Genomic DNA, 56,126 nt, shown 5'->3' on the forward strand with positions numbered 1-56,126 from the left:
CTTGGTGAGATTGTCGGTGCCGGACTTGTCGAAGTCGGGTCCGAGCATTTGTTTGCCACCGGTGGAGATGGCAAACGACAGAAAGCCCCAGTAAATGCTGAAGTCGTCGATGAATTCGGGGCCGACGGGCAGTGCTGCGTCCTCGACATGATGGCCAAGGCTTGCAAGGAGTTCGGCCGTAGCTTCGACGGACTTGCGCGTCTCGTCGTCCGTCTTGGTGACGGTGACGGAATCGGCGATCACGCCGACGCGCAGGCGGGTTGAGCTGGGTCCTTCGATCAAGCGAACCGGTGCGAGTCGCGGATTGCGGTAGTAGTTCTCAGCCGCAGACATCCATCGTGCAGTGTCGCGAACAGTCCGAGTAACGGCGCCCTGGGCAATCAACCGGATCGGCATCGACTTGTCGGCCGGATCGGCGATGGTGCGTCCGCGAGTGGGTTTGAGTCCGACGAGTCCGCAGGCAGCGGCGGGAATGCGAATCGATCCACCGCCGTCGTTGGCGTGCGCGATCGGGAGTACGCCGGCAGCAACAAGCGCGGCTGCCCCTCCCGAGGAAGCGCCCGACGAGTACGCCGGATTCCACGGGTTGTGGACGGGTTCTTCCGTCATGTATTCGGTGGACGCACTGAATCCGAACTCGGGCAGTCGGGTCTTGCCGATCGAAATGGCCCCGGTGGAGAGGAACTGCTTCGCGAAATCGCTGTCGGCTTTGGCGGGGATCGCGGTGAAGGCGGTACTGCCCTGCTGGGTGGGAAGGCCGGCGCTGTCGGTGTTGTCCTTGATCGCGGTGGGGACACCGGCAAAGACGCCCTTGGCGGGCCGGTTGCTCCTGGCGAGGGCACGATCGAAATCAGTGCAGGCCAGACCGTTCAATTGCCCCTGCACTGCCTCGGCGCGGGCGATCGATGCCTCCATGACTTCCCGTGCGGTCACCTCACCCGATTCGATCCGGGCGGCGACGCCGGTGGCGTCGAGGTCGCCGAGGGCGTCGTCGGTGAAAGCGTGGATGGGGGTGTTCGCGGTCATGGGGATCCTTGTCAGGCGGAGGCACTCAGGTCGTCCGTCCAGCATATTGGACGGACGACCCCTGAGTGGCGCTATCTGTGGATTGCGGTATCAGCTACCGAAGATCGTCACTGCCTGCTCTGCTGCCTGCGGCGCCTGCTGGAACACTCCCTGTGGGATGAACTGCTGCGGAATGAACTGCTGGGGGCCCAACTGCTGGAAGTTCGTGACCATCGGGTGGATGACGTTGTTGAATACATCGTTGAACATGTGTTGTGTCCTTCGGTTACAGCGTTTTTCGAACTTCTGACTCCATCGACACTAAGCACGGTTCTGACGAGTTTCAACGAAAATTGCTGATACACAGGCAAGTTCAAGTTCATTGCCAGCTGGGGGCCAGAGATCGGCCTTCCTTCACAGCTTGGACGCTGCGCCGTGCAGGTTCTTGGCTGTCGGGGAGGTCTCGACGGATTTGGGATCGGGGTACGTGCCCAGTACTCGATCGGCAGTTCCCGCGGTGGTGACGGTGAACCAGTAGTGCTCGTTCTTGAAGTGGTGGTTGCGGTGGTTGCGCCAAACTGACCGGTAGAGAGCAGTTTTCGGCTTGTAGTCACTGTGGATGAGGAAATGTGTCCACTCGTAACCGAGGCCGAGCACGGAAATGCAGGTCAGGAACGTCAGACCGAGTTCGACGCGGGGAAATGCCAGGAGGGCGACGGCTGTCAGAACGGGAATCACGATCAGGAGCGTCTGCCACGGGATGAAGATGAGTGAGACGGTTCGCGGCGCAAAGTGGTGTTCCCGATGGCTGCGCGCCAGCCGTGAATCGAGTGTGACGCCGGCAATGGTTCGTGGCTTCCAATGAAGAACGAAGACGTGAATGATCCACTCCACGAAGGGGAATGCGGCAAGCATCACGAGCGGAACGAGGGCGTCGGTGATCTGCCAGTTGCCCACTGCGATGCGCGCCGCCGCGGCGGCCAGCAGCATGGTGCCGATCATCCACGGCGTCGGTGACTTGCGGAACGTCCGTGCGGCATCGGCGAGAGTAAGAGGCTTGCTCATGGTTTCAGTCCTTCCAGGAAGGTGAGAGCGTCGCCGATTGCCGTCGTGCCGGTGTGAAGGAGCTGTGCGGCTGACGTCTCGGCAGTTGGCTCGTCGTGTGAAGTGATGGCGGAGGCCAGTTTTCGATACAGGTCGGTCTGGCCGACTTCGGCGACCATGACGGATGCAAGTGCGGTCATAGCCGGCTCGTATGCAGCCCGAAGGCTGTTGAAGATCAAACGGAAGGCAATGGAATCTGCGCTGTCGACGACGACGTCCCAGAACGCCAGAGCGCGGTCTTGCAACTCCACTGGATCTTCGGTGGCGCCTAGTTGATCAACGGCCGTGTCGAGTTCTCGGGCGGATTCCGCGGAGATGCGACGGGCGGCCAGCACAGCGATCTGCGGTCCCATCAACTCGCGAGTTTCCAGGACGCTGCGCACCACGCTCAGATCGGGGACGCCGTCGCGCACCAGCAGCTGGGGGAGAAGTTCGGGTCCGGCCTGGCGTCGAAAATCGCGCACCGACGTGGACTCGCCCTGGCGGACCTCGACGAGTCCGGCCTGGGCGAGCTTCTGAATTGCCTCGCGGACTGCGGGCCGCGAGACGCCGAATGCCTCGGCGAGCTTGCGCTCGCTGGGTAGTGCCTCACCCGCAGCCAGCTCTCCGGCCAGCACTTTCACCGAAATCTGGTCGAAGACTGCGCCGGAGGCCGAGGTACGTGCAACGGGTTGGAACATGTACCGACCTTAAGTGCTTGCTGGTGAGAGGTCAAGTGGTATTACCAGCTGAGCACTGGCGTGAAAGAGATACCCCTTGGCCAACAAGCTTCACCGTAACGGCGCAGGTGAGAGTAATTTTAGGCGACCCTAATTCGGAATACCGTCAGGAAGCCCATGACACCTCTCCTGTTACCGACGCTAGACACCGACGCAGAGTTCGCTCGCATCACCGCGGCCTTGACCCGGCGCGGCTTTCTGGGCGGAAGTGCCGCCGCACTGTCCATGCTCGCCCTCGCCGGATGCAGCAGTGAGGACGGCGGTGACGGTGCGGAAGGCGAAACTCGGACGGTGCAGACGCATTACGGACCCGTGGATGTTCCCGTTGATCCGCAGCGCATCGTCGCCGTCTCCTACAACACCCCGTGGCAGTTGCAAGCCGTCGGCGCCCGACCCGTCGCGACGCTCGACTATAGCGCGTACATCGACCAGTTCACCCCGACACAGCAGAAGTTCATCGACGGCTTGTCCACGGTGGGGGTTTTCCTCGAGGTCAACCGCGAAGCCGTCGTGGCTGCCGCGCCTGATCTCATTGTCGGCGATGCGTACGAGATCGACGAGGACATGTTCCGCGAGCTCTCGAAAATTGCTCCGACAGCGGTGTATTCGGGCACGAACCGATCGGATTGGCGCGCTGTCGCCGAGGGTGTCGCAGACGCGGTCAACAAGGGTTCGGCGTTGACGTCGAATCGCGAGAAGTATCAGGCGATGCAAGAGCGAATCCGCACCGAATACGCCGCGCAGCTTGGCGAGAATCGGTGGGCCCAGGTTGCTATCGGTGGTTCGGAAGGGCTCTTCTCCATCCTGTATCCAACCGGAGTGACCGGCGCGATGCTCGCCGACCTGAACGTGACCCGCGGCGAATTCATCCCGGACCTGCGCCCAGCCACCGGCTTCGAAGCCTTCCCGCTCGAACAACTCGAAATGCTGCGGGACGTCACCGTCGTCATCTACCCGAAGCAGCCGAACGGAACTGATTCTGCAGGAATGAAATCCGTCTTCGCCAGCCCGCTGTGGAGCCGCATTCCGGCAGCAGCTTCGGGCCGGGTATTCGGAATCAGCACTCAGGTCACCGACTACGGCACTGCAATCAATTGGCTCAACGAACTCGAAACCGGCGCTTTGGAGGCACTTTCATGACATCACTTCTATTGCCCAGCGCTGACACCGATGCCGAATTCGCTCGCATCACCGCAGCACTTACCCGACGCGGTTTCCTCGGAGCCGGTGCCTTGGCGGGGATCGGATTGCTCACGGCCTGTGGAACCAGCTCCGGTGAATCGGCCGAGGGTTCGATGCGCACCATCAACACGGCTCTGGGGCAGGTGGAAGTGCCCACCAACCCGCAACGGGTGGTCAGCGCCGATTACTACACGGGCCCCGCGATGTTCGACGCCGGGTTCACACCGGTCGGATTGCCGGTCGACTACGAGAACGCCGACGGCGTCCCGGAACCCTATGCGTCCGCTCTGCGGTCTCTCCCGAAGGTGGGACGCTGGTACGAGCCCAACGCCGAGGCGATAGCGGCTTTGTCTCCCGACCTGATCGTGATGACCAACCTGCTGTCGGAGAACAACCCGGATCTTTACGAGCAGATCCGGTCGATCGCACCGACCGCGGTTTTTGCCGAGGACGGGCAGTACGCATGGAAGGAGCGCGCCTTCGGAGTCGCGGACGCGCTGAACCAGAGCGCGAAGGTTCAAGAGTTGGCAGATCGGTACGAGGCGCGGATCGCCAAGTTCCGCAGCGACAACGCTGATGTGCTGAGCAAGGTGAAGGTCGTCTACACCACGTACTTCGAGGAGAGTGGTTTCTCGCTGTACTCGCCGACCAAGTATCAGACGACGGTCATCAGCGAGGCCGGGTTCCAGTTCAACGACCGTTCACTCGCAATTCCCGCCGGCAGCAACGAGTGGTTCCCGAGGGAGCAGTTGGAGCTACTCGACGAGGCCGACGTCATCATCACGAACAGTGGCAAGGGCCCCATCAACGAGAAGTTGGCGAACGACACCATCTTCCAGCGTCTGCGCGCCGTCAAGAATGATCAGGTGTACTCGTTCGACTACGAGGGCGTCGCGTCCTTCGGTTGGGCCCTGACATTCCTCGAGCAGTTCCAGCCGATCGCTGAGGAGATCAGAGCCAAGCTCTGATCTCCTCAGCAATCAAGAGGACGCCGGCGTCACCACATTCAGCTTCGGTTGATGCTGGTCGGTGTATGCCCACGGGCGGATCTTCTCCAGTGCTTTGCCGATCCGGAACACGGTCGGTTCGTCGTACGTATGGCCGACGATCTGGACGCCCGTGGGAACGCCGTTGTGTGCGTGTCCACTCGGCACCGCCAATACGGGGCACCGATTGGCGACGTTGAACGGCAATGTGAGAAGTGCTTCGGCGGTGTTATTCACGTGCTGACCCGCCACAGTGAGGCCGTCGAGCAAAGACTCGCCTGCCGGGAAGGCGATGGTGCCCGAAGTCGGGCAGATCAGCGCATCGAAGGGAGCCATCGCCTCGGCGAGCTCTCGTTGCATTTGGGTTTCCTTGCGAAGGCCGTCCAGAAATGACATTTCCGCAGCGCCCTTCGACGTGATCGCGACGTTGTCGAGCGTGTAGTCGGCAAGAAGATCACCGTGGACGCGAGCAACTTCCGCGACGGATGCACCCATGATCGTTCCGAAATGGACTTTCACCGCTGCTGCCATCGAATCACGAGTCCACGGCAACTCGATCTCCTCGACGATCGCGCCGGCATCGACCAACGACTGTGCGAGAGCCCGGGTGTTCGCCTCGATGTCAGGCTCGATGGGGAAGTCACCGAGCCGCAGGCACAGGGCAATTCGCATTCCCTCGACCGACGGGTACTCGTGTGGCAGCGTGATCGCCGGCCTCAGGGAAGAATGGTCACGCGGATCCGGCCCGATCAGAACGTTGGCCAAAAGAATTGCGTCGTCGACAGTTCGGGCCATCGGACCGTCGCCACGGTAGGAATCCATGGACAGCGGGGCGACCCCGGCGATACGCCCGTACGAGGCCTTGAGACCGACGGTGCCGGTAAAGCCTGCCGGGCCTCGCGTCGACCCGCCGATGTCGGATGCTGTTGCCAGAGTAGTAGTTCCGGCGGCCAGTGCGGCGCCGGCTCCGCCGGATGAGCCGCCGGGACTGTAATCGAGGTTCCAGGGATTGCGGGTCACGCCCCACAAAGGAGAGTGTGTGAACGCCGCGACGCAGAATTCCGGTGTCGTCGTGCGTGCGTGAATCAGGCCGCCTGCTGCCAGAACTCGGTCGATCACCGGTGCGTTCTCGCGGGCGATGTTGCCGCGTCCCGCCAGCGAACCTTCGGTCAGAGACTTTCCCGCAATGGCATGTTTTTCCTTGGCAGCTACCGGAATTCCCTCCAACGGTCGAGGTTCGGGTCCGTGGCCGAGGTATCGGCTCTCGGCTTCCCGGGCGCCGGCGAGGGCCTCGTCGAACATCTCTTCGGTGAAGGCATTGATGTGAGGTTCGAAATTCTGTGTCCGGTCGATGATTGCCTGTAGCAGTTCGACCGGAGACAATTCTCGCGCGCGAAAGTGAGCAATGGCTTCGGTGGCGCTGAGGTAGTGCAGTTCGTCTGACATGACGTTATCTCCCTGGGTAAGTCTGTGTGAGAATCACGCGCTCCGCGCAAGGGCTCCCAGTGCAGCTGCGGTCATGGCCGTGACACCTTCGGGTAGGGCAGCGGCGGGATCTGGGGCGAAGCGCGGTGAATGATTGGACGGCGTGCCGGGTGGTATCCGTCCCTCAGCGAGCGCGGCAAGGGCGGTTCCGTCGAAACTTTGAAGTGCCGTTCCGCCGAAATGCCAGAATACGGAGGGGCATTGGGCGGCGGTGCCGAAGATGCCGAAGTCCTCGCTACCCGAAAGTGGTTGTGACAGAGTATGCATTCCCAAGCCGGCCTGTCGCAGGTCGGACATCACCGTGGACGTGGCGTCCGGAGTGTTGACCGTGGCCGGAAAGCCGTTGTACGCATGAACGTCCGGCGCGTCGGTGGCGCCTGCCCCGTCAGCTTCTGCGCGAGCGATCCTGCCCACCGATTCGAGCATGTGATCTCGCGACGACGCACTGAAAGTTCGCAGGCTGAGTAGCAGTTCGGCGTCGTCGGCAATGATGTTCGCAGCTGTGCCGGCGTGCAAGGCTCCCACCGTGAGCACAGGTGCTGTCGGGGTTGCCGCTTCATGAGCGACCAGACTTTGAATGCGCAGCGCGAAAGACGCTGCCATCAACAAAGGGTCGATGCATGCGTACGGTGATGACGCGTGTCCACCACGGCCGTGAAAGACCACTCGTATCGTGTCGGATGCTGCCATCAAGATGTCGGGTTTGCTGACCAACATCCCCGCCGGAGTCGGGCCCACGTGCTGTCCCAGGCAGAGGTCCGGTCGTGGGAAGCGGTCGAAGATTCCGTCGTCGACCATCGCACGAGCGCCGGAGCCGGTCTCCTCAGCAGGCTGGAAGACCGCGACAACAGTCCCGGTGATCGATGTCGGATCCGCGGAAAGTGCTGCGCACGTGGCAAGTAGCGCGGTTACGTGGACATCGTGGCCACACGCATGCATGACTCCATCAGTTCTGGAGGCGTAGGACAGCCCGGTGTCTTCTGCCACCGGCAACGCGTCCATGTCGGCGCGTAGCAGGATCACCGGACCGCTGCTCCCTTCGAGAACACCGACGACACCCGTACCGCCGACCCCGACCGTGACGTCCCAGCCACCGATTCGCCGAAGTTCCTCGGCAACAATTGCGGCGGTGCGAGTTTCGTCGCCGGACAACTCGGGGTGTGCGTGTAGGTCCCGGTAGAGCTCGAACCAGTGCGGCTCGACGGTTCGCAACCGCGACGGGTCTCCGAACTCGAGATTCGAAAGCAGTTGATTCATGGTTGATCTTCTTTCAGTTGGCGGTTTTCAGTTGCACCAGGTTCAGCATCTTTTCCCGGGTTTGTGGTGCTGCCATGACCGCGACGATCGCCACGACAGGCCCGACCGCGAGAGATACGAACGCCGCTGACCAGGAGAGGTGGTCCACGATGAATCCGAATACCAACGGCGCGACTATTCCGGCGACCATGCCGCCGAAAATGATCATCGACGAGGCTGCTCCGACCACCGACGAAGGCAGGCTACGAAGCGGAAGTGCAAAACACGGCATGAAAGCGAAAGAGGCAGCGGCAGATCCGAGGGTGACGAGAACGACGAACAAGGCCGTGTTGGAGACGAAAGGAATCGAAACGAGCATCACGATGCACGCGAGCATGGACGGCACCACGACGACACGACTGTTGCCAGCCAGCCGATCGGAGATTCGCCCGCCGATGACGGTGGTCACGGCGGCCACCACGGTAGCCGGAATCAGAAGGAGGCTTGCGCTCGAGAGGGCGATTCCACGTTCGTCATGGAGGTACGACGGAACCCACGACGACATCCCCCAGATCACGAAGTCGTATCCGAAGAACATCAAGGCGAAGAGCCACATCGCGCGGGAGCGAAGTACGGTGCGCATGTTGTCCCAGGAAGAATCCGGACCGTGGTCGATCTCCGCCGGAAGTGCCGGCGGGAGCCACAACTTGATGCTGACGAGCGAGAGTACGCCGAGCGCCGCGACGGCCAGAAACATCCCACGCCAGCCGATCAACGGGAGAAGAGCTGCCGCAACAACGATGGCGAGAAGCGTACCGACGGCGTTGGAACTGTTCATCCATCCTGTGGCAGTGGCACGTTGCTCCGGGATGCTCCGCTCGGCAACGAGCTTTACTGCAGCTGCCGGAAACACGCCCTGCGCGAGACCGAAGAGAAAGCGAACAACCAGAAGCGTCCCGAACGACCAGGCAAGGGCAGTGAGGCCGGTGAAGACACTCCACGCCACCAACCCGATCAGAGCCATCCGGACTGCGCCGTATCGATCGGCGAGCAGTCCACCAGGCAGTTGGGCCAGCGTGTATGCAATGAAGAACGTGGAGATGATCAATCCACGCTGGGAGTAGTCGAGATCGAACTCCTCACCGAGCAAGGGGAGAGCGAGGTTGATCGCCAGCCGATCTATGTAGTCGATCGCGTACGCGACGAACAGCAACGCGACCGTGACTTTGGTGGAGCGAAGCACTGGGCCTCCAAGTGGTGAACCTGTGAAGTGATTCACACATCTTTGGCAAACAGGCAGGGATCACCGACCAGAATGCAGTAATCCGGCAATACTGGCCTGATGAAGCCGGAATCCGACACATTCGTGATCGCGGAATCTGATCTGGAGATCATCAATGCACTTCAGCTCAACCCCCGCGCGTCGTGGACGCAGTTGTCGTCAGTGCTCGACAGGGATTCGACGACGATCGCCCGCCGGTGGCGTCGCCTCGTCTCGAACGGTCATTCGTGGGTCAACGCGGTCGCAATCGGTCGAACCCACATATTCGGCTATCTCCTGATCAGGACCACACAGGATTCCGTTGCCGACGTGGGGGAGCGGTTACGTCAACTCTCCTGTGCCTATCTGTTGGCCAGGACGGAAGGCGAGTACGAGTATTTCGTCGGAGTCGTGGCCGCCGACCACAAGAGTTTGGACGCCCTGGTGTGTGAGCACCTTGCCGCCGATCCTGGAATTCTGTCGATCAGAAGCCGGGTCGGGGTGAAGGTGTACCGGGACGGGTTCAGCTGGGAGCCGGGCGCTCTGGGGCAAGCGGGTCGGGCTCAGCTGGCAACGGCATCGACAAAGGGCGCTGCGGTGCCGGCAGATCCGACAGAGTTCCGCAAGTCCGACGGTGCACTCTTGGAGGCGCTCGGCCGTGACGGACGTGCCAGCTATGCGCGTCTCGCCGCGATTTGTGGAACGAACGAGACTGCGATTCGACGGCGCTTGGCCCAACTGACTGCGTCGCAACAGTTGATTTTCCGCTGCGATGTCTCGCAACAGGCTGTCGGTTCACCGTTCGAAGTGATCTTCGACGTCGCTGTGGACGGCTCCACCGACGAACTCGGCAATCTTGTGTCGAGTTGGCCGGAGATCAGATTGTTGGTAGCGACCACCGGAACAGCGAACATGTTGATCAGCGTGTGGCTGAGCAGTCTCGCGCAGAGTCTTGTCGTCGAGGATCGCCTCCGTCGAATCGGTAGTGTGCGGATCCTTGATCGACGTGTCTCGTTGTACCCGATGAAGCGATTCGGACAGCTGCTCGGACCAAGCGGAGTGGCAGAAGGTCATGTGCCGGTCGCGATTTGGGGTGCCGGCGACCTTCTTCGCTGAGCGTCAGTCGATCGGCGTCCGATTGTCGTCGACGAGGTGCGTAGCGGAGTCGGTCGCACGGGAGCGCTTCCAGATCATCCGAGCCAGTGCGCCCAGCACGGACACGGCCAGGACAACGCCACCGCCGATGATGCCGGCCGACGAGTCGGGGAAGATGCCCTCGAGCAGCAGCCAGACACCGAAGACGAAGAACAGCACCGCGGCGCCGATCTTGATGAATCCGTCCGGAAGGTGCTTGCCCAGCACCGAGCCGACGATGATGGCGAGAGCGTCGGCCGCCACCATGCCTACCGTCGACCCGATCCAGACGCCGATCCAGTCGTTGTCGGTGGCAAGGGTGATGGTGGCGAGCATGGTCTTGTCGCCGAGTTCTGCCAGGAAGAAGGCCGAGGCGACAGCGATGAAGGCGGATCGCGTGACGCGACCGGCCTTGTTCTGCTCGTCGTCGGTGAGATCGTCACCGCGCAAGGTCCAGAGGCCGAAGATCAGGAAAGCGATACCGCCGACGATGGAAATCGCCGCGGTGGGGAGGGCGACGCCCAGGTAGTGGCCGACGGCGACCGAGACGAGGTGAACAAGGGTGGTGGCGACGGTGATTCCGCCGAGGACGACCCACCAGCGATAGCGCAAGGCAAACGTCATTGCCATCAGTTGCGACTTGTCACCGAGTTCTGCGACAAAAATGACGCCGAAACTCAAAAGTATTGCGGCAAGCAAGATCTACTCCTCCGGTCGGTGTAGGTCGGAGGAAAAATGCGAGCCTCCGGCCTGGGCAGGCGCAGTGGGTGCGCTTGTCCGGCCGAAGGTCTCGCCCACCGAGGCCACAGGACCTTCGGTTCGCCAGGCCGGGTGCTTCGCGATCCGCACCAGGCGGAGCGCGTCGAACCAGTATGTCGACACGGGCGATTGGGGGCTACTCCCCTTCGTTGCTGCCCACGTTAGCGCGCCTGAAACGAATTGGCAAAGCGCACAGCAAGTTTGGGAGTCCGAACTTATCGGTTACCGGGGCCGTCACGAGGCGAGGAGCATGGCCAAAACAGCGGTGTCGGGATCGCTGATCGGATCGATGCCGACACGACTGATCATGGAGACGACTGTGCCGTCCGGCTCAGCCTCGACCCACGCCGCACGATGCTCCAAACCCAGATAGGGAAGGCCTGGCAGCAGTACGCACCCCGACGCGCTGCCTTCGCATTCCGGCAGGCTGGGCGTGGTTTCCGACGGTGGGTGCAGCATGATCAGCGCCGGTGGCTGATGGTCGGAGAAACGGCCGGGTGTCAAGGCGAAATCGCCGAGTACCGGACCTTCGGCGACCACCAGACCGACGGTGCCCGGCTGCGGATCTTCGGGAACGTCTTCACGGACCCCGAAGACCGTCGTGGTCGGCAACAAACCTGGCATCGAGGCCACGCGGACAGCCAATGCGAGAAGCTGCGCCCACTCCTGGGTGGTGTCCGGCCAACGACCGGAAATGACGAACCCCTGCAAAGACCCAGCGGCTTGGAACGGAGAAATGCCTATTGCTTCGTTTCTGTTCATTTCTGTTCCTCCCTCGGTGCTGGGGCAAATCTCGGGCAGACGCGCATGCGTCGGTCCGGCACACCTCGTTGGGTAATCGAAATATGCACCCATTCGGTACTGGCACACAAGAGAGGGAGAGTGCCAGCCAGGTTTGCGCTGGTGAGGGCGGTGGTATGCGCAGACATGACTCTGTCGAAGAACCGTTCTCGGCTGGAAGACCTGGCAACGCAGGCGTGGATCTTCGGATATCCCCTGTTGATTGCTGCGGTATCGCGGGATGTCATGACGGCGGTGCCTTCGCCGGTGGCGATGAAAGCCCCGCTCAACCAGTTCGCATACGCGCGTACGACGCCGGATGCGACCTTCACCGATGTCGTCTCACCCAACGCGGACACTCTCTACTCGTCGGGGTGGCTGGACGTCTCGACGGAACCGCAGGTGCTCTCACTGCCGGACTTCGGCACGCGGTACTGGCTGGTCCCCATCCTCGACGCGTGGAGCGACGTGTTCACGGTTCCGGGATCTCGGACAGTCGGGCGGACCGGGGGACCGTACCTGGTGGCCGGGCCGAATTGGAAAGGCAACGTGCCCAAGGGTTTGACGCTGCTGCGGTCTCCGACGGCGATGAACTGGATAGTCGCCCGCTACGCGACGTCGGGGGGAACAGACCTGGCAGAAGTGCACAGCCTGCAGGACCGGACGCGACTCACTCCTCTGTCGGAGTGGACGGGTGACCCGCAGGACTACACGCCTGGTGAAATGCCGGTGAACCCTGCCGTCGACACGCGGACGCCGCCGGTGGACCAGGTGGCCGCCATGGACGGCGAGGCATTCTTCACCAGACTCGACGCACTTCTCGACGACAATCCTCCGCGTCCGGAGGACACCGAGATGATGAAACAACTGTCCGACATAGGAATCGGCTCCTCCTTGCCCTGGAGGTCGCGTCCGCAGGAGGTACGTGATGCCCTCGATAGAGCTGCGCGAACCGGTATGGACGTGCTGAGCGAGATCGCCGAAGAGGCCGAGGGCAGTCCGAAGAACGGCTGGACGATGCACCGCGGCTTGGGGCACTACGGAACCCATTACGCTCAGCGGGCTCTGATCGTCTGGCTCGGTTTCGGGGCCAATCTCGACGCTGATGCCGTGTACCCGCATGCCACGACGGACGTCGACGGGAAGCCGCTGACCGGGGCGAAGAAGTACGTCCTGCACTTCGAGAAGGACGAGCTGCCACCGGTCGAGGGCTTCTGGTCGCTCACGATGATGAACGAGCGGCAGTTCTTCGTGGACAACCCGATCGACCGATACGCGATTGGCGATCGAAGCGATCTGGTGTTTGCCGACGACGGTTCCCTCGACATCTATCTTCAGCACGAATCCCCTGGTGGTGAGAAGGAGCGGAACTGGCTGCCGGCTCCGTCCGGCGACTTCAACGTCTTTCTGCGCCTGTACTGGCCGAAGGCTGCAGTGCTGTCGGGATCGTGGACTGCGCCCGGTATTCGAGAAGCAAGTATTCGAGAAGCAGGCTGAAAGTCCCCTCGCTTCGTACCCGAAGAGCACAACTCGGTATCAGCCGCGCGTTTCGATGGGCGGAAAGGTCACAGGAGTCATACGATCTGTCGGTACTGCCCTGTTTGAAGAGCTGTTGAATCGGTCAGAGACACCCGCTTGTTTCGGAGGCTACTGATGGTCACGCAGAATCCGTTCGTGCAGTACGGCAAAGAGATCTGGTGGATGATCCTGATCCGCGGAATCTTCGGCGTGATCTTCGGAATCATCGCGCTCGTGTGGCCGGGAATTACCCTGGTGGCCTTGGTTTTCCTGTTCGGTATCTACTCCATCGCCGACGGTTTGATCACGATAGTTCGCGCCATTCGGGACCGCGAGCATCTGAGCTCGTGGGGTTGGTGGGTGTTCACGGGCGTCGTCTCGGTCGGAGCCGGCATCGTCGCGCTGGTCTGGCCGGGCATCACTGCGCTGGTGCTGCTGTACATAATTGCCTTCTACGCCATCATGTTCGGAATCTTCGGAATTGTCGGCGCCTTCAAGATGAAGGCGCTGCCCGGATCCAGTTGGGGATGGTTGCTCGCCGCATCGGTGCTTGCTGTCATCTTCGGCATCATTCTTCTCATCGCGCCCGGCGAAGGCATCATCAGCCTCATCTGGTTGTTGGGTTGGTACGCAATCCTGTTCGGCCTCTTCATGATCGTGGGAGCATTCCAGATCAGGAGCCGGGCAAAGGAAGCCGGTGTTCTCTAAGCCGGTGTTCTCTAAGAAGGGAAAGCCGGCCGTCGAGGCTCCCACTCCGATCCCCACGCTGTCCGGTAGTGAGAACTGGTCGATCCCGCGCGGTTTGATCGTCCTGCTCGGTATTGCCGCCACCGTGGTCGCCGTCGGCGGAATGAAGGTGTTCGGCGGCATCCTCGGACCGGTATTCCTGGCCCTGGTGCTGACGATTGCCGTTCAGCCCATTCAGGATTGGTCACAGCGCCGAGGGTGGCCCAAGTGGGTCGGGATGTTGGGCTCACTGGTCACCGTGTACCTGATTCTGCTCGGGTTGGCGGCGTCGTTGATCGTGTCGACGGCTCAGTTGGCGACGATCCTGCCGCAGTACTCCGAGGAGATGACCAACCTCCTCAACGAGGGCCGCGACAAGTTGGCCGACTTCGGAGTGAGCACCGAACAGATCCAAAGCACCCTCAGCAGTGTCGATCTCACGAAGGTTGTGGGCGTCCTCGAAAGCGGACTGGAGGGCCTGCTCGGCATCCTGTCGGATCTGGTGTTCATTCTCGCGTTGTTGCTGTTCATGGCCTTCGACGGCATGAGCATCCGCTCGCGGTTGCATGTGTTGTCCGAGCAACGTCCCGAAATCTCCTACGCGCTCTCCACCTTTGCCACCGGAACTCGCAAATACCTGGTGGTCTCGACGGTCTTCGGTCTCATCGTGGCGGTACTCGACGGTGGCGCGCTGTGGCTCATGGGCATTCAGCTGCCCGTCCTGTGGGCGTTGCTGTCCTTCATCACCAACTACATCCCCAACATCGGGTTCGTCATCGGCGTGATTCCACCGGCGCTCCTGGGACTGTTGCAGGGCGGGCCGTGGCTGATGCTGTGGGTGATCGTCGTCTACTCCGTCATCAACTTCGTGATCCAGTCCATCATCCAACCCAAGTTCGTCGGCGACGCCGTCGGACTGTCGGTGACGATGACGTTCCTCTCACTTGTCTTCTGGTCGTGGGTTCTCGGGGCGCTCGGAGCGCTGTTGGCGATCCCGCTCTCGTTGTTGGTGAAGGCCGTCCTGCTCGACATCGACCCAGCCACGCGCTGGGCCGACATCCTGATCAGTGGCCCTCGGGACATGCCGAAGGAGGAACCAGAGGAGTCTGAGAAGCCGGCCACGCCCGCAGGCTAGGGCTCTCAGTGTTTCTACAAGTTGTTGCTTTATCGTCTCGCCCATGAGCGCCGAGAACACCACAGAAAACTCCCATCGCCGGCCGTCACGACTCGGTCGACGGCTGGCAGTCGGTGGTGTGGCCGCGATCGTCGCGGCTGCGGTGGCGGGGATCGGGTTCGTGATCTTCGCGGGCGGTGCCGACACCTCGAACACCGTCGCGATCGTGAACGCCGACGCGGGAACCACGCTCGACGGCAAGGAACTTCGGGCCGGCGACACGCTGGTGGACACGTTGGGCAAGAACGAAGACTTCGACTTCCAGGTGGTCGACAACCCCGGCGGGAACTACTTCGCGACGTTGACCGTGCCGGAGGACTTCAGCGAAACCGTCGCGTCGATGTTCGGCATGGATCCACGGCAGGCGAGCGTCGACCTCGAGGTGAAGGGCTCGGATTCGGAGAAGTCGGCCGAGTTGACTCGGGCCGTATCGGCGCAGGTCGGCGCGGACGGCATCAAGGGCCTGCTGGCTCAGACGTCGGCCGCCAGACGCTCGATCGATCAAAACCTCACCACCGCACAGATTCTGGTCGCCGGAACCAACGAGGCCGGAAAGTCCATCGATCAGGTGAAAGCAGGCGCAGGCACTCTGCTGCCGTACCTCGAGACCGCACGGTCCGGGGCGTTGGAGCTGATGAGCGTCGCGGATCAGGTGTCCGGTGTTGTCGATCAGGCGTCGGGGTCGGCGGAAGAGCTGGCCACGCGCGCGGACTCACTGGGCCTGACGCTTGGGGAGGCGTCGACCTCGACCGCGGAACTGAAGACACGAATCGACGCGCTGCAGACTGCGCTGAACGGCCTTCCGATCCCGCCTGACGTGACAGCGCAACTGGCCGGTGTGAGTTCGGATCTCGGTGCGCTGAATGCGCAACTGGGCACCGTTCCGGCGCTGTTGGGTGGCTCGGTCGGGCCCGATACGGAGCTCGGTGATCTAGTCCGCACCGCTGTCGGGCAGCTGCAAGGCGCGAGCGATCAACTGAGCAGTGCTGCCGGACAATTGAACGACGGCCTCATTCCCATCGCTGATCAGGCGCCGCAGATGCTCGGTGACGTGACCGATCAGATCACCCAGGGATTCACGACGCTGCAAGGAATCGCCAAGTCACTGGTCACGGGCCTCGACGGCGCAAAATCCGGTATCCCCGCGATGACCACCCCGCAGCAGGTTCAGCTGACCTCGGTGCTGTCGGATCCGGTGGCCGTGAATCAGACCACCGCGAGCAGCGGTGACTCCGGAACTCGCACACTGGCATTGGTCTTCGGAGCCACGACGGTCCTGCTCGGTGGTGCTCTGCTGACACGAACGGCGGCGCCCCTGGTGAGGCGCCGCCGTTCGCAAGAAGAGCGTGACTAGACGATCAGACCTGCGGTCTGGGTACGTGCACGGTCGAAGCGAGCCGAAACGTCGTTCCAGTTGACGATGTTCCAGAATGCCTTGACGTAGTCGCCCTTGACGTTCTGGTAGTCGAGGTAGAAAGCGTGCTCCCACATGTCGAGGAGCAGCAGCGGCGTGAGGCCGATGGAGATGTTGCCCTGCTGATCGTAGAGCTGGACGATGATCAGACGCTGTCCGATCGAGTCCCACGCGAGGATGGACCAGCCGGAGCCCTGGATGGCGTTGGCGTTCGCGGAGAAGTGAGCGCGGAAGAGATCGAACGAACCGAAGTTGTCGTCGATCGCTGCGGCGAGTTCACCTTCGGGCTTGTCGCCACCGTCAGCGCTGAGGTTGTTCCAGAAAACGGTGTGGTTGGTGTGGCCACCGAGGTGGAACGCCAGGTTCTTCTCGAGCAGGTTGGCCTGCGCTGCGATGGTGTCGTTCTCACGAGCCTCGGCCAGCTTCTCGAGTGCAGCGTTGGCACCGGCAACGTAAGCCGCGTGGTGCTTGTCGTGATGCAGCTCCATGATCTTGCCCGAGATGTGCGGCTCGAGGGCTGCGTAGTCGTCGGGGAGTTCCGGCAGCGTGTAAACAGACACGAGGGTCCCTTCTTTGCGGGCTGGTGAGCCCTGGTGCTTTAGAGTGCGTCGATCACCGGTCACGGCGTGACGTCACTCGCGTATGTGCAAATCATTCTTCGGGTTTCCACCCAATAACATTCGTACACCGTCCGCAACAGTCCGGCTCAGGTAGTAATCACCAAAGAATAAAGTTTGGGACACCGAACTTGCCCCGATCTAAGGGTAAGCTAATATGCGCAAATTCGTCGTAAAGGTGAACGGAACCTTAAACTTGCGCGATGCCCGCACCAGTTTTCCTCCCGGAATCACCAGAGGCGGCCGCGCCTCGGGTGAATCTTCCGGGCGCTGACCTGCTGCGAGCCCTGGCGGTTGCCGCCGTGATCTACTCCCACATCTCTTTCTACGTCATCGACGATCTCGGCTCGGGTTGGTGGGTGATCGACGTCGTCTACGGCGTTTTGATCGAGCCTGCCGAACTCAACCAGCACCTCTCTTTTGTCGGCGTCGCAGTATTCATGATGCTTACCGGTGCTCTGGTGACGCGATCCGCGATTCGCGACGGCCCCGGAAAGTTCTTGACCAACCGATTCAGTCGACTGCTGCCCGCATTCTGGGTGGCGACCGCGATTGCCATTCTTCTGGTCCGCCTCGGAATCAACGGAATGTTCAGCGGTCAGGAAGGTATTTCCGATACCGAAGCGTTGATGAGCTTTTTTCTCGGCGGATTCTTTCTCAAGCCCGAGGTAGCAGTTCTGGGAGTGACCTGGACACTCACCGTTCAATTCCTCTTTTATCTCGCATGTGTAGCGGCTCGCCCGATACTGCGGCTGCGACCGATCGTCATGCCGCTCGCCGGTGGTGCGCTGTGCTCGCTGGTGCTGCTCTACAACGTCTACGCGCCGCTGCCGTACACCGTGCCGATGCTGTCCAAGATCGCCGCGACGCTGCCGGCCGTCTTCCTCGGCCAGATCATGTACCTCGCGTGGGCGAAGCTCGCTCCCGGCCGCTGGCTGATCGCGGCCGTCCTCGTCCAGATGCACGTCATCATCGTGGCGACCCAGTTCCGCGTCTACTGGGCCGGTGAGCACTATCTGTGGACCATTTCGGTAGTCGCCGCAGCGGTAGTTCTCATCGGCCGCTACGACGGCGTCCCGACGCGCTGGCCGGTCGTGAAGTGGCTCTCGACGCGTAGTTACGTCATCTATCTCGTGCACACCCTGATCCTGTACCGCGTCGTCGAGAACACTGTTTTGTACGTCGGACCGACCCTGGCGTTTGCGCTCTTCCTTCTGGCCACGGCCGCGGTAGCAGAAATCGGCTACCGGTGGGTGGAGCTGCCCGGCGCCCGGGCGATCACGGCGTGGCGAAACACTCGCTCGCGCGTAGCATCGAAGCATGAGCTGGTACGACGACATTCTGGGACGAGCGTCCGCAAAATCCACGCTGATCGCGCCTGAGGACGCACTCCCGGGCCGAGAGCAGAAAATGCCGGTTCCGACCGCGCACTACGTCAACGGGCATCCGCTGACGCCGCCGTTTCCGGCCGAACTGCAGACGGTCGTCGTAGGGATGGGTTGTTTCTGGGGCGCCGAGAAGGAGTTCTGGCAGCTTCCCGGCGTGTACACGACCGCTGCGGGTTATGCGGGCGGCTTCACGCCCAACCCGACGTACGAAGAGACGTGCTCCGGACGTACGGGTCACACCGAAGTCGTGCTGGTGGTCTTCGATCCCGCAGTGATCTCCTACGAGCAGATCCTGGCGCACTTCTGGGAGAACCACGATCCGACGCAGGGGATGCGTCAGGGTAACGACCAGGGCTCGCAGTACCGTTCGGCGATCTTCACGACGTCCGCGGAGCAGGAAGAAATCGCTCATGCGTCGGCCGTCGCTTTCGGTGAACGGCTTGCCGAAGCCGGATATGGAGCGATCACCACCGAAATCGGCCCGCTGCGCGACTTCTTCTACGCGGAGGATTACCACCAGCAGTATCTGGCGAAGAATCCCGGCGGTTACTGCCCGGTGCATGCCACGGGCGTCAGTTGCCCGGTCGGATTGCTCCGTCAGGATCAGGTTCCGGCGCAGACGGACATCCTTCCGCCGAGCGAATAACTGGACAGGTGTTGGAGGACACATGTGATTCAGCTCGTTAACACTTGCAACTAGATCGAAACAAAGGGAATCTCGATGTAAGAGTGTGTCGTCGAGAGAACTGAGCTCACAATGTCAGGTAGTACGCGAGGAACTGCGTCGCTGCTCCGACGCACCATTCATGTAGGCCACGATCCGATGGTTCGCCGCAGTGATCGGATCGAAGGGTTCATGTCCTTCGGTCTGATCATTTTCGCGATTCTTCTGCTGCCTCTCGCGGTATGGGCAGGGGCTGCGACTGCTTCGAGCCAGAACGCACTGATCGCCAAACAATCCGCCGAATTACACAGTATTTCGGCGACGACGACAGCAGATTCGACGCAGACCACCGCCTCGACAGCCGATTACATTGCGCCGACCACCGAAATGGCCAGCGCGCAGTGGAACTGGAACGGCCAGGTTCATACGGGTGATGTCACTGTCGACTCGGCGACGCCCGCGGGCACCGAGGTCCCCATCTACGTCAATGATCAGGGCGACAAGACCGTAGCTCCGATCACTCAGAGCGCTGCCGACGTCGCAGCCGTGGTGACCGGGGTTTTCACCTGGTTCAGCGTGATGTCGTTGCTGGTCATCGCTTTCATGCTGGTGCGCGTCTTTCTCGACCGTTCCCGCTCGGCCCAGTGGGACCGAGACCTACGCGCGTTCCTCGACGCGAACGCGCTGTAGATCCCGGCCCATTCTTTACTGCAGTTGGGGCATGACCTCGCTTGCGACGAGTTCGAGATGATCCAGATCGGCGAGATCGAGAGTCTGCAGATACACGCGCTGTGAACCGGCCTCGGCGAAAGTGCCGATCTTGTCGACCAGCTCCGAAGGTGTTCCGGCCAGACCGTTCTCACGTAGCTCGTCGACGTCGCGTCCGATAGCCTCGGCGCGCTTCTTGATCTCCGCCTCGTCGCGGCCGCAGCACAGGACGAGAGCGTTGGAGTACACCAATTCGTTCGGATCGCGCTCGTGCTCGACGCAAGCCTGACGAACCCGCGCAAAGATGTCCTTCGTTTCCTCGAGGGACTTGAACGGGATGTTGAACTCGTTTGCGAACCGAGCGGCGAGCGCTGGAGTCTTCTTCTTGCCCGTGCCACCGATCAGGATCGGCGGACCGTCGACCTGGTGCGGTTTGGGAAGCGCGGGAGAGTTCTTGATCTGCACGTGCTTACCGTCGTAGTCGAACGTGTCGCCGACCGTCGTACGCCACAGACCGGTCACGACGTCGAGAGTTTCCTCGAGCAATTCGAAGCGATCCTTGAGCGCCGGAAACGGGATGCCGTACGCCTGGTGCTCTTCCTCGTACCAGCCGGCACCGATGCCGAGGTCTACGCGGCCACCACTCATCTGATCGACCTGTGCGACCGAGATGGCCAGCGGTCCGGCGTGACGGAACGTAGCCGACGTCACCAGAGTGCCGAGGCGGATGGTGGATGTTTCGCGGGCGATTCCGGCGAGCGTGATCCATGCGTCGGTGGGTCCGGGAAGGCCGTCGGAATTCATGGCGAGATAGTGGTCCGAGCGGAAAAATGCGCCGTAGCCAAGTTTTTCGGCGGTCTGGGCACCAGTCAGTAGTTGTTCGTAGGTAGCGCCCTGCTGGGGTTCGGTGAATATACGCAGCTCCATGACTTCCACTCTGCCACTATTTTGCGGAGGTCGGGACGACGGCACCGACTTGTCCGGCGCCGAAACACAGGGTCGGTCCCGGTGTTGTCGGCGTGATCTTCACACTGTTTCCGTGGCCGACCAGGCGCACGAACACCGAGTGCAAACCTTGGGTGACGGGTACGGATACTGCGTCGCCGGACTCCAACGCAACATCGATCGTTCCGTCGGCGCTGGCGAGGTAATTGAGCTGAACCGTCCATTCCCAGCCGGCCAGGGGGCCGTCGAGGGGGAGCTCGGTCGGGCCTTCGGCACGGGTGCCGCAGTTCGGCGCCGTTCCTTCGGGAATCCTTCTCGTCCAGGTCACTTCGGCATCGACGATCTGACCGCTGTCGTCGATGGTGCGCAGAATCGGAGTGCTGGAAGAGAATTCGGGGCGATCAGGCAGCGGCGCGAGAACGTTGCTTGCCAAATTGTTCGGAAAGGCGACGGGAAGGAGCACTTCGATCGCGACGGGTTGCTCGAGCAGTGGAGCATCCTGATTCTGTGACAACGACATTCGCGCGTTCGCGAGGTAGTCGCGGGTCGGGTTCTCGCGCCAGATGTCGACGAACGTGACGGTCGAGACGAGCGAACTGATCACGAAGAGCACTGACAGGCCGGCGGCGACTGCGACGGGCAAACGGGCCGGACGTCGCCGAGGCGCAGCGAGAATAAGAGCGGCGGCGAGGGCGAACACCGTCGCCGAATCCGTGAAGTAACGCAAGGTCTGCGCCAACTCGTAAGTGGTGTCGGCGTCGGATCGGGTAGCGGTCATCGCCACCACGGAGGCCAGGAAGTACAGCGCCGCGGCAGCCCAGATCCAGGCAGCGCCGCGTCGGGCACGCACTGTCATCACGGCCGTCGTCAGCAGCGCGACCCAGGCTGCGACCACCAAAAGCGTCGGCGGATCGGCCCAGGCGGGGCTGGGGATCCACCGCTCCCAGCGCCAGGGGCCGCCGAGAAGAGTGGGAAGCATCCCCAAAGACGTTCCGTGATGCAGCAGTTCGGTGGACATCGAACGGCCGTATCCGGTGATCGGAGATTCGACAGTTGTCAGATACACCGGAATCCAGATCGCGAGCACGGCGGCGCAGGCCGTCCACAGGCGTCGGCACTTCGTGACCGCACTTCGTATCGGCGTTCCTTCACCTTGTGTGCGCAAGTACAGCACCAGAAAAGCGAGTGCCACGAACGGAACGAGCACTGCTTTCTCGAAGAACAGCAAGGAGACGACAAAAACCGCGGTGCCCGAGAACACGTAGCGCACCTGCCCGGTGCGGTACAGCTTGATCGCGTCGCCGCATGCCCAGGCCAGCGCGATCTGGAGCGGCAAAGCATTGAGCGCGGCTGCCCACCACGAGAACGCCGGAAGTGTCAGCGGGACGAACAGATACAGGATCAACGGAATCAACAGTGCCGGTCGCCGGCCGAGGACCAACCGAAGAGTGCGCAGAAGCGCCAACGACGCGGCGGCCTGACCGATGACGAGCAGTGCCGCCGACAGCGCCCAGTTGTACGGCGCGATACGGGCGATCAACCCGGTGAAGAAGAAGGCCGCGGGCATGAAGTGACCGTCGTGGTCGTAGAGCAGGAGTTCGCTCGAGAAGAGTGGGAAGCGTCCTCCGCGGCCCATCAGGATGAGGTCGTCCCAGTAGAAGTAATTGCTCGCGGCAACCCAGATGCGAATGACGAGCTGACATCCGATCAACACGAACGCGAGCTGCGTGACCCGTCTCGGGGTGAACGTCAGAGTTGGCTCGGGCTGTGGAGAAGTCATCGACGGTCATGCTTCCAGGTGTGTCAAAAACCGACTTCTCATAAAAAGGGGATACCGGTCTTTTCTGTCTTTTCGGGAGCATTTTCTGAATGGATTGTGAACTTTGCCGGGATAAATGACGTCGACGCCCGAAAGTTCACTGACCTGCGGTGTCAAATTCATCCTCGAGCCTGTGCATCGTTCGCTAACACCTGTCAGCAAATTCTCAGGGTCTTGCCCGTGACCTGTGGATAAAGCCCGATTCATTCATCCAGAACTGTGGATGAACCTGTGGAAACTGTGGATAACTCGAGTTTTTAAGTGGCGGAGGTCACATTATTCGAACAATGCAGGTGAACGCGGTGGAGGTTCGATCACAAATCGGGAGTGAATCCATTTGCTGCCGTTACCGATACGGCGTGACAGAATCGAAGTTGTGAGTGTCGTTCAGGTCTGCGCCCGGTGCGCCGCACGCTGGCCTGTCGTCGGCGGCCCGACGCAGTGGTGCCCGCGCTGCAGCGGCGTCCTGCTGATCCCCACCCGCACCGAGATCTACCAACCGCCCAACCGCCGTGGCTTCCGCTGGATCGCGCGCTCCCCGTCCGACCCCCGCGGCGTGGGGGACGCACCAGTGCGTCGTAGCTTCTCCACTCCGCGCTACGACGCTGTCCCGCAGTGGGGACTCCAGGACGTCGTCGATACCTCACCGGTGCCGCCCTCGCGAGCGGACCGGATGGCCGACCGAGTCGGGCCGTTGCTGACGCTCGCAACGATCCTCTACGGACTGGCGGTGTTCGCCGAACTGGGCAGATACGCGATCCTGGTCCGCAACCGCACCAGGCTGATCCCGCAGCCGCTGCTCACGGTCTCCGACGCCGCCGTGTACTTCACTCAGTTGGGTGGACTGCTGATCTCGGTCTTCGCGGCAATCGCCGCTGTGTGCTGGCTGCTTCGTCGGCGTCGTGAACACTTCGCAGGTGCCCGGGAATCCGATCCACGCACAGCGTCGGAAGTTGTCGTCGGCTGCGCTGTGCCGATCCTCAACCTGGTGATGCCGGCCGTTTATCTCTTCGAGTTGGTCCGCCGCGATCCGCGCGGAACCCTGCTGGTCAAGATCTGGTGGGGCTTCTGGGCATTCAGCGCTCTGCTGCTGGTGGTCAACGCGTACTGGCGATCACGCCCGGGGATTCAGGCAATGGCCGACGGGGTTCTGCTGAACGCTTTCATCGCACTGATCGCTGCCGTCACCGCGGCGTTGACGCTCGTCGTGATCCGCCGGATCGAGCGCAAGAGCTGGCGCGGTGAACCGGAATCGGAAACCCGCTGGGTGCCAGTGCCGCGCTCGGTGCTGGAAGAAAAGACGGTGCTGGAAGAGAAGACGGTGCTGGACGAGAAGGAGACCGCTGCCCTGTGAGCCCAGATCGTCGAGGTCCACTCGTCGTTGCGCACCGAGGTGCGTCGGCTGCGCGGCCGGAGCACACCCTCGCCGCCTACGAACTGGCCCTCGAGGAGGGTGCCGACGGGCTCGAATGCGACGTCCGGCTCACCCGCGACGGACACCTGGTCTGCGTTCACGACCGCAAGGTCGACCGCACCTCCAGCGGGACGGGGATCGTCAGCGAGATGACGCTCGATTCGCTGACCGCTCTGGACTACGGGTCGACGAGCGAACCGGCCGAACTGCTGACTCTCTCCGATCTCATCACCCTCGCTCTGGATTTTGCGCGCCCGGTGAAGCTGTTCATCGAGACCAAGCACCCCGTGAGGTTCGGCGGATTGGTCGAAGCCAAACTCCTGGCGGAACTGCACCGCTTCGGGATCGCGTCGCCGCCGTCGGCCGATCACTCGCGGGCAGTGGTCATGTCTTTCTCGGCGAGTGCGGTCTGGCGAGTGCGTCGTTCGGCACCGCTGCTGCCGACGGTCCTGCTCGGTGACGCGTCGCGGTACCTCGGCGGCGGTGCGTCGACGGCTGTGGGCGCTACGGCGATCGGGCCGTCGATCAAGGCTCTGCGCGAACATCCCGATCTGGTCGATCGGGCCGCTGCTGCGGGTCGCGCGACGTACTGCTGGACCGTCGACGACAAGGCGGATGTGGACCTGTGTCGTGAGCTCGGGGTCAGTTGGGTTGCCACCAACCATCCCGGGCGCACGAAGCAATGGCTGGGCAGCGTGTAGATTTTGCCCTCGTGGCCAAGAAGAGCAAAAGAAACAGTGGACCGAAGCAGGGCAGCGCACGCGCAGAGAAGCTGGCGGCACGCCAAGCAGAGCGTGAAGCCGCTGCCGGCGTAGTCAGCCGCCCGTTCGAGGGCCTTGCCGCCGAGTGCGATCTGGTTGCGCTGCGCGAATTCGTTCCGTCCGCCACGGCTCCGTTGCCGGTCATCGGCTCCGACCGTCCCGTCACGTTGGCAACGGTCCTCCCCGGCGCTGTTGCCGCACTCGTCCGCGACGAGGGCGAGACGGCCACAGGATTTGTCGGTGTCCAGGTTCAGGCGCACTCGGCCGACCTCGGCGCAGACCTCGCCGCTTCGGTGAACTGGATCAAGGACGCGGCCCCCGGCGACGCGCTTTCTGCCGCGAACCCCGATTCCGAGACCCCCGCAGTCACCGCTGTCGTCGATCCCTCGGCACTGCTCGACATCACCGTGCACCAGAACTTCAACTGGTGGATCCCCGAGGGCGTCGAAACCGATCCCGAGGTTGCCGCCACCGTGCAGCACGCCAACTCGGCGATCATGCCCTCTGCACGCCTCGAAGGCGACGGCCTCGTTGCCGCGTGGTGGGTCGACGCCGGCGAGAAGGCGCACCTGCGTTGGGTTCGTCCCGAGAGCGAAGACGACCTGATGCTCGCGCTGGCGCGCGTGCACGCGACCGGTGGACTGCATCTGGGTGAGGGCTCGCGCTACGCAGGCTCGTTCCGCACCCACGGCCTGTTGGTTCCCGTCTTCGACCTCGACCGCGAAAAGCATGCAAACGAGTGGGTAGCGGCAACCGTCGAGCTCGGTGAGCGTCTTGCCGAGGCTCTGGCCGTCGATGCTCCGCTGACCTCGGCCGAGCTTCGCTCGCGCGACGGACTTCGTGGTCGTCAGGTCACGCTGCGCTGATTTTTTCGCCCGAACTATAGGCGTTACGCGAAGTTACGGTTAATGTTGGTGACATGACCTTGTCGCATGACATCTCCGGTAGTGGTCCCACGCTTGTGCTCGTCCATGGCATCGTCCATCGACGGCAGGCGTGGGATTCGCTTTTGGACCAGCTGACGCCGTACCGCCGCGTCGTCACCGTCGACCTGCCGGGTCACGGAGAGTCGCTGCTGCCCGAACTCGGTCCGGACGTCATGGGACAGCTGATCGACGATGTCAGTGAGTTCGTCAAGGAAGTGACGCCGGCGGGGGAGCGTGCCCACGTCGCGGGAAACTCCCTCGGCGGCTGGATTGCCCTCTCGCTGGCAGCGCGCGGAGATGTCGCGTCGGCGACAGCTCTTTCGCCGGCCGGGTTCTTTGTCAATCACCTCGATCAGGTGCGAGCGATCAACACGTTCCGTGCACTGCGCGGCACGGCCAAGCTCATGGGTGACGGATTGCCACGCGCATTGCGGTACAAGCTGATTCGCTATCCGGCGCTCGCCGCGTTCTTCGCTCACCCGAGTCATGTCGGTTATGCAGCGGCGTTGGCCGACTGCCGTTCGCTCGTGTCGAACGAACTCGTCGATCTCGGTCTAGAGATGGACTTCGTGCTGCCGCCCATCGTGGATCCCACTGTGCCGGTGACGGTTGCGTGGGGTCGACGCGATCTCATCCTGCCCGTGTATCAGGCGCAGCGCGTGAAAAAGCCGTTCCCGCAGGCAAAGTTGATGGTTCTGCCCGGTCTGGGGCACGTACCGATGACAGATGCCCCCGAGCTGATCAGTTCGATCCTGCTGGCAGGAAGCGAACCGTTCGGCTCGAGGGCAAAATCCGTGAGTGCTGCAGGCTAGATGGTTCCGCCGGCTGCGCTCGGTGCACCGGTGGTGTCACCGACGGTGCTCATCTCGCGGGACACGAAGTCTTCGAGGTCGAACAGGTTGGCGCCTGCGCGGTCCGCGATGGTGAGAAGTGTTGTCATGCTTGCAACTTCCTCGACCTGCTCCTTGAGGAACCACTGCATGAACTGCTCGCCGAGGTAGTCGCCTTCTTCGCGGGCAGTGCTCGCGAGCTGGACGATCTGCTCGGTGACCGTCTTCTCCTGCGTCAGCGCGAGAGCGATGGGCTCGCGGGCATCCTTGAAGTCGGCCTTCGCGGCGTCGACGCCGGTGAGTTCGACATTGATGTCGCGATCGAGGAAATACTGAACGATCATCATGGCGTGGTTACGCTCTTCCACAGCCTGCTTGTAGAAGTGCTTTGCCAGCTGTGGCAGATCCGCATTGTCGAAGTAAACCGCTGTCGCGATGTACTGATGCGAAGCGTTGAACTCGTTGCGAATCTGGTCTCGGAGTAGTGCGTGGAATTTGGTCATGTGAGTCTCCCCAGAAGTCATGAATTCCAAGATAGTGCAGGTCAGAGGCCCTGTCATCCCAGTATGACCTTATTGTGGTAAGCGTTCCCAAACTAAAGAAGGCCTAATTTTTCTTCGAATTCGGTGAGGTTATCGAGCCCGGTGAATTCGAATGTTTCATTTAGGAATGTCCATTTCACCAGGCGAGTTCCGCGCATTTACCGTCGCTTCCCTGTAGTTCCACCTGTACGGTGGCGTGCCCCAGTTCGAATACCTCGGCAAGCAAGGTTCGGGTTGCTGCGAGCACCGTTGTGGGATCGGCGTCACTGACCGCGGTGACGTGAACGGAAGCAACTTCCATCCCCGAGGTGAGTGTCCAGACGTGCAGATCGTGCGCGTCGACGACTCCCGGCAGAGCGTTGATCTTCTCGATGATCGAGGTGACGTCGATGCGGTCGGGAGCCTGCTGGAGGAGGATGCGAACGGCGTGGCGGCCCAGGTTGAAGGCACGTGGCAAGACGAAGAGGCCGATCGCGACGCCGATGACGGGGTCGGCGTAGCGCCAACCGAACGCGAGCGTGACCAAGCCGCTGACCAGGACGCCGATGGACCCGACCATGTCCGCCATGACTTCGAGGTAGGCGCCGCGGATGTTGATGCTTTCCTTCGCGCCGCTGCGCAGCATGAGGAAGGCGATGACGTTCATCGCCAGACCGACGACGGCGACTGTCGCGACGGGAAGGCCGGGAACCTCGGGCGGATCCGTGAAGCGGCTGGCGGCCTCGTAAAGCACCCACCCGGCGACTGCGAAGAGCAGGATCGCATTGGCCAGTGCCGCAAACACTTCCGTGCGGTACATGCCGAAAGTACGGTCGGGGCGCCGGGCGGCACGCTGTGCGACGAGGATCGCGGCGAGCGCCATGAAGATGCCGAAGATGTCTGTGAACACGTGCGCCGAGTCCGAGAGCAGGGCCAGTGACGAGGTGAAGAGGCCGACCGTCACCTGCAGCACGAAGGTCACCAACCCGAGGCCGGCGGCGATCCACAGTTTGTTGACATGCTTGCCGCTGTTGCTGGTCGCAGCCTCGGCGGGGGAGATTCCGTGCCCGTGTCCGTGTGACATCGAAGGTCCTTTCGTCGACGCCAGCCTAGACACATATGCATATATGCGCAATAGTGCATGTCTTAAAAACTATGCAACATAGTTGTAAGGTGGCGGCGTAGACCTTCATTTGTCATCGACGCGAGGACCGAGAAGTGGGAAGACATCGAAAATCCGAGCCGATCAGACCCGGCGGGCGCATGGCCGCGGTTTCCGTGGCGACGGGTGCAATCCTCGCGTCCGGCAGTTCCATCGGGCACGCGTCGCCGCCGTCGGTCGTAGTCGAGGATGCATCTGCGGTGTCGGCGCCGGAGATCCTCGACCTTGTCCGGTCGACGGATCTTGCCGGAATAGCCGAACAACTCGGCAAGACGCGACAACTCGAATCCGAGCGAGCGGCGCTGGTGTACGAGGCCGAAAAGCCACAGGTGATGGCCCCCGTCAGCGGGACGATGACGTCCAACTTCGGTCCACGGTGGGGAACCACCCACTACGGTCTCGACATCGCGAACGCGATCGGAACGCCCATCGTGTCGGCGACCGACGGTGTTGTGCTCGAATCCGGTCCCGCCGCGGGATTCGGGCTCTGGGTCCGCATCCAGCAGGACGACGGGACCGTCGGCGTCTACGGACACATCAACGAGGCGCTCGTGGTTGCGGGTCAGAAGGTGCGGGCGGGTGAGCTGATCGCGACCGTGGGCAATCGTGGACAATCGACAGGACCACACCTGCACTACGAGGTGTGGCAACCTGACGGACAGAAGACCGATCCGCTCGCGTACCTGAATTCCCGGGGCGTGTCGTTCGGGGAGATGACCACGGGCGACTGAAGTTCTGTCACGACGCGATGGAGGAGCAATGCAGGGGCTTGGCGGACTCGAAGCCGAGGTCATGGATGTGCTCTGGCAGTCCGACGACGCGCTCTCGGTCAAGGATCTGGTCGAGACCCTGGGTGAGCGTCGACAACTTGCGTACACCACCATCCTGACCGTCGTGACGCATCTCTTCGACAAGGGCTGGGTGAGTCGTGAGAAGAAGAGTCGCGCCTACTTCTATCGGCCGAGTCGCAGCCGTGAAGAGGCCACATCCAGAGCACTGCGCGAATTGTTGGACAGCAGTTCCGATTCCGCTGCCGTGCTGTTGCACTTCGCCAAGACCATGACAGATGCCGAGAACGAGGCCCTGCGCCGGGGTCTTTCCGGGGAAGGTGTGCAATGACATTGGCGTTGCCGATGTTTCTCGGTGCGATGCTCGTGGGATTCCTGGTTCCGAGAGTGTTGCGAGCCGTTTCCTCGGCGTTGTCACCGGCGGTGCTGCTCGCGGCGTGGCTCGGCAGCATGGCGTCGGCGTTGTATCTCGCTCTCTCCGCGGTCTTGGTTCTGGTGTGGCCGAGCCACGCGCCGGTCGAGGGGCTGGTCGACGGTATCGCTCGGTGTTTCAGCGCCTTCGCGCACGGCACGAGTTCATGGGTGGGTGAACTGATCACCGGCACAGCCGTTGCTGTGGTGGGTGTGATCGCCGTTCGGATCGTGCTGGCCGGCCGCAAGCAGGCACGTGAGCACGCGAGGGTCCGAGATTTCCATCGTGATGTTCTCTCGATCGTCGCGCGCCGCGACAACTCGGAGTCCGACGTGTTGTGGCTGGATCATCCGCTGCCTATGGCGTACAGCGTCGCCGGAAAGCCTGGATTTGTTGTTGCGACGCAAGGCTTGTCATCCGCTCTCAGTGGAGGCGAGCGGGATGCTGTCCTCGCGCACGAGCGTGCACACCTGAGCGGCGGTCATCACCGAATTGTCGGTGCGTGCGAAGTCTTGGCCGCTGTTCTTCCGCGAGTGCCGTTGTTCGCGGCGGCACCCGCTGCCGTCGGCGCGATCGTCGAACTGTCGGCGGACAGACACGCCGCTCGCGTCACCAGCCCGGCTGCGGTGCGTTCCGCCCTTGCCGTGGTGTCGAAATCGCCGCTTCCTCAGCCGGACTGGAGCTTGAGCGATCGCGGCAGCGCGACCGCGGTGCGATTGAGTTCCCTGGTCGACGGCGACGTGGCGTCGCCTCGGCGACTGACCTGCGCGGTGGCGGCCTGTGTGCCGGCCGCTGTCACGACGGCCGCAGCCGTGACGGTGGCCGTCTCCGCGGGGATCTGCGCTGTTCTGACCTGATCATTCTCCCAAGGCCGAATCGATCTGGGCTTTCAACTGCTCGTAGCTCGGCATCTGGTCCAGCTTCACGTCGTTGAGGAACAGCGTCGGAGTACCTTGGACGCCGAGGCGTCGGCCTTCTTCGAAGTCGCGCTCGACCCGCTCGCGGACGCCGCGGCTGCCGAGGTCGGATTCGAATCGGGCCATGTCAAGTCCGAGATCTTGTGCGTAGGAACGGAACAGCGCCTCCTGTGATTCGGCGGATTCACCCCATTGCGACTGCGTCTCGTACATTCGCTCGTACATCTCGACGAATTTGCCCTGGCGAGATGCGGATTCGACGACCTGCGCCGCGAGAGTGCTGTTGGTGTGACTCGGAATCGGAAAGTATCTGATGCCGAACGTGATTCGATCCTCGTACTCCGCTCTGATCCGCTCCATCGTCGGGTTCAGTGCGAGGCAGGCTTCGCATTCGAAGTCGAGGAATTCGACCAGGTTCACCTTGCCATCGGCGGCCGAGGTCAATCGGTACGCGTCGTCGGTGAGGACGGCGGTGGATTGTGCTGCCCGATCGGCGTTCTCGTTGTCTGCCCGAATCGGATCGACGGTGATGAACGTGATCAGTGCTACCGCGAACACCGCGATCAGGGCGGCGGATATCTTCATGCTTCTGGACACTGCTGTGCACCTGTACCTTCCGTCGAATTCCTAAATACTATCCAACATAGTAGTTAGGTGTAGAGTCGACGGTACCCGCATGGAGACGAAGGAGGACCCGCCGGTGAAGCGTTCGTGAATGACGCGCCGCCGCCGTCGATCGGGCAGATGCTGGAGTGGGATACCTCATCCCTCCCGCTTCTTCCTGCCCTGGGAGTTGTTCTTGCACTCTGGTATTGGACTGGCGCTCAGCGAGTTCGCGCGAGTGGGCGACCATGGCCGTGGTATCGGACAGCGTGTTTCCTCGGTGGGTGCCTGCTGCTGATCGCGGTGACCGGACTGAAGGTCGAGAGCTACGGCTACGAACTCTTCAGCGTCTGGATGTTCCAACACCTGACGCTCTCGATGGCGATCCCGCCGCTCTGGGTACTGGGCTCGCCGGGACTGCTGCTACTACGTTCGACGCCGCACCGAGGAATAGGAAAAGGCATTCTCGCGCTTGCCCTCTCGGCATTGCGCAGCCCGCCGGCGCGGTGGATGCTGCACCCCGGGTTCACGATCCCGGTATTTCTGTTCAGCTACTACGGGATCTACCTGTCGCCGATCTTCGACACCGTCTCGGCGTTACCGGCTGGACACGTCTTTCTCGAGATCTTCTTTCTCGCCAGCGGTCTGCTCTTCATCATGCCGGTGCTCGCCACCGGCCCACTGCCGGTGCGACAGAGCTACCTCGGCCGGTGTTTCGACTTGTTCGTGGAGATGCCGCTGCACGTGTTCATCGGCGTCGTACTCATGATGGCGACAAAGCCGCTGCTGACCACGTTCGTGGATCCGCCTCCGGAGTGGGGCGTGGACGTGATGCAGGATCAGCAGCTGGCGGGCGCCCTCGCGTGGTCGTACGGAGAGCCCGTCGCTCTGGTGGTGGTCGTGATCTTCGCGATGCGCTGGAACCGCGACGACAAACGGATGAATGCCGACCTGGACCGCCGCGCCGAGATCGACGGCGACAGTGATCTTGAGGCGTACAACAATTTCCTCAGATCACTGAACGCCGCCGAGCGGCCTGAGACTCGGTAGGCCGGTGGCCCTCAGACGCCGCCGCCGGCGGGCGTCGGAGCCATTGCGTCGGCAGCGGCCGGGGTGTTCATCTCGCGTGCGACAAACGTTTCGAGGTGGAACAGGTTGTCGCCGGCGCGGTCGACGATGGTGAGAAGTGTTGTCATGCTTGCCACTTCCTCGACCTGTTCCTTGAGGAACCACTGCATGAACTGCTCGCCCAGGTAGTCGCCGGTATCGCGCGCGGTGCGTGCCAGCTGCGTGATCTGCTCCGTGACCGTCTTCTCCTGCTCGAGTGCCAACTCGACCGGAGCCCGGACACTGTCGAACTTCGTCACGACGTCGTCGATGCCCGGAACGTCCACGTCGAGGTCGTTGTCGAGCAGGTACTGGATCATCATCATCGCGTGACCGCGTTCCTCGGTGGCCTGGCTGTAGAAGCGCGCGGCCATCTGCGGAAGATCGTGTGCATCGAAGTACACCGCTACCGCGATGTACTGCTGCGATGCAGTGAACTCGTTACGGATCTGCTGACGCAGCAGAGTGGTGAATTCGCTCGAGTTCTTCGCCTGTGTCATCCCAACAGGTTACTGGGTCGTCGCCGCTGAGAGGGAGCTACTTCTTGTCGAGCTGATCGATGACGAAGCCCACAGTTTCCGGTCGGTACCCGTAGACGAACGAGTCCTTTTCGCCGACGTACCAATCGCCGCACTGCAAAGAACTGCCCTTCTCGACCCCCGTCGGCCACCACTGTGCGGACAACGATGCGGGACGAGTTTCGACGGTGGGTCGTGCGATGCAGCTGTTGTGATCTATCTCCGCGATGTTCGCAGTCATTCGCAGGATGCGTTCGTTGCCGGTGGTGCGGATGACCTCGTCGATACCCGTTGCGCCGGCGGGAACCCAACTCGGCAGTGTGTCGATTCCGTTGGATGCTTGTGCAAAAGAGAAGGTTTCGGTTTTCTTGTACGCCTTGGAGTCGTCGAACTTCTCGAAGGTTCCGGAGCAGGACGTCACGAGTGCAGCAGCTCCGACGGCGGCGGCAACGACGGCGAGAGTGCGGAATCGGCGGTGTGTTGTGTTCATACCTTCACGGTATTTTTCGGCCGCCGATTCCGCGTCCTGCCGGAAAGCGATTTGTTCGCCGGGCTTGTCCTCCCGCGGTACTACCGGAACTCAGGGCGATTACCCCGTGGTGATCAGATCCTGTGGAATCTGCTGATCGTTGGCCAGGGCGTCGAAGAACTGCGAAGCGCGCGCCTTGTCCCACAACAACACGTTGCCCGACCCGTCCACGTCCTCGAAACCGGCGACCGGAACCGTCGTGGTGGTCATCCCGCCGCGAAGCGCCCAGGCGAGTGAGGCCAGATTCCAGATGTGATCGCCTTCGTCGACCTGTAGAGATTTGGCGGTATCGGAGACGAGTGGCCACAACCGGAACGGATTGAGGAACGTGGTCGGACTCGTCGCCTTCGACAGCAACGCCGACATGAACTGGCGCTGGTTGTTCATGCGGTCGAGGTCGGCGAGCGCCGTCGCGCGAGTTCGCACGAACCCGAGTGCGTCCGAACCCTTCAAATCCTGGCATCCGGCGGGGAGGTTGATCCCGGCCAGCGGATCGTCGATCGGCTGTGCCAGGCACACGTTGACGCCACCGACGGCGTCGACGATGCCGGCGAACCCGCTGAATCCGATCTCGGCGTAGTGGTCGATGCGAAGCCCCGTTGCCTCTTCGACGGTCTGCACCAGCAATGGAGCGCCACCGAAGGCGAAGGCGGCGTTGATCTTGTCGGAGCCGTAGCCGGGGATGGGAACGTACGAATCGCGAGGGATGCTGACCATGGTCGTCTTCCCACTTTTGGGGACGTGGACCAAGATGACCGTGTCAGTGCGCTTGGGACCGGTGTCGCCGCCCGTCGCAAGGGCTTGCTCCTGCTCGGGGGTGAGCCCCTCACGACTGTCGGAGCCGACGATCAGCCAGTTCGTGCCCGGAGTATCGGCGACGCGTCCCGCGTAGTCGGGCAGCGCGTCGATTCGATTGAGCGAACTGTCGACGTAGTAGATCGCGCCGGCCAGCGCGAGCAGCAAGACCAACAACGTGATGCCGATACGTTTACCCCAGCTACGACGCTTGCGGGGGCGTCGCTGCTTCGGAGGTTCGGGAGGGCGCGGCGGGGCGTTCGGCGGGGTTCGGCGCGGCGGTGCGGGCGCATACTTCGCCTGGCGCTGCGGATCCTGACGCGGCGGGCCCTGCCTGCGCGGGTCGTCCTGAAACGGTTGCGGGCGCTGGGTCGGCGCCCAGTCCTCACGCCTGGGCTGCTGCGGCGCTTGTGGTGGGACCTGTGACCAGGCCTGATTGGCCGGATTCTGCTGCTGCGGGCGTCCGTCGCGGCGAATGACCGTCGGCCCTTCCGGCGGCATCGGTGGACGCCGCTGCGGGGGTGGGCCCTGACGGGGTGGATTCTGGCGTGGAGGGTTCTGCCTCGGAGGCATCGGTCCACGCGGAGGTGGCCCTGGCGGCTGGCGCCGCGGAGGGCGCTGAGGATATTCGGAGTCGCCGGTCACCAGTTCACGGTACCGGTCACGGCAGCCAGGAGACGTGATCGCGCAGGAGGGCGTAACCGATGAACGCCACCATGTCGATGAGAGCGTGGGCGATGACCAGCGGCCAGAGTTTCCCGGTGCGCTGCCAGTACCGGCCGAACACGAGCCCCATGATCACGTTTCCGACGCCGCCACCGAACCCCTGATAGAGGTGGTAACTGCCGCGCAGGAGTGACGACGCGAGCAGTGATTTGTTCTCGCTCCAACCCAGCGTTCGGAGGCGAGTGATCAGGTAGGCGACGACCAGCACCTCTTCGGCACCGGAGTTCGCGATCGCGGACAGTACGAGGATCGGCACTCGCCACCAGTGATCGTCGAGCGCGCTGGCCTGGACGGTGAGGTTGATGCTCAGTGCCTGAGCCACGAGATAGAACAGCAGACCGGGGAGACCGATCACAGCGGCGAGGCCGAATCCCGGAGCGATGTCGCGCCCGAATCGAGGCTTGGGGGTCAGTCCCGCAGCACGTGGACCGATCCCCGAACGCCACAGTAGATAGAGTCCCAGCGCTGCCCACGCGAGAAGCTTTGCGACGCCCAGCAATTGGCGCGCCAGGTCGATCCAGTCGATGGCGGCCCGCGACGGGTTGAGTGCAACCGTCTGATCCGAGAGCGCAACCGGCGTCGCCAGGGATTCGGCGAGCGAGAGGATCCCGGACAATCCGCTGAGTCCGAACGTGACCAGCAGAACGATGGTGATCTCGATCCAGACTCCGCGTCTGGCGGTCGGATCGAGGGCCGGGCCGGCCGGGACGGGAGTCGGCGGCCGTAACCAGGTGCGGACGGTTTCGCGGGCATTCACCCGCGCAACGCTAGCCGTTTGATGCGCCGCCTGATCGGAGGCCGTTGAGGAAAGGGCACCCGACCAGCATGCGGATGGCGCGGCTCAGCGCGGGAGCGTCGTCGACGGGGTTGGCGAACGGCATCCACACGTCGCGGTCACCGGTGTGATCCTCGACCCGCAGGCGAAGTCCGTAGCGGTCGATGCCGAGTGGGCGAACGCGTCCGGTGCGCATGTACGGGGGAAGCTTGCGCACGAGCAGGTCCACGAGGTCGCGGTGGTCTTCGTCGAGATGCTGCAGCCATGCGGTCTCCATTTCCCAGAAGGGATCGGGGCTGGCGTTCAGCAGTTCGTCCACGGCGACGGGTTCTGCCCCCGTTGAATCAGCGACTACAGCCGAGGCCAGGCTCAAGCGAAGGAGGACCGAGGTGTGGCCGATGTCGAGGAGCCCCGGGTGTGGATGTTCGGATGCGACGTCGTCGGCGAGAACGCGTGCCTCGTAGTCGGGCACGGCGTGCAACGAGCCGCGAAGCCACACGAGGGAGCGCACGGGCTCACGCAGCCGCAGTGGTGCGTGATCGGTGATCTCGAGGACGGCAGGCAGGCCGCCGCCGCCGGAGTTCCAGGCCAGGGCCGCAGCTGCGGAGGCATGTGGGACTGCAACGACGACGTCACCATTCGAACGCAGGTGATGCACCGACGTGACGGTGGGATCGCTGCCTTCGATGGCGAGAACTGCGTCTTGTGCGCGCACACAGGCGCTGCGGACGCGTTCGGCGGTGGACGGGCCGGTGCTGGTCTTCGTTGCCATGCTGCCCCCTTGGCGGGTGTTCTCTCGAACTCCATCGGATGATGAGGTAACCCTAACCTAAGGCGCTTCGGTGTGAATCGCAAGACTTTTGCGCAACTCGCGTGGAATCCGCCGCCTGCGCCGGGGTTACGGTTTGTCTGTGGCCATTCCTCTCTCACTCGGGCTGCCCGCCCCGAGAAACTCGCGCGGACTCCTCGAAGCACTCTTTCTCCCGGTTGTTCCGGCGTCGGTTCTGATCGGTGGCGAAGCAGCAGGCCGGGTTGTCGTCCGTCTCGATATCGATCCGGAAGAACTGCGTGCGGACACGGAAGCGTCGTACGAGGCCGTCCGTTTCGACGTCGACGTCACCACCGACCAGATCGACGACGCGATCGCGCTGCGCCTGCCCGCTCCGCTCGCTGTGTATGTCGACGGCGGCGAAGAGGATCTGACACCCGCCGAAGCGGCGCTGCGTCTGTGCGAAGGTGGCCGGATCCCCGGACTCGCCGCCGGTCTTACGCCCACCGAAGTGGCTGATTTCCTGGCGGTACTCGCGCACGAGTCCGTCGGTTTCGTAGCCCGCGCGGCCGACGGCGACGAGGTGATCGCCCTGCTGTGTGGCACCGTCGCTGCACTGCGCGGCGACGACGTGCGCGCCGCGATGGTCGATCCGAAGCCGGAAAAACTTGCCGCGCTGATCCCCGAAGCCGTGTCGGCCATGCGTGAGGTGCTGCTCACGATCGAGGTCGCGGATCTGCCTGCAGTGGAAACGGCTTTGCGTGCCGCGGGTTTGCAGTGACCGGCGTGGGTCGGTGCGTAATCTTTTAGGCGTGCCAAGAATCGCGTATTTCGGTCCGTCGGGAACCTTCACGGAGATAGCTCTCGCCCAGTTGGAGGCTGAGGGCGCGTTCGGCGAAACCGTCGAGCGAGTACCGGCAGGCAGTCCGCCGGCGACTCTCGACATGGTTCGCGACGGTTCCGTGGACGGAGCCGTGGTTCCCTTCGAGAACTCGGTGGAAGGCGGCGTAGCTCCGACGCTCGATTCACTCGCTCTCGGTTCGCCGCTGCAGATCGTCGCCGAAACCGATCTGGACGTGAGTTTCTCCATCCTGGTTCGGGCCGGGACCACCGCCGATCAGGTCCGAACGATCGGCGCGTACCCGCATGCGGGCGCGCAGGTCCGCGGTTGGATTGCCGAGAACCTGCCCCAGGCCGAGGTGGTGTTGGCCTCGTCCAATGCCGGTGCGGCCCTGGATGTGCAGGCCGGAACCGTCGACGCCGGTGTGTCCACGGCTTTGGCCGGTCAGATGCTTGGACTCGACAGCCTGGCGGACAACGTCGCCGATGTAGGCGGCGCCCGCACACGTTTCGTGTTGGTCACCAAGCCGGCCCCGGTTCCGGCGCGGACCGGTGCCGATCGCACCGCGCTGGTGCTTCACCTCGACAACGCTCCCGGCTCCCTGGTGCGTGCACTCTCCGAATTCGCCGCTCGCGGTATCGATCTGACTCGGATCGAATCACGGCCGATGCGAACGGAATTGGGCACGTACCGGTTCTTCGTGGACTGCGTCGGACACGTCGAGGACTCGCTGGTGGCCGAGGCGATGCGTGCGCTGCATCGTAAATCCGGAGTCCGCTTCCTGGGGTCGTGGGCGACAGCGAATTCGACCGGGCCACAACCTCCTTCGGACGAAGAAGCGATTCGGTGGATCGACGAACTCAAGCATGGAGGGGGAGAACGATGACCGGAAGGCTCATCCTCGTTCGGCACGGTCAGACGGAGGCGAATGTCGCCAAACGTCTCGACACCGCACTACCCGGAGCAAAGCTCACGCCGGAAGGGTTGGCGCAGGCCGAGACGTTGGGCATCGGCCTGGCTTCGGCGCCTCCGCTGGCGCTCGTATCGTCCTTGGCTTTGCGTGCCCGGCAGACAGCAGGTTTCGTGGAGCAGGCCGCCGGTGTCTCTCTGGATGTGCGGGACGGATTGCACGAGGTGCAGGCCGGTGACCTCGAAGATCGTACCGACGAGGCCGCGCACCGACTGTTCATGGAGACGTTTCATCACTGGCACACCGGCAACCTCGGCGCTCGCATCCCCGGTGGTGAAACGGGATACGACGTCCTGGAACGGTACGTCCCCGTCGTCAATGCGTTGCGCGAAGAATTTCTCGAAGGCTCACGAGACGGCGGCGACATCGTCGTGGTCAGTCATGGTGCGGCGATCCGTCTTGTCGCAGCCCAGCTTGCCGGTGTCCCCGGTCTGTTCGCAGCCAACAACCACTTGGCCAACACCGAGACCGTCGAACTGTTGCCTTCGGTCGACGGCGGTTGGGAGTGCCTGCGCTGGGGAACCGTCAACCCGCCGTTCGAGCATCGACTCATCCCCGGTGCCGACGACGTGATGGGCTGACGGCCGGCGTCACCACCAACCGGTCTGGACGCTCAGTTGGCGCCCTAGTTCAGCGGACAGCGTTCTCACGTAGCTGGCTGTCAGGTGGTGGGAATCGTGATACACCAATACATTTCCCTCCACGACGCGGCACAACTCCGGTCCGCAGACGCCGTCGCTGAGGTCGAGTAGACGGACGTTGGTCAGATCGCCGATCGCCGACGGCGCCGGATTGACGTCGCTGAGCATTTCGGACCGTGGCATCGCGCAGTGATCGGGTGACGTGGTTGTCGCCAGACAGTCGATCGCGCGGTAGGCGACGCCGTCGTGGTGCAGCCACGGGGTATCGCGGATGGCGAGTACGTCGATACCGTCGCGCCCCAGTTCCTCCCACACGTGTACGTAAGACTCGGGCGTCACGTCGCCAGGGCCGTCGGAACTCGGCCTGGTTGCCGTCGTGAACACGAAATCGGGTGAGGCGTCGGCCAACTCGGTCAGCACTCCACGCGACCAGTCGACGCAATCCGGATAGTCGTTGTCCGACAACGTCTGCATGGAGTCGATGGTGAGCGGGCAGCCCATCTTCAGATACGTGTCGACGCGGAACCCGTGACTCTTGCCGAGTTCGTCGAGTGCAGTGAGCCAGTGCTCGGAGTGCGAACCACCTGCGAGGGCGATGGTTCTGTCGGCGTCGGCGTCGCCGTAGGTGCAGTGGACGACGTCCCGCTCGAGAAAATCGGCGATACAGCCGTCGAGCGTACTGGCCGGAAGGTCCAGTGGCGCATCGAAGATCGAGGGAACCATCGACGCCTTGGGTACTTCGGCACCGTCGGTGAGCGCGAGTGCGCCGGGATGGGTCGGGAGGTCGAGGGTGTCGACTGCCCGCTGGCCCGTCGTCTGGCTGCTCGCGTACGACTGCCAGGCGACCGAAGCGGCGAGGACCACGGCAGCGGTGACGACGCAAGCCAGGACGGTGTACCGGCGCGAGCGGCCTCCACGTTCCACCGGAACCTCGATCAGGCGCCGAAGTGCAAGCGCCCCCGCGACGGAGAGGGCGATGATCAGTGCCCCGCCGAGCAGGCCGGCTTCGGGGCGTCCGGTGATCACGAGTGCAAACACCAGAATCGGCCAGTGAATCAGGTACAGCGCGAATGCGAACGAGCCGAGCCACGTCAGTGCCGGATGGGCGAGCGTCTTCGACGTCCAAGGCGTGTCGTCGCCGACTCCGGACAGGATCAGCGCAAGAGTGGCCAGCACCGGCACCAGCGCCCACGGGCCGGGGAACTGCTGGGCGCCGTCGAGCACTATGCCGCACAACAGGATCGACGAAAGACCCGCCCAGCCGATCGTCGCTCTGACCGAGAACGGCAGGGATGCGATCTGCCGACTGCGTGTGCTGGTCATCAGAACGGCCAGCAGACCACCGAGTGCCAATTCCCACAACCTGGCACCGGAGTCGTAGTACGCCCAGGCTTGGTGACGTGAAGATTTGGCGAGTGCGTAGAGAAAAGATCCTGCGGTCAGAACCAGAAGGGTGACCGCGAGTGACGGGCGGAAATAGTTGGGATTCACGCGTGAAGCCACATAAGCGATCACGGAGACCAGTGCGATGGCCAGGAGATAGAACTGACCTTGTACGGCCATCGACCACAGGTGCTGCAGGGGAGTGACCGAGCCGTCGGCGGCCAGGTAGTCGCTTGCGGTGCTGGCGAGCTGCCAGTTCTGGAAGAACCCGAGCACCGCGATCAGTTGATCGCCCAGATCGGCCCAGCGTGTGCGTGGCAGCAGCAACGCGGTCCCCAGTGCGGTCAAAATGCTGACCACCGCGATCAGGGGGAACAGCCGCAGAAACACCCGCCGCAGTGCCGGGACCGGGTTGAGTGAACCCCCGGCTTCGGCGCGTCGAACCAGTGAGCCGACGAAGAAGTATCCGGACAGAACCAGGAAGACGTCCACCCCGCCCGATACCCGTCCGAACCACACGTGGAACACGACCACCAAACCGATGGCGAGGCCACGCAGTCCGATCAGGTCTTGTCGGTGCGGTGTTGTTGCCCGTTCATCGTTCGGCCGGTCGATCGTGGCGACCGAGCCTTGTTCGCCCGGTGACGACGGTTGACGCGAGAACTGCATGCTGAAGTAAGGCTCCGGGCGTTGAAGGGACGCCCCGAGGTTACCCGGAAGTCTCCGGCGCCGATTCCTCGAGTTCCGTTACCAGAGCGTTCACGGCTTGTCGGAGGCGATGGGATGTTCCGGAACTGATGGACGTCCATTCGGTGCCGTCGGCGGCCCGAGTGGTCGAACCGACCAGCCGACCCGACAAGGTGTCGTACACAGTCACTGCGCCGGTCATGAGCGTCGTCGCTCCCAAACTGTGTGGTATTCCGACCAATTCGGCGAAGGCGGTGCATGTGACGATTGCGCTACCCAGTTGGCGCGCGTCGTCTTCGGGTATTCCGGCGTTGATCAAGGCCGAGGTTACGCTGCCTGCATCCGGGCCGGCGCCGAATGCCAGGCTGAGCATCTCGGTCGGTGCGTTGATCACGGCAATCGGCATTGCTTCGGCGCTGCCGAGCGCGGTGACAACGGGTGCAGTCGGTTCGGCGGTGACGCTGCGCAATGCGAACGAAGAATCAGTTGAAGTCGCTTCGACACAAAGGAATTCGCCCTGCGCGACGCAGAGGCGTGAAATGCTTCCGCCGACATGCCGACGCAGCGCCAACTCCCACTTGGGGTGGGTCAGGACGCGCAGGCGGGCACTGAGGTCGTGATGGATCTCCCCGCCGGGGAGGAGATCGCGCTCGGAGAGTGAATCTGCCGCGGACTGCATCGCCGTACGGTGAGCGCTCGCACTACCGTGAACCGTCGCGCCACCGAGAACCACGGGAAGCGCATCGAGTCCGAGTCGCTCACGTACATAGTCGATTTCGTCCTGTGACAGGGCGACGACAGGTAAATTCCACCCCTCAGGTGAGGTGCCGAGGTCCACCATCAATGCTCTGCAGTTTCGAGTGCGCCACCGATCACGGACGGGATGACTGTTCGGCCGTCGGCGAAGTGCTCGAAGTGCTTCAGGTAATCGGGTGTGTCGTGCTCGGTCTCGTCTTCAGATTGGGCCGCATGACGGCCGCCGGCGATCGGCGCAGATCCGCCTGCGGTTCGGGCCGGATCCACCTTGACGGTATCCGCGGTGCCCTGAACCGGCGAGGTCACGGGGTTCTGGCGTGTGGCGCTCTGGCCGGTGGAGGGATCAGGAAGAGCGTGCCGACCGGTGCTGCTGCTCGACGACGAGCCCACGAATGCTCCGGCTCCGGTGGTCGCGGAAGCTGCGCTGACCTGTGCCGGTGCCCGGCTTGCCGACGGGGTGCCGAACAGTGATGGTGTGGAAGTGCCGAGTCTTGCGCCGCCGAGTCCCGCGCCGCCCAGTCCGGTGAGTCCTGCTCCTGCCGTCGCGAGAGCTGATGCGGCAGTGGTGGCGCCTGTGACTGCGGTGGTGGTGGCGCTGGCTGCGGTGGCAACTCCACCGGAGATGGCACCGGCCTGTGAGGCAGCGGCGGCAAATACCGGGTTGGAAACTACGGATGCGACAGCAGCGGTGGCGGCGCGCACGGGATCCGCGATTGCGTCAGCGAGCGTGGATGCCGCTTGCACGACGGACTGTCGTGCGGCGCTGCCTGGGCTTTCGGTCGAAGCGGATGCCCCAGCTGTGGGTTCCGCGATGGACGGTGGTGAGTCGAAGTTCTGCTGCACGGCCAGATGGGCCGTTGCGGCGTCGTACGTTTCCATTGTCACCGCCGCTCGAATTTTGAGAGCTTCTTCGGCAGCCTCGGCTGCAGCGGCTCCGCCTACCAGCGCCCCGCCGATGGAATACGCGGCGACCTTGGCCGCTTGAACTGCTGCAATCTCGGCCAGGGACGGCATGGCGAGGGTGGCAACCGTGTACGAACCGGACTGCACATGGGCCTTACCTGCAGTTTCTCCCGCGAGCAACGCGGCAGCAGCAGCCCATTCCTGAAACGGCGCGAACTTGCTCAATGCGGCATCCGCTGCTTCTCCGGACCACCCGGTGCGAAGGTCCGCCATCACGCGAGAGATTGATGCAGCGGTGTCGGTCAGTCCGGACGACACGGTGGACCAGGCCCCGGCCGCCACGCCGAGAGGGACCGGCCCGGCTCCGGCGACCAGTGCTGCGGAGTTGGGTGCTGCGCCCCGTGGATACCAGATGACGCCGGTGATGCCGACCATTGTTCTTCCCCCCAGGAAGTGTGACTGTGTTGCCGAGTTACCGAGCTCGATTTCTGTCGATCAGATCGGTGAGGCTGCCAGGCTGGACTTGGTGAGCTGGTCTTCGAGCTCGTAGGCAGCTGCATTCTTGCGCAGAGCTGCCGCAGCCGCGGTGAGCTCCTCGATTGCCCGATCGGTGGACGAGGCAAGGCTGCCCGAGATGGTGTTGAAGTAATTTGCCGCGCTACCGGACACTTCTTCGGATCCCGCTGGGAGAACGCGTAGCGTCGGCTGCGCAGTAGAGACGATTCCGCGCAATCGCGTCGCCGCAGACTCGAGTTCCATTGCGGCGGCAACTAGGGCTTGAGGGTCGACGTGCATAGTGCCGAACTCCTTCCTGACCAGGGCGGATAAGTGGTCGGGAGGCCGTGCGCACAGCCGTCGATATCCCCCCGCACATACTTTGATGCCTACCGCCCGCTTTTGGTTCCCCCCGAAATCGGACGACTTTGCCCTCAGCCCCAGCCGAGTTCGTGCAATCTGTCTTCTTCGATGCCGAAATAGTGCGCGATCTCGTGGATGACGGTCACGGCAACCTCGTGAACAACCTCGTCCTCGGATGCGCAGATGTCGAGTATCGAATCGCGGAAAATAGTGACCGTGTCCGGCAGGTACCCACCGTAATGAGAATCCCGCTCGGTCAGAGCGACGCCCTGATACAAACCGAGCAGCCCCGGCTCTTCCTCGTCACGTGCTTCGACAAGCACCACGACATTGTCGATTGCCTTGGCAAGTTCGGGCGGAATCAGATCGAGCGCCTCGCCGACCAGTTCCTCGAACCGGTCGGGCGTCATAGTTACCGTCATGGCTTACGACGGCGGAGCTGCGCCGGGCAACGGCGTCGGCAACGACCGACCTTCCGGTGCAGCGGGTGGCGGGACCGGAGCGGCGCCGTTGATCAGGATGTCGCCCTTGGCGCTTCCGGTGATCGCGGCAAACCCGCCGGTTTCGACCTCTTTGCCGATCGAACAATTGACTCGGCGGCTGCCGGCCAACCAGCTTTCCAGTGAAATGTTGTCCCAGAACAGTGTCAGCGTCTTGTCGCGAAGCGCGTCTGCGGAACCAAGGTACTCGTTGGACGCCTGAGTGCAGACGCCCTCGAGATAGCGGTCCTGATCTTCGACCGACGGCATTGCGCCCGGGAATTGAGTGCCGAGGTCTATCACCGAAATAACCTCGTATGCATGCGGTTTCGCGCAATCGACCGGATCGGTCGGGAGGTTCTGGTTGATGCCGATGCACGTGCCGACGTCCCACACGTTCGACTGGTCCTGGTCCGCCACGCGGCCTACGAACGGTTGTAGTTCGCCGGTCGTGGTCGAGAACTGCAAGCCGCAACGCAGTGCGCGTTCACCCGAAGCCCAACCCGATTCGCTCGGGAACATCAGGCCGACGCTGAACTTGCCCTTGGGATCGAATTTCGAATCGAGGTAGGACATGACGATGGGTGTGCAGTGCTCGTCGCGTAGTTCGGCGAATCGAAGGGCGCCCGGGTACCGGGAACCGGGGCCGAACTCGGCGCCGGGGAACACCGAGAGGTCGAGTGGTCCGGCAACCTCGAAGCGGTGTTCAGTTCCGCACTGAACCTTTGACATGTCCGTGCGGTCCCCGCCCGACTCGGTCGCAGGCGTCCAGTTGAGGCAGTCGCCGGCCGCAGCCGCGGTGAAGGCGTCGTCGCGAGTAGATCCCGTCGCTGCGGGACCGCCACCACTGACACTGACCGAGGACGAGTCGTCCTTGTTCAATCCACCGGAAATCGCGATCGTTGCGATCGCGGCGACCACCGCACCTACCGCCACAGCAGCCAGGACCCGGCGGGTGCGACTCGCGGAGACAGTTTTCTTCGCCGGCGTCCCCTGGGGATCGGCCGGATCTGGCGACTTCTCGATCTTGTCTTCGGACATCGATTCCATCATGCCTGTTGCCGTGGCGATATCGAACCTTCACTACAAAACTCACAATCGCGTCTGTGAGTATTTTGTAGTCATGAGCGAAAACACCCCACTCGATCCCGAGGCTGTCGAGCTGGCGGGCCGGCTCTTCGACATGGCACGAACCGGTGATGCAGCCGGGCTGGCGTCGTACGTCGATGCCGGAGTTCCCGTCAATCTGACCAACGAGAGTGGCGACACGCTCGTCATGTTGGCGGCGTACCACGGTCACGCTGACGCCGTCGTTGCCCTGATCGAGCGCGGCGCCGACGTCAACCGGCCCAACGACAAGAACCAGACGCCCCTTGCCGGAGCGGTCTTCAAGGGCGAGGATGCGGTGGTGAAAGCGCTGGTGAGCGGGGGAGCCGACCCGAAAGGTGGACACCCGACGGCGGTCGACGCGGCTCGGATGTTCGGACGCGAGGACTACCTGAGTCTGCTCGAATCGTGATCTCCCCCTCTCCGACGTGGACGTGACCGTCGGAGAGCTGCAGTGAGTGGGTAAAGTTCGAAGTCGTGATTGACCTCAAGTTTCTCCGTGAGAACCCCGAAATCGTCCGCGAGTCGCAGCGCACCCGTGGAGAAGATCCAGGACTGGTCGACGCTCTGCTCGAAGCCGACGCGTCCCGACGCGCTGCCGTTCTGACCGGAGACAACCTCCGCGCAGAGCAGAAGGCCTTCGGCAAGAAGGTCGGACAGGCATCTCCGGAGGAGCGTCCCGCGCTGCTCGAAGGTTCCAAGGAACTGGCCGCAAAGGTCAAGGAAGCCGAGGCCGCGCAGCACGAGGCGCAGGCCGCGCTCGACGCCGCACACCGTGCGATTTCCAACGTCGTACAAGAAGGTGCGCCGGCCGGCGGCGAGGACGATTACATCGTGCTCGAACACGTCGGTGAGATTCCGAAGTTCGACTTCGAGCCGAAGGATCACCTCGAGCTGGGCGAGTCGCTCGGCCTGATCGACATGGAACGCGGCGCCAAGGTTTCGGGTTCGCGCTTCTACTTCATGACCGGCTACGGGGCCATGCTCCAGCTCGGACTGCTGCAGTTGGCTGCGCAGAAGGCGATCGCCAACGGATTCACGATGATGATTCCGCCGGTGCTCGTACGTCCGGAAATCATGGCGGGTACCGGCTTCCTCGGTGCTCACTCGGACGAGATCTACCACTTGCAAGATGACGACCTGTACCTCGTCGGAACTTCCGAGGTACCCATGGCCGGCTACCACTCGGGCGAGATCCTCGAACTGAACGAAGGCCCTAAGCGCTACGCCGGTTGGTCCTCGTGCTTCCGCCGCGAGGCCGGAAGCTACGGCAAGGACACCCGCGGCATCATCCGTGTCCATCAGTTCGACAAGGTCGAGATGTTCACGTACTGCCGTCCCGAGGACGCCGACGCCGAACACCAGCGTCTCCTAGGGTGGGAGCGAGACATGTTGGCGGCCATCGACGTTCCGTACCGCGTGATCGACGTCGCCGGCGGAGACCTCGGTTCTTCGGCTGCGCGTAAGTTCGACTGCGAGGCATGGGTCCCGACGCAGGGCACCTACCGCGAGCTGACATCGACGTCCAACTGCACGACGTTCCAGGCCCGCCGCCTCGGAGTTCGGTACCGCGACGAGAACGGCAAGCCGCAGACGGCCGCCACTCTCAACGGCACCTTGGCTACGACGCGCTGGATCGTGTCGATTCTCGAGAACCATCAGCAGGCCGACGGCTCGGTGCGAGTGCCCGAGGCATTGGTGCCGTTTGTCGGCACGGATGTGCTTCGCTGACACGCTGAACCAACACAATCAGGGCCGCGACGGACTCCGTCGCGGCCCTTTTCGTACTTTCGTACTGGTAGGTTTGGAACTTTTTCTGAACTGACGAAATATCAACTTTTTCCCGCCGATTGGCGCGGTGACCACCAAAAGCGTTGTCGATGGGCCGCTTTGGCGATAGTTTTGCGTTCAATCGAGTTTCCATACCCTGCTTTTCCATCCCGCGTCTGGTGATACGAGGGTGAGTCCGGGGTGAATTGGACAAGTGTCTTGCCAAAAGTAGTACACGTACTAGTTTTTTCGTTATGTTGTGACGGCGCGCACACGTTTTGTCCGAATCCACTGCTCATGTTTGCCCTTCCGAAGGAAGTGCCCATGCCCCAAATCTCTCAGTTGCGGCGATTCGCCGTGCCCATAACCGGAACCGCCATGGTCGCCGGAATGCTGCTGGTCGGCACGCCCGCGTCAGCTGCTATCTCGACCACCGGTTTCAAAACAGCGTGCGTTGCCGGATCGATTATCGGAGACGTCCACAAGGTCACCGACAACCTCATCACGGTCGACGCCCCGGCTTCTGTCCAGCCCGGCGAGACTTTCACCTACCGAATTCAGCCGAGCGGAACGTCATATCCGGACAAGGACTCCGGAGCGACTACTACGAACTTGTCACGTCTGAAAATCGACTATGCCATCCCGAGCAATGCGACGTACGTTTCCGCTACCGTCGTCGCAGGTACCTCCATCGGACTCGACAATGTCGCACCGAATGTTCTCAGAGTCAACGATTCTGGCAATGTCGACGGCAGCGGCGGGATCCTGCGGTTGTCAGGAAACAACCAGGTGATCGGCAACAGTCCGACGACGAGCACGAACTCGGAGGGTGGAATTCGAGTACCGAAGTCCAAGAAGAACCTCGATGGCTCGACAAACGGCAACGGAGACACGTGGTTCCGACTTCCCGCAGTCGACGTAACAATGGTCGCTGGTGCGACGGGAGTGATCCAGCCGAAGGTGAGGACCGCGGGTGCGGCCGGCAACCTCGGTGCCAGCGAAAACTTCAGCACTCAGCTCGCAAAGGCGAGTTTCCTTGGTACACAGTGGGCTCCGACCCGGTGCTCGCCTCGCGAGAACAAGGACACCACGCCTCTCAACGCTGGTGCAGGTCCACTCGCGACGATCAGCATTGCTTCGGCTCCGGTGGATGTCGAGACCACGACGTCACTCTCGGTTCCGGCTACTGCCATCACAGGTACGGCGGTTGATCTGACGGCCACCGTGGCTCCGAACAACGCTGTCGGCACGGTGCAGTTCAAGTCGAACGGCACGGCGATCGGCACTCCGGTCACGGTGACTGGCGGTGTTGCGACATTGAGCCATGCGTTCGATGCTGCTGGTGCGCAGAGTGTTACGGCTGATTTCACTGCTGGTGCAGGATTTGTGAGTTCGTCGGCGTCGGCTCAGACGGTGACCGTTTCTGATCCGGCTCCGGTGGATGTGGAGACGACGACGTCGCTCTCGGTTCCGGCGACTGCCGTCACGGGTACGGCGGTTGATCTGACGGCGACGGTTGCTCCGAATACTGCTGTCGGTACGGTGCAGTTCAAGTCGAACGGCACTGCAATCGGTTCCCCGGTCACGGTGAGTGGCGGTGTTGCGACTCTGTCGCACGCGTTCGATGCTGCTGGTGCGCAGAGTGTTACGGCTGATTTCACCGCTGGTGCAGGGTTCGTCAGCTCGTCGGCGCCTGCTCAGACGGTGACCGTTTCTGATCCGGCTCCGGTGGATGTGGAGACCACGACGTCACTCTCGGTTCCGGCGACGGCGATCACGGGTACGGCTGTTGATCTGACCGCTACCGTGGCTCCGAATACTGCTGTCGGTACGGTGCAGTTCAAGTCGAACGGCACGGCCATCGGCTCCCCGGTCACGGTGACTGGCGGTGTTGCGACTCTGTCGCACGCGTTCGATGCTGCTGGCGCTCAGAGCGTTACGGCCGACTTCACCGCTGGTGCAGGGTTCGTCAGCTCGTCGGCGCCTGCTCAGACGGTGACCGTGTCGGATCCGGCTCCAGTGGATGTGGAGACCACGACGTCGTTGTCGGTTCCCGCGACTGCCATCACGGGTGCGGCGGTTGATCTGACCGCGACGGTTGCTCCGAACAACGCTGTCGGCACGGTGCAGTTCAAGTCGAACGGCACGGCCATCGGCTCCCCGGTCACGGTGACTGGCGGTGTTGCGACTCTGTCGCACGCGTTCGATGCTGCTGGTGCGCAAAGTGTTACGGCCGACTTCACCGCGGGTGCTGGCTTTGTCAGCTCGTCGGCGTCGGCTCAGACGGTGACCGTGTCGGATCCGGCTCCAGTGGATGTCGAGACCACGACGTCACTCTCGGTTCCGGCGACGGCGATCACGGGTACGGCTGTTGATCTGACGGCGACGGTTGCTCCGAACAATGCTGTCGGTACGGTGCAGTTCAAGTCGAACGGCACGGCAATCGGCTCCCCGGTCACGGTGACTGGTGGTGTTGCGACGCTTTCGCACGCGTTCGATGTTGCTGGTGCGCAGAGTGTTACGGCCGACTTCACCGCTGGAGCTGGGTTTGTCAGCTCGTCGGCGCCTGCTCAGACGGTGACGGTGTCCGATCCGGCTCCGGTGGATGTGGAGACGACGACGTCGTTGTCGGTTCCGGCGACTGCCGTCACGGGTGCGGCGGTTGATCTGACGGCGACGGTTGCTCCGAACAATGCTGTCGGTACGGTGCAGTTCAAGTCGAACGGCACGGCCATTGGTTCACCGGTGACAGTCACGTCGGGTGTTGCGACGCTCTCGCATTCGTTCGATGTTGCTGGTGCACAAAGTGTTACCGCTGACTTCACCGCTGGTGCTGGGTTTGTGAGTTCGTCGGCGCCTGCTCAGACGGTGACGGTGTCGGATCCGGCTCCGGTCGACAAGGCGACAAAGACGGTGCTGAGTGTTCAGGGTGAAGCCAAGGTCGGACTGCCTGTTGATCTCTTCGCGACAGTGTCCGAAGATCCCTCGGACGCCCTGGTGCCGTCCGGCGGAACGGTCCAGTTCAAGATCGGTGGAGTCGATCTGGGCGCCCCGGTCGCGGTTGTTGACGGAGTTGCCAAGCTGCCGCACGTGTTCGGAGCAGAAGGCACCTTTGCAGTCTCGGCTGCATTCAGTGGATCCGGTGTGTTCACGTCGTCCGCTGCGGAGTCTGTCGACGTCAATGTTACGGTTCCGACCCCGTCGGATGTCGAAAGCTCTACGTCGTTGACGGCTCCGTCCTCGGCAAAGGTCGGCACGGCGGTGCAGCTGAAGGCTGTGGTCAGTTCTTCCGGCGCGACGTCGGGAACCGTCCAGTTCTTCGACGGAACGACTCCGATCGGAACTGCCGTTGATGTTGTCGGTGGGCAGGCCGTGCTGAGCCACACCTTCACCACGACCGGCAACCATTCGATCACCGCGGTCTACAGCGGAGCCCAGGGCGTCGCGGGTTCCACGTCGACTGCATCGGTTGTGAACGTCGGTAACGGGGGTGTTGGCTCCGGTTCGCTCGGTTCGCTGTCGCTGCCGTTCGGTTCATGATTCTCCGATGATGTGATGCCCCCTTGCGCCCATAGGTGCAAGGGGGCATTGCTCTTCGGGAATCGCTGATCGGTCGTTAGCTGAACTATTGGCAATTCGTGAATATTGTCTGAAATAACTGATACAAGTACTACTTTTGACGGGTACTGTACGAGCGTCCAGCTCCATTCCGATTTCCGCTCTGTTCGAGTGACCTCCTTCCGTGCGGTTCCCGATCCACGTCTGTTGCTAGCTGAGGAGAGTTCGTGTTGGTGAAAAGAAGTTCCGCGGTCGTGGTGGCGGCGTTGGTCGGTGGCGTGCTGGTGGCAGGTGGCGTTGCTTCGGCAGCTCCGACGTCATCTCCCCCGGTGGAGAACTCGATCGGGTTCAAGCTGGGTTGCGATGGTTATGAACATCTGGCTGTTGATATCGCGGATGTGTTTCATTCGACGGGTGTGACGGTGTCTGCGCCGGAGAAGGTGGTGGCGGGGTCGACGTTCACCTATCGGGTTCAGCCGAACGTGATGTCGGTGCCGACGGGTGGGCATGCAGGCCGCAGTGTCGGTAAGTGGACGCGGCTCAAGTACGACTTCGATATACCTGCAGGGGTGTCGTTGGTGGATGCTCAGGTCGTGGCAGGTACTTCGTCGAATTTGTCCGGTGTGACTCCGTCGGTGATTCGGATCAACGACGGCGGTTCGCCGGATGGCGCGGGTACGCATCTGCGTATTTCGGGGAACAATCAGACTGCTGACTCGAACAACAAGGGCGGTAACGGCCCGAGCACGAGCAAGAACAGTGACGGTGGAATCGAGGTAGGGGCAGGGAAGACCTTCCGGTTGCCGGCGATCGACGTGACGGTGGTTGCCGGTGCCGCGGGTAGTACGGTGCAGCCGAAGTTGCGTGCCACAGATGGTGATTCGGGTGCGTTCAATTCGCCGAAGAATGCGTTCACGTTCTTGCAGTACGAGACCCTTTGGCCGGGGTACTGGGAGCGCTACAACTGCTCTCCGCGCGATTCGAGTGGTGGTGGGTTGAATGCGGGTGGTCAGGCATTGGCCACCGTCAACGTCGTCTCGCAGGCGGCGACCTCGACCACAGTGACATCCGGCGCGGCTGCAACGGTCGGTCAGTCGACCGATTTGGTTGCGCAGGTCTCCCCGGCACCGACAGGCGGCACCGTTCAGTTCAAGGATGGCGGAACTGACATCGGCGCCCCGGTGGCCGTCGTCAATGGCGTTGCCACACTGCCACATACATTCACCGCGGCAGGCGATCACTCCATCACCGCTGTATACGACGGTGTTCTCGAGTTTCTGACATCCACGTCACCAGCACGCACAGTGAGCGTGGCCGCTGCCGATGTACAGACGACTGCGTCGTTGACAGTCCCGAGTAGTGCCGTCGAGCAGACCTCGGTCGCGCTGACCGCAAACATCTCACCGGCAGCTAACGGCGGAACGGTCCAGTTCAAGGACGGTGGCATCGACATCGGCGGACCCATCGCGGTGACTGGCGGAGCGGCGACCCTGGATCACACGTTCACTACGGCGGGATCGCACTCGATCACTGCGGTCTACTCAGGTACTGCAGGTTTTGGTGGTTCGACCGCGCAAGCTCAGACCATCGAGATCTCGAGCTCATCGCTGAGTACGACTACAACGCTTCAAGTTCCGGCTACGGCGGTTACGGGTACTGCTGTTGATCTGACTGCGACGGTTGCTCCGAGCAATGCTGTGGGTTCGGTGCAGTTCAAGTCGAACGGTGCGGCGATCGGTTCTCCGGTGACTGTTGCCGGTGGGTCCGCAATTCTGTCGCATGCGTTCAGTGTTGCTGGTGCTCAAAGTGTTACCGCTGACTTCACTGCTGCTGCAGGGTTTGTGAGTTCGTCGGCGTCGGCTCGGACGGTGACGGTGTCGGATCCGGCTCCGGTGGATGTCCAGACCACGACCTCACTCTCGGTTCCGGCGACTGCCGTCACGGGTACTGCGGTTGATCTGACGGCGACGGTTGCTCCGAACAACGCTGTCGGTTCGGTGCAGTTCAAGTCGAATGGCACGGCGATCGGTTCACCGGTGACGGTGACTGGCGGTGTTGCGACATTGAGCCATACGTTCGATACTGCTGGTGCTCAGAGTGTTACGGCTGACTTCACCGGCGGTGCAGGGTTCGTCAGCTCCTCGGCATCGGCTCAGGCGGTGACGGTCTCTGATCCGGCTCCGGTGGATGTGGTGACGACGACGTCGTTGTCGGTTCCGGCGACGGCGGTTACGGGTATGGCGGTTGATCTCACCGCGACGGTAGCTCCGAACAACGCTGTCGGTACGGTGCAGTTCAAGTCGAATGGCACTGCGATCGGCACTCCGGTGGCAGTCACGTCGGGTGTTGCGACGCTGTCGCATGCGTTCGATGCTGCTGGTGCTCAGAGTGTTACGGCCGATTTCACCGCCGGTGCTGGCTTTGTGAGTTCGTCGGCATCTGCTCAGACGGTGACCGTTTCTGATCCGGCTCCGGTGGATGTCGAGACGACGACGTGGCTGTCGGTTCCGGCTACGGCGGTTACGGGTAGTGCTGTTGATCTCACCGCGACGGTAGCTCCGAACAACGCTGTGGGTTCGGTGCAGTTCAAGTCAAATGGCACTGCGATCGGTTCCCCGGTGACGGTGTCCGGTGGCACCGCGACCCTCTCACATTCTTTCGATGCTGCTGGTGCACAGAGCATTACCGCGGATTTCACCGCTGGTGCCGGATTCAAGAACTCGGTTGCAAGTGCGAAGTCAGTTCAGGTCAGTGTTGCCGACCAGGAATCCGTCGTCGAACTGAATATCCCGACCGACGCCAAAACTGGTGTGGCGACCGACTTGTGGGCAACCGTCCGAACGTCGTCGGATGATGCTGTCGGCGTCGGAACCGTGCAGTTCTACGACGGTGGCGTCGCGATCGGCGGTCCTGAAGCGGTTACGGCCGGCGCTGCCGGCCTGACGCATTCGTTTACCTCTGCGGGTGCGCACAGCATCACTGCGGTCTATTCGGGAGGAGCCGGTGTAGTCGGATCCTCGGCCCAGGCGCGGACGGTGAATGTAACGGACCCTGCGCCTTCGGATGTCACCACGGAGACTGTGGTGACGGTGCCTGGTGATGCCGTGGTGAACAAGTCGGTGACCCTGTCGGCGACTGTCAGTTCGGTGCAGAACGGTGGAACGGTGCAGTTCATGGATGGGGATACTTCGATCGGTGACGCTGTGGCAGTGGTCAACGGGATCGCGGCGCTGAACCACACCTTCACCACAACTGGCACGCATTCGATTTCGGCAATCTACAGTGGCGCAGCCGGATTCACAGGCTCCACCTCGGCGGCCCACGCAATTCAGGTCAAGGCTGCAACCGGCGGTGGCACGGGCAGCCTCGGTTCAGGAAGCGCTGGCTCGAGCGATTTCCTTCCGTTCGGTTCCTGACCGGAACAGTTCAGGTCGCGGCCCCGAGGCAATATCCCTCGGGGCCGATCGACAGGGTGAACTGCATCGAGCGTGAGTTACCCGTTCCGTCGCGGACGGGCAGGGTGACACGGACGTAGTCGCCGCGAACCGGAGTGACTGTTGCAGCGTCGGCGTCGAAAGACTTGATACCGGCCAGCTGATTCGGATCGAGCTTGAGTGGCGGCTGGCCGGTTGCGCCGGTGCCGTCGGGATCCCACGGGCTGTTGCCGGGGCAGATCAGTGGATAGAACGTCTCGACGTCGCGGGTATTGACCGGCCGTCCCGTGGCGCGTGAGAGAAACCTGACGACGGCGTGGGAAGCGTCGGCCGCGGTGTAGAAGTTTGATTGCCCCGCAGGGAAGACGAACGGGCACGCATAGCCGGAAGCGATCTCCGAGCGCTTGGCGGCGACGGAGAGTCCGCCGCTGCTCCAGGTGACCGCGTACTGGCCGTCGACGCCTGGTGCAGCGACGGCCGTCAAGATGGCGGGAACATCCGAATATCGGTCGGCGATCGTTGTGGGCGGCATCGTCCAGCATGCATTCGTGAGCGCAGCCACGTCCAAGGACACCAGGTCCGTTGCCCAAGCTGCCAAGGCCGGCGCAGCAGCCGGATTGCCGGGCACGTCACCAACCGGAGGTGGCGCGACCGGCGCAGCGGGCGCAATTGTCGTCGTGGGTGCGAGAGTGGTTGTTGTCGTGGTTTCAGTCGTCGGCGGAGACGGTTCGTCCGTCAGGATTCCCGTCCGTCCGTCGTCCTCACGTGCGGTTATCGCCAACGTCATGGCGAGTGCGACTGCCCCCACTGCCGCTCGTCCTGCCGACTTCATTCGTTCGTACGCCCCTTTTGCGACATTCTGACCAACATCCACCCCAGAACTGCTGCGGGTCAGATCACGGATTCCCGTCTACGCTAGCGAACTGTGGATCCCGTTTACAGAACAGTCATCGGCATCGCCCGTACCGTCTTCGCTTTCGAGGGCCTGAAGTTCTCCGTCAAGGGAGAGCAGAACATCCCGGCGTCCGGTGGCGCCGTGATCGCGATCAACCACACCGGGTACATGGACTTCACGTATGCGGGACTGCCGGCACGGACCCCGAAGCGTTACATCCGGTTCATGGCCAAGAAAGAGGTCTTCGACAATAAGATCTCCGGACCGATCATGCGGGCCCTCAAGCACATCCCGGTCGACCGCGGCGCGGGCGCCGACTCCTACAAGGCGGCCGTAGATTTCTTGAAGCGCGGCGAATTGGTGGGCGTGTACCCCGAAGCCACGATCAGTCGGAGCTTCGAGATCAAGGAATTCAAGTCCGGCGCCGCTCGGATGGCGATCGAGGCGGGCGTCCCGATCGTTCCCGTCGTCATCTGGGGCGCTCAGCGCGTGTGGACGAAGGGTTATCCGAAGCGTTTGGGCCGCACCAACACTCCCATCTCCATTGCCGTCGGCGAGCCGATTGCACCTTTCGAGCCGGCGAGTGAGCTGACGGCGAAGCTGCGGTCGACGATGCAGGAGTTGCTGCTCGATCTGCAGAAGAGCTACGACCATCCCGCCGGCGAGTACTGGGTGCCGGCCCGCCTCGGTGGCAGCGCGCCGACGCTCGAGCAGGCCGACAAGATGGATGCCGATGAGGCCGAGGCGAAAGCCAAGGCTCGCGAGGCGCGGAAGTCCGAAGGCTGACCCATGCCCTTCGAACCCGTTTACACCGCCGTCGAGGTAGTCGCGCGTGGTCTGAGCGGTTTCCAGGGCGTGAAAGTCACCCGCACCGGGACGGAACACGTCCCGGTGTCCGGCGGTGCCGTCATCGCGATCAACCACACGAGTTACCTCGATTTCATACCGGCGGCCCTGGCGGTCGGCACCGCGAAACGCAAGCTCAGAGTGATGGCCAAGGCTGAGCTGGCGGACAACAAGGTCCTCGGCTTCCTCATGCGTGGATGCGGCGTCATCGAAGTGGATCGCTCTGCCGGAGCGCAGGCGTATCGAGCCGGAGTCGACGCCCTGAAACGGGGCGAACTGGTGGGCGTCTACCCGGAGGCGACGATCAGCCGGAGCTTCGAGATCAAGGAAATGAAATCCGGAGCAGCTCGGATGGCCATCGACGCCGGCGTTCCGATAATTCCGCTGATCGTCTGGGGCGCCCAGCGGATCGTCACCAAGGGCGGACCGAAAAATCTGGGCCGCAATCATTTCCCGATCTCGGTGGAGGTGGGTGCACCGATCGATCCGGTCGAGCCCGCCGAAGCGTTGAGCGAGATTCTGCGCATCGAGATGGATGCAATCCTGCGCCACGTGCAGGACGGGTTCGTGCACGAGCCCGGGGCGTACTGGGTGCCGCGCCGACTCGGCGGTGGCGCACCGACGCCGGAGGAAGCTGCGGCCATGGACGCACAGGAACGCGCGAAGCGGGCGCGCTGAGCGAGACCGTCGTACCGGGCAGGCACAATGGCGGTGTGAGCCCAGACCGTCGTATCAGCCCTGACCGCCCAACCTTGGTTGCGACCGATGTCGACGGCACCCTCATCGATCACGACGAGTTGGTCAGTGCCCGCACCCGCGCC

55 protein-coding genes (2 of these 55 cut by a window edge) are annotated in these 56,126 nt (G+C 62.7%); 28 read left to right on the top strand and 27 right to left on the bottom strand.

The features are described from left to right. From RhoBH5_RS22845 to RhoBH5_RS22860, 4 genes are all read right to left on the bottom strand, one after another. On the bottom strand, window positions 1–1,026 hold the 5' portion of the coding sequence (locus RhoBH5_RS22845; protein ID WP_118604933.1) for an amidase. 387 nt of this gene lie to the left of the window's left edge; the window shows 1,026 of its 1,413 coding nt (coding positions 1–1,026); it begins with the start codon at window positions 1,024–1,026; its stop codon lies beyond the left edge, outside the window. A 90-nt stretch (window positions 1,027–1,116) separates the two neighbouring features. Beyond that, on the bottom strand, window positions 1,117–1,275 hold the full coding sequence (locus RhoBH5_RS22850; RefSeq protein WP_003944172.1) for a hypothetical protein: 159 nt from the start codon (window positions 1,273–1,275) through the stop codon (window positions 1,117–1,119). A 144-nt stretch (window positions 1,276–1,419) separates the two neighbouring features. Next, window positions 1,420–2,070 (bottom strand): sterol desaturase family protein, encoded by a 651-nt coding sequence (locus tag RhoBH5_RS22855; protein ID WP_020968076.1) that lies wholly within the window; start codon window positions 2,068–2,070, stop codon window positions 1,420–1,422. Continuing rightward, on the bottom strand, window positions 2,067–2,789 hold the full coding sequence (locus RhoBH5_RS22860; RefSeq protein ID WP_042920615.1) for a FadR/GntR family transcriptional regulator: 723 nt from the start codon (window positions 2,787–2,789) through the stop codon (window positions 2,067–2,069). Before RhoBH5_RS22860 ends, RhoBH5_RS22855 begins: the two co-directional genes overlap by 4 nt. A gap of 156 nt (window positions 2,790–2,945) precedes the next feature. On the opposite strand from RhoBH5_RS22860, the gene RhoBH5_RS22865 reads away from it, so the two are divergent. Both RhoBH5_RS22865 and RhoBH5_RS22870 read left to right on the top strand, forming a co-directional pair. Next, a complete protein-coding gene (locus tag RhoBH5_RS22865; RefSeq protein WP_209910815.1) occupies window positions 2,946–3,968 on the top strand; it encodes an ABC transporter substrate-binding protein in 1,023 nt (340 codons plus the stop codon). Continuing rightward, window positions 3,965–4,978: an ABC transporter substrate-binding protein gene (locus tag RhoBH5_RS22870; RefSeq protein ID WP_063315277.1), complete on the top strand. Its 1,014-nt coding sequence runs from the start codon at window positions 3,965–3,967 to the stop codon at window positions 4,976–4,978. The genes RhoBH5_RS22865 and RhoBH5_RS22870 overlap by 4 nt, the downstream gene beginning before the upstream one ends. A gap of 12 nt (window positions 4,979–4,990) precedes the next feature. On the opposite strand, the gene RhoBH5_RS22875 is transcribed toward RhoBH5_RS22870, so the two are convergent. From RhoBH5_RS22875 to RhoBH5_RS22885, 3 genes are read right to left on the bottom strand one after another with little or no spacing between them, the layout of a single operon-like run. Then, entirely contained in the window at window positions 4,991–6,442 is a 1,452-nt protein-coding gene (locus tag RhoBH5_RS22875; protein WP_030535850.1) for an amidase, read from the bottom strand. Window positions 6,443–6,475: 33 nt separating this feature from the next. Beyond that, window positions 6,476–7,738, bottom strand: a complete 1,263-nt coding sequence (locus tag RhoBH5_RS22880; protein ID WP_042920611.1) for an amidohydrolase — start codon at window positions 7,736–7,738, stop codon at window positions 6,476–6,478. Between the two features lie 13 nt (window positions 7,739–7,751). After that, the gene (locus RhoBH5_RS22885) at window positions 7,752–8,960 is read right to left on the bottom strand and encodes an MFS transporter (protein WP_270008827.1); all 1,209 of its coding nucleotides are present in this window, start codon (window positions 8,958–8,960) and stop codon (window positions 7,752–7,754) included. A 99-nt stretch (window positions 8,961–9,059) separates the two neighbouring features. On the opposite strand from RhoBH5_RS22885, the gene RhoBH5_RS22890 reads away from it, so the two are divergent. Continuing rightward, window positions 9,060–10,094: an Lrp/AsnC family transcriptional regulator gene (locus tag RhoBH5_RS22890; RefSeq protein WP_054827770.1), complete on the top strand. Its 1,035-nt coding sequence runs from the start codon at window positions 9,060–9,062 to the stop codon at window positions 10,092–10,094. Between the two features lie 3 nt (window positions 10,095–10,097). Here the strand turns inward: RhoBH5_RS22890 and RhoBH5_RS22895 are convergent, their stop codons facing one another. Together RhoBH5_RS22895 and RhoBH5_RS22900 are read right to left on the bottom strand one after the other, a co-directional pair. Next, window positions 10,098–10,811, bottom strand: a complete 714-nt coding sequence (locus RhoBH5_RS22895) for a TMEM165/GDT1 family protein (protein WP_058227350.1) — start codon at window positions 10,809–10,811, stop codon at window positions 10,098–10,100. Between the two features lie 294 nt (window positions 10,812–11,105). Further along, window positions 11,106–11,633 (bottom strand): hypothetical protein, encoded by a 528-nt coding sequence (locus RhoBH5_RS22900; protein WP_003944138.1) that lies wholly within the window; start codon window positions 11,631–11,633, stop codon window positions 11,106–11,108. A 165-nt stretch (window positions 11,634–11,798) separates the two neighbouring features. On the opposite strand from RhoBH5_RS22900, the gene RhoBH5_RS22905 reads away from it, so the two are divergent. From RhoBH5_RS22905 to RhoBH5_RS22920, 4 genes are all read left to right on the top strand, one after another. Beyond that, the gene (locus RhoBH5_RS22905) at window positions 11,799–13,148 is read left to right on the top strand and encodes a DUF1254 domain-containing protein (protein WP_003944160.1); all 1,350 of its coding nucleotides are present in this window, start codon (window positions 11,799–11,801) and stop codon (window positions 13,146–13,148) included. A gap of 156 nt (window positions 13,149–13,304) precedes the next feature. Next, entirely contained in the window at window positions 13,305–13,877 is a 573-nt protein-coding gene (locus RhoBH5_RS22910) for an HdeD family acid-resistance protein (RefSeq protein ID WP_042453221.1), read from the top strand. Between the two features lie 4 nt (window positions 13,878–13,881). Further along, a complete protein-coding gene (locus RhoBH5_RS22915; RefSeq protein ID WP_270008828.1) occupies window positions 13,882–15,030 on the top strand; it encodes an AI-2E family transporter in 1,149 nt (382 codons plus the stop codon). Window positions 15,031–15,073: 43 nt separating this feature from the next. After that, the gene (locus RhoBH5_RS22920) at window positions 15,074–16,423 is read left to right on the top strand and encodes a hypothetical protein (RefSeq protein ID WP_270008829.1); all 1,350 of its coding nucleotides are present in this window, start codon (window positions 15,074–15,076) and stop codon (window positions 16,421–16,423) included. Here RhoBH5_RS22920 and RhoBH5_RS22925 read toward each other — a convergent pair. Beyond that, window positions 16,420–17,043, bottom strand: coding sequence for a superoxide dismutase (locus RhoBH5_RS22925; protein WP_270008830.1), 624 nt, complete (start codon window positions 17,041–17,043; stop codon window positions 16,420–16,422). The two genes, RhoBH5_RS22920 and RhoBH5_RS22925, sit on opposite strands and share 4 nt — an antisense overlap. Window positions 17,044–17,303: 260 nt before the next feature. On the opposite strand from RhoBH5_RS22925, the gene RhoBH5_RS22930 reads away from it, so the two are divergent. From RhoBH5_RS22930 to RhoBH5_RS22940, 3 genes are all read left to right on the top strand, one after another. Next, on the top strand, window positions 17,304–18,482 hold the full coding sequence (locus tag RhoBH5_RS22930) for an acyltransferase family protein (protein ID WP_270008831.1): 1,179 nt from the start codon (window positions 17,304–17,306) through the stop codon (window positions 18,480–18,482). Continuing rightward, the gene (msrA, locus tag RhoBH5_RS22935) at window positions 18,421–19,134 is read left to right on the top strand and encodes a peptide-methionine (S)-S-oxide reductase MsrA (RefSeq protein WP_020905733.1); all 714 of its coding nucleotides are present in this window, start codon (window positions 18,421–18,423) and stop codon (window positions 19,132–19,134) included. Before RhoBH5_RS22930 ends, msrA begins: the two co-directional genes overlap by 62 nt. A gap of 111 nt (window positions 19,135–19,245) precedes the next feature. Next, window positions 19,246–19,842 (top strand): Rv1733c family protein, encoded by a 597-nt coding sequence (locus tag RhoBH5_RS22940; RefSeq protein ID WP_223304488.1) that lies wholly within the window; start codon window positions 19,246–19,248, stop codon window positions 19,840–19,842. 15 nt (window positions 19,843–19,857) lie between these two features. On the opposite strand, the gene RhoBH5_RS22945 is transcribed toward RhoBH5_RS22940, so the two are convergent. Next, window positions 19,858–20,787 (bottom strand): LLM class F420-dependent oxidoreductase, encoded by a 930-nt coding sequence (locus RhoBH5_RS22945; protein WP_270008832.1) that lies wholly within the window; start codon window positions 20,785–20,787, stop codon window positions 19,858–19,860. A 16-nt stretch (window positions 20,788–20,803) separates the two neighbouring features. Then, on the bottom strand, window positions 20,804–22,585 hold the full coding sequence (locus tag RhoBH5_RS22950) for a hypothetical protein (RefSeq protein ID WP_270008833.1): 1,782 nt from the start codon (window positions 22,583–22,585) through the stop codon (window positions 20,804–20,806). 415 nt (window positions 22,586–23,000) lie between these two features. Here RhoBH5_RS22950 and RhoBH5_RS22955 point away from each other — a divergent pair, with 415 nt between their 5' ends. From RhoBH5_RS22955 to RhoBH5_RS22970, 4 genes are read left to right on the top strand one after another with little or no spacing between them, the layout of a single operon-like run. Then, the gene (locus RhoBH5_RS22955) at window positions 23,001–23,978 is read left to right on the top strand and encodes a DUF4328 domain-containing protein (RefSeq protein WP_064688001.1); all 978 of its coding nucleotides are present in this window, start codon (window positions 23,001–23,003) and stop codon (window positions 23,976–23,978) included. Then, window positions 23,975–24,739 (top strand): glycerophosphodiester phosphodiesterase, encoded by a 765-nt coding sequence (locus tag RhoBH5_RS22960; RefSeq protein WP_042920594.1) that lies wholly within the window; start codon window positions 23,975–23,977, stop codon window positions 24,737–24,739. The genes RhoBH5_RS22955 and RhoBH5_RS22960 overlap by 4 nt, the downstream gene beginning before the upstream one ends. A gap of 11 nt (window positions 24,740–24,750) precedes the next feature. Next, window positions 24,751–25,665: a DUF5926 family protein gene (locus tag RhoBH5_RS22965; RefSeq protein ID WP_003944127.1), complete on the top strand. Its 915-nt coding sequence runs from the start codon at window positions 24,751–24,753 to the stop codon at window positions 25,663–25,665. A 53-nt stretch (window positions 25,666–25,718) separates the two neighbouring features. Then, window positions 25,719–26,537, top strand: a complete 819-nt coding sequence (locus RhoBH5_RS22970; RefSeq protein WP_003944129.1) for an alpha/beta fold hydrolase — start codon at window positions 25,719–25,721, stop codon at window positions 26,535–26,537. On the opposite strand, the gene RhoBH5_RS22975 is transcribed toward RhoBH5_RS22970, so the two are convergent. Together RhoBH5_RS22975 and RhoBH5_RS22980 are read right to left on the bottom strand one after the other, a co-directional pair. Beyond that, on the bottom strand, window positions 26,534–27,079 hold the full coding sequence (locus RhoBH5_RS22975; protein ID WP_030535839.1) for a ferritin: 546 nt from the start codon (window positions 27,077–27,079) through the stop codon (window positions 26,534–26,536). The genes RhoBH5_RS22970 and RhoBH5_RS22975 overlap by 4 nt on opposite strands. 154 nt (window positions 27,080–27,233) lie before the next feature. After that, on the bottom strand, window positions 27,234–28,160 hold the full coding sequence (locus RhoBH5_RS22980; RefSeq protein WP_007735998.1) for a cation diffusion facilitator family transporter: 927 nt from the start codon (window positions 28,158–28,160) through the stop codon (window positions 27,234–27,236). Between the two features lie 179 nt (window positions 28,161–28,339). Here RhoBH5_RS22980 and RhoBH5_RS22985 point away from each other — a divergent pair, with 179 nt between their 5' ends. From RhoBH5_RS22985 to RhoBH5_RS22995, 3 genes are read left to right on the top strand one after another with little or no spacing between them, the layout of a single operon-like run. Next, window positions 28,340–28,969, top strand: a complete 630-nt coding sequence (locus RhoBH5_RS22985) for a M23 family metallopeptidase (RefSeq protein ID WP_054188667.1) — start codon at window positions 28,340–28,342, stop codon at window positions 28,967–28,969. 28 nt (window positions 28,970–28,997) lie between these two features. Further along, window positions 28,998–29,357 (top strand): BlaI/MecI/CopY family transcriptional regulator, encoded by a 360-nt coding sequence (locus RhoBH5_RS22990; protein ID WP_030535838.1) that lies wholly within the window; start codon window positions 28,998–29,000, stop codon window positions 29,355–29,357. Further along, window positions 29,354–30,295: a M56 family metallopeptidase gene (locus RhoBH5_RS22995; RefSeq protein ID WP_270008834.1), complete on the top strand. Its 942-nt coding sequence runs from the start codon at window positions 29,354–29,356 to the stop codon at window positions 30,293–30,295. Before RhoBH5_RS22990 ends, RhoBH5_RS22995 begins: the two co-directional genes overlap by 4 nt. Here the strand turns inward: RhoBH5_RS22995 and RhoBH5_RS23000 are convergent, their stop codons facing one another. After that, window positions 30,296–30,940: a DsbA family protein gene (locus tag RhoBH5_RS23000; RefSeq protein WP_221742505.1), complete on the bottom strand. Its 645-nt coding sequence runs from the start codon at window positions 30,938–30,940 to the stop codon at window positions 30,296–30,298. 126 nt (window positions 30,941–31,066) lie between these two features. On the opposite strand from RhoBH5_RS23000, the gene RhoBH5_RS23005 reads away from it, so the two are divergent. Then, entirely contained in the window at window positions 31,067–32,008 is a 942-nt protein-coding gene (locus RhoBH5_RS23005) for a cytochrome c oxidase assembly protein (protein WP_042453191.1), read from the top strand. Window positions 32,009–32,019: 11 nt separating this feature from the next. Here RhoBH5_RS23005 and RhoBH5_RS23010 read toward each other — a convergent pair whose 3' ends face one another. From RhoBH5_RS23010 to RhoBH5_RS23030, 5 genes are all read right to left on the bottom strand, one after another. Continuing rightward, a complete protein-coding gene (locus RhoBH5_RS23010; protein ID WP_003944176.1) occupies window positions 32,020–32,565 on the bottom strand; it encodes a ferritin in 546 nt (181 codons plus the stop codon). 37 nt (window positions 32,566–32,602) lie between these two features. Beyond that, entirely contained in the window at window positions 32,603–33,073 is a 471-nt protein-coding gene (locus RhoBH5_RS23015) for a hypothetical protein (protein WP_007736008.1), read from the bottom strand. Between the two features lie 99 nt (window positions 33,074–33,172). After that, window positions 33,173–34,408 carry an LCP family protein gene (locus tag RhoBH5_RS23020; protein WP_007736010.1) on the bottom strand — a complete coding sequence of 412 codons (1,236 nt, stop codon included), beginning with the start codon at window positions 34,406–34,408 and terminating at the stop codon, window positions 33,173–33,175. 160 nt (window positions 34,409–34,568) lie between these two features. Further along, window positions 34,569–35,390, bottom strand: coding sequence for a CPBP family intramembrane glutamic endopeptidase (locus tag RhoBH5_RS23025; RefSeq protein ID WP_058227346.1), 822 nt, complete (start codon window positions 35,388–35,390; stop codon window positions 34,569–34,571). Between the two features lie 10 nt (window positions 35,391–35,400). Next, window positions 35,401–36,180, bottom strand: coding sequence for a DUF2470 domain-containing protein (locus tag RhoBH5_RS23030; protein ID WP_003945406.1), 780 nt, complete (start codon window positions 36,178–36,180; stop codon window positions 35,401–35,403). A gap of 139 nt (window positions 36,181–36,319) precedes the next feature. On the opposite strand from RhoBH5_RS23030, the gene RhoBH5_RS23035 reads away from it, so the two are divergent. Genes RhoBH5_RS23035 through RhoBH5_RS23045 form a run of 3 tightly spaced genes read left to right on the top strand, consistent with a single transcriptional unit; the run spans window position 36,320 to window position 38,569 of the window. Then, window positions 36,320–36,958, top strand: a complete 639-nt coding sequence (locus RhoBH5_RS23035; protein ID WP_118604900.1) for a hypothetical protein — start codon at window positions 36,320–36,322, stop codon at window positions 36,956–36,958. Between the two features lie 31 nt (window positions 36,959–36,989). After that, window positions 36,990–37,904, top strand: a complete 915-nt coding sequence (pheA, locus tag RhoBH5_RS23040; RefSeq protein WP_003945402.1) for a prephenate dehydratase — start codon at window positions 36,990–36,992, stop codon at window positions 37,902–37,904. Continuing rightward, window positions 37,901–38,569 (top strand): histidine phosphatase family protein, encoded by a 669-nt coding sequence (locus tag RhoBH5_RS23045; protein WP_042453186.1) that lies wholly within the window; start codon window positions 37,901–37,903, stop codon window positions 38,567–38,569. The genes pheA and RhoBH5_RS23045 overlap by 4 nt, the downstream gene beginning before the upstream one ends. A 9-nt stretch (window positions 38,570–38,578) precedes the next feature. On the opposite strand, the gene RhoBH5_RS23050 is transcribed toward RhoBH5_RS23045, so the two are convergent. The 6 genes from RhoBH5_RS23050 to RhoBH5_RS23075 form a co-directional block, all read right to left on the bottom strand. Then, window positions 38,579–40,681, bottom strand: coding sequence for an acyltransferase family protein (locus RhoBH5_RS23050; protein WP_270008835.1), 2,103 nt, complete (start codon window positions 40,679–40,681; stop codon window positions 38,579–38,581). Between the two features lie 40 nt (window positions 40,682–40,721). Further along, window positions 40,722–41,540, bottom strand: a complete 819-nt coding sequence (locus RhoBH5_RS23055) for an ESX secretion-associated protein EspG (protein ID WP_003945407.1) — start codon at window positions 41,538–41,540, stop codon at window positions 40,722–40,724. Further along, window positions 41,540–42,793 carry a PPE domain-containing protein gene (locus RhoBH5_RS23060; protein WP_270008836.1) on the bottom strand — a complete coding sequence of 418 codons (1,254 nt, stop codon included), beginning with the start codon at window positions 42,791–42,793 and terminating at the stop codon, window positions 41,540–41,542. Before RhoBH5_RS23060 ends, RhoBH5_RS23055 begins: the two co-directional genes overlap by 1 nt. A gap of 60 nt (window positions 42,794–42,853) precedes the next feature. Then, a complete protein-coding gene (locus RhoBH5_RS23065; protein ID WP_042453177.1) occupies window positions 42,854–43,153 on the bottom strand; it encodes a PE family protein in 300 nt (99 codons plus the stop codon). A 134-nt stretch (window positions 43,154–43,287) separates the two neighbouring features. After that, window positions 43,288–43,638, bottom strand: a complete 351-nt coding sequence (locus tag RhoBH5_RS23070) for a metallopeptidase family protein (RefSeq protein ID WP_007736028.1) — start codon at window positions 43,636–43,638, stop codon at window positions 43,288–43,290. A gap of 3 nt (window positions 43,639–43,641) precedes the next feature. After that, the gene (locus RhoBH5_RS23075) at window positions 43,642–44,748 is read right to left on the bottom strand and encodes a septum formation family protein (RefSeq protein ID WP_003945397.1); all 1,107 of its coding nucleotides are present in this window, start codon (window positions 44,746–44,748) and stop codon (window positions 43,642–43,644) included. Between the two features lie 70 nt (window positions 44,749–44,818). Between RhoBH5_RS23075 and RhoBH5_RS23080 the strand changes: the two genes are divergently transcribed. The 4 genes from RhoBH5_RS23080 to RhoBH5_RS23095 all read left to right on the top strand — a co-directional run bounded on the left by RhoBH5_RS23080 (window position 44,819) and on the right by RhoBH5_RS23095 (window position 53,546). Continuing rightward, window positions 44,819–45,214 (top strand): ankyrin repeat domain-containing protein, encoded by a 396-nt coding sequence (locus RhoBH5_RS23080; RefSeq protein ID WP_003945404.1) that lies wholly within the window; start codon window positions 44,819–44,821, stop codon window positions 45,212–45,214. Window positions 45,215–45,279: 65 nt separating this feature from the next. Then, on the top strand, window positions 45,280–46,533 hold the full coding sequence (gene serS, locus RhoBH5_RS23085) for a serine--tRNA ligase (RefSeq protein ID WP_007736032.1): 1,254 nt from the start codon (window positions 45,280–45,282) through the stop codon (window positions 46,531–46,533). 363 nt (window positions 46,534–46,896) lie between these two features. Then, window positions 46,897–50,112 (top strand): beta strand repeat-containing protein, encoded by a 3,216-nt coding sequence (locus tag RhoBH5_RS23090; protein ID WP_270008837.1) that lies wholly within the window; start codon window positions 46,897–46,899, stop codon window positions 50,110–50,112. 251 nt (window positions 50,113–50,363) lie between these two features. Then, window positions 50,364–53,546, top strand: a complete 3,183-nt coding sequence (locus tag RhoBH5_RS23095; RefSeq protein WP_270008838.1) for a beta strand repeat-containing protein — start codon at window positions 50,364–50,366, stop codon at window positions 53,544–53,546. A gap of 10 nt (window positions 53,547–53,556) precedes the next feature. Here the strand turns inward: RhoBH5_RS23095 and RhoBH5_RS23100 are convergent, their stop codons facing one another. Then, window positions 53,557–54,396, bottom strand: coding sequence for a hypothetical protein (locus tag RhoBH5_RS23100; protein ID WP_270008839.1), 840 nt, complete (start codon window positions 54,394–54,396; stop codon window positions 53,557–53,559). Between the two features lie 93 nt (window positions 54,397–54,489). Between RhoBH5_RS23100 and RhoBH5_RS23105 the strand changes: the two genes are divergently transcribed. The 3 genes in view from RhoBH5_RS23105 to RhoBH5_RS23115 are tightly spaced (at most 53 nt apart) and all read left to right on the top strand, a layout consistent with a single transcriptional unit that may run on beyond the window. Continuing rightward, a complete protein-coding gene (locus tag RhoBH5_RS23105) occupies window positions 54,490–55,245 on the top strand; it encodes a lysophospholipid acyltransferase family protein (protein WP_042921233.1) in 756 nt (251 codons plus the stop codon). A gap of 3 nt (window positions 55,246–55,248) precedes the next feature. Further along, window positions 55,249–55,983 carry a lysophospholipid acyltransferase family protein gene (locus RhoBH5_RS23110; protein WP_054188660.1) on the top strand — a complete coding sequence of 245 codons (735 nt, stop codon included), beginning with the start codon at window positions 55,249–55,251 and terminating at the stop codon, window positions 55,981–55,983. Window positions 55,984–56,036: 53 nt separating this feature from the next. Beyond that, window positions 56,037–56,126, top strand: the beginning of a protein-coding gene (locus RhoBH5_RS23115) for a Cof-type HAD-IIB family hydrolase (RefSeq protein ID WP_037131235.1). Its footprint extends 732 nt past the window's final position; only the first 90 of its 822 coding nucleotides appear in the window; its start codon is at window positions 56,037–56,039; the stop codon falls past the right edge of the window.

The organism is Rhodococcus sp. BH5 (genome assembly GCF_027583855.1).
Lineage (GTDB): Bacteria > Actinomycetota > Actinomycetes > Mycobacteriales > Mycobacteriaceae > Rhodococcus_F > Rhodococcus_F qingshengii.

What these genes read in the sequence shown, in the direction of transcription:
- RhoBH5_RS22920 (WP_270008829.1), top strand. Translation starts at nt 15,074, where the DNA reads ATGAGCGCCGAGAACACCACAGAAAACTCCCATCGCCGGCCGTCACGA.
- RhoBH5_RS22995 (WP_270008834.1), top strand. Translation starts at nt 29,354, where the DNA reads ATGACATTGGCGTTGCCGATGTTTCTCGGTGCGATGCTCGTGGGATTC.
- RhoBH5_RS23045 (WP_042453186.1), top strand. Translation starts at nt 37,901, where the DNA reads ATGACCGGAAGGCTCATCCTCGTTCGGCACGGTCAGACGGAGGCGAAT.
- RhoBH5_RS22910 (WP_042453221.1), top strand. Translation starts at nt 13,305, where the DNA reads ATGGTCACGCAGAATCCGTTCGTGCAGTACGGCAAAGAGATCTGGTGG.
- RhoBH5_RS22865 (WP_209910815.1), top strand. Translation starts at nt 2,946, where the DNA reads ATGACACCTCTCCTGTTACCGACGCTAGACACCGACGCAGAGTTCGCT.
- RhoBH5_RS22860 (WP_042920615.1), bottom strand. Translation starts at nt 2,789, where the DNA reads ATGTTCCAACCCGTTGCACGTACCTCGGCCTCCGGCGCAGTCTTCGAC.
- RhoBH5_RS23020 (WP_007736010.1), bottom strand. Translation starts at nt 34,408, where the DNA reads ATGCCGCCGGAAGGGCCGACGGTCATTCGCCGCGACGGACGCCCGCAG.
- RhoBH5_RS22950 (WP_270008833.1), bottom strand. Translation starts at nt 22,585, where the DNA reads ATGACTTCTCCACAGCCCGAGCCAACTCTGACGTTCACCCCGAGACGG.
- RhoBH5_RS23075 (WP_003945397.1), bottom strand. Translation starts at nt 44,748, where the DNA reads ATGATGGAATCGATGTCCGAAGACAAGATCGAGAAGTCGCCAGATCCG.
- RhoBH5_RS23060 (WP_270008836.1), bottom strand. Translation starts at nt 42,793, where the DNA reads ATGGTCGGCATCACCGGCGTCATCTGGTATCCACGGGGCGCAGCACCC.
- RhoBH5_RS22890 (WP_054827770.1), top strand. Translation starts at nt 9,060, where the DNA reads ATGAAGCCGGAATCCGACACATTCGTGATCGCGGAATCTGATCTGGAG.
- msrA (WP_020905733.1), top strand. Translation starts at nt 18,421, where the DNA reads ATGAGCTGGTACGACGACATTCTGGGACGAGCGTCCGCAAAATCCACG.
- RhoBH5_RS22980 (WP_007735998.1), bottom strand. Translation starts at nt 28,160, where the DNA reads ATGTCACACGGACACGGGCACGGAATCTCCCCCGCCGAGGCTGCGACC.
- RhoBH5_RS23090 (WP_270008837.1), top strand. Translation starts at nt 46,897, where the DNA reads ATGCCCCAAATCTCTCAGTTGCGGCGATTCGCCGTGCCCATAACCGGA.
- RhoBH5_RS23030 (WP_003945406.1), bottom strand. Translation starts at nt 36,180, where the DNA reads ATGGCAACGAAGACCAGCACCGGCCCGTCCACCGCCGAACGCGTCCGC.
- RhoBH5_RS23100 (WP_270008839.1), bottom strand. Translation starts at nt 54,396, where the DNA reads ATGAAGTCGGCAGGACGAGCGGCAGTGGGGGCAGTCGCACTCGCCATG.
- RhoBH5_RS22945 (WP_270008832.1), bottom strand. Translation starts at nt 20,787, where the DNA reads ATGGAGCTGCGTATATTCACCGAACCCCAGCAGGGCGCTACCTACGAA.
- RhoBH5_RS23110 (WP_054188660.1), top strand. Translation starts at nt 55,249, where the DNA reads ATGCCCTTCGAACCCGTTTACACCGCCGTCGAGGTAGTCGCGCGTGGT.
- RhoBH5_RS22940 (WP_223304488.1), top strand. Translation starts at nt 19,246, where the DNA reads ATGTCAGGTAGTACGCGAGGAACTGCGTCGCTGCTCCGACGCACCATT.
- RhoBH5_RS22930 (WP_270008831.1), top strand. Translation starts at nt 17,304, where the DNA reads ATGCCCGCACCAGTTTTCCTCCCGGAATCACCAGAGGCGGCCGCGCCT.
- RhoBH5_RS22850 (WP_003944172.1), bottom strand. Translation starts at nt 1,275, where the DNA reads ATGTTCAACGATGTATTCAACAACGTCATCCACCCGATGGTCACGAAC.
- RhoBH5_RS23070 (WP_007736028.1), bottom strand. Translation starts at nt 43,638, where the DNA reads ATGACGGTAACTATGACGCCCGACCGGTTCGAGGAACTGGTCGGCGAG.
- RhoBH5_RS22855 (WP_020968076.1), bottom strand. Translation starts at nt 2,070, where the DNA reads ATGAGCAAGCCTCTTACTCTCGCCGATGCCGCACGGACGTTCCGCAAG.
- RhoBH5_RS23010 (WP_003944176.1), bottom strand. Translation starts at nt 32,565, where the DNA reads ATGACACAGGCGAAGAACTCGAGCGAATTCACCACTCTGCTGCGTCAG.
- RhoBH5_RS22870 (WP_063315277.1), top strand. Translation starts at nt 3,965, where the DNA reads ATGACATCACTTCTATTGCCCAGCGCTGACACCGATGCCGAATTCGCT.
- RhoBH5_RS22900 (WP_003944138.1), bottom strand. Translation starts at nt 11,633, where the DNA reads ATGAACAGAAACGAAGCAATAGGCATTTCTCCGTTCCAAGCCGCTGGG.
- RhoBH5_RS22875 (WP_030535850.1), bottom strand. Translation starts at nt 6,442, where the DNA reads ATGTCAGACGAACTGCACTACCTCAGCGCCACCGAAGCCATTGCTCAC.
- RhoBH5_RS23000 (WP_221742505.1), bottom strand. Translation starts at nt 30,940, where the DNA reads ATGAAGATATCCGCCGCCCTGATCGCGGTGTTCGCGGTAGCACTGATC.
- RhoBH5_RS22975 (WP_030535839.1), bottom strand. Translation starts at nt 27,079, where the DNA reads ATGACTTCTGGGGAGACTCACATGACCAAATTCCACGCACTACTCCGA.
- RhoBH5_RS22905 (WP_003944160.1), top strand. Translation starts at nt 11,799, where the DNA reads ATGACTCTGTCGAAGAACCGTTCTCGGCTGGAAGACCTGGCAACGCAG.
- RhoBH5_RS23055 (WP_003945407.1), bottom strand. Translation starts at nt 41,540, where the DNA reads ATGGTGGACCTCGGCACCTCACCTGAGGGGTGGAATTTACCTGTCGTC.
- RhoBH5_RS22985 (WP_054188667.1), top strand. Translation starts at nt 28,340, where the DNA reads ATGGCCGCGGTTTCCGTGGCGACGGGTGCAATCCTCGCGTCCGGCAGT.
- RhoBH5_RS22880 (WP_042920611.1), bottom strand. Translation starts at nt 7,738, where the DNA reads ATGAATCAACTGCTTTCGAATCTCGAGTTCGGAGACCCGTCGCGGTTG.
- RhoBH5_RS23050 (WP_270008835.1), bottom strand. Translation starts at nt 40,681, where the DNA reads ATGCAGTTCTCGCGTCAACCGTCGTCACCGGGCGAACAAGGCTCGGTC.
- RhoBH5_RS22970 (WP_003944129.1), top strand. Translation starts at nt 25,719, where the DNA reads ATGACCTTGTCGCATGACATCTCCGGTAGTGGTCCCACGCTTGTGCTC.
- RhoBH5_RS22990 (WP_030535838.1), top strand. Translation starts at nt 28,998, where the DNA reads ATGCAGGGGCTTGGCGGACTCGAAGCCGAGGTCATGGATGTGCTCTGG.
- RhoBH5_RS23065 (WP_042453177.1), bottom strand. Translation starts at nt 43,153, where the DNA reads ATGCACGTCGACCCTCAAGCCCTAGTTGCCGCCGCAATGGAACTCGAG.
- RhoBH5_RS23080 (WP_003945404.1), top strand. Translation starts at nt 44,819, where the DNA reads ATGAGCGAAAACACCCCACTCGATCCCGAGGCTGTCGAGCTGGCGGGC.
- RhoBH5_RS23015 (WP_007736008.1), bottom strand. Translation starts at nt 33,073, where the DNA reads ATGAACACAACACACCGCCGATTCCGCACTCTCGCCGTCGTTGCCGCC.